Genomic DNA, 43,824 nt, shown 5'->3' with positions numbered 1-43,824 from the left:
GGACCTTGCCGCGATCATCGAAGCCAAGCAGCTTGACCCACACTTCCTGACCTTCTTTCAGAACGTCGGAGGGGTGGTTCAGGCGGCGGTTCTCGATCTGGGACACGTGCACCAGGCCGTCACGCTTGCCGAAGAAGTTCACGAAGGCGCCGAAATCGACGATCTTCACGACCTTGCCCTTATAGATGTGGCCTTCTTCCGGCTCTGCCACGATCGCGTGGATCATGTCATAGGCCTTCTGGATGGCTTCGCCGTTCGGGCTGGCGATCTTGATGATGCCGTCGTCGTTTATGTCGACCTTGGCGCCAGAGACTTCCACGATTTCGCGGATCACCTTGCCGCCCGAGCCGATCACTTCACGGATCTTGTCGGTCGGGATCTGCATGGTCTCGATACGCGGGGCGTGGATCGAGAACTCGGACGCTTCGGTCAGGGCCTTGGCCATTTCGCCGAGGATGTGCAGACGCCCGGCCTTGGCCTGTTCCAGCGCCTTGGACATGATCTCGGGCGTGATGCCCGCAACCTTGATGTCCATCTGCAGCGAGGTGATGCCGTTCTCGGTGCCAGCCACCTTGAAGTCCATATCGCCGAGGTGATCCTCGTCGCCAAGGATGTCGGTCAGAACTGCATAGTCGCCGTCCTCTTCGAGGATCAGGCCCATGGCCACACCTGCGACCGGGGCTTTCAGCGGAACGCCCGCATCCATCATCGACAGCGAACCGCCACAGACGGACGCCATGGAGGAGGAGCCGTTTGACTCGGTGATCTCGGACACAACGCGCACAGTGTAGGGGAAATCGGTTGCGGCGGGCAGAACGGCCTGAAGGGCGCGCCATGCCAGTTTGCCGTGACCGATTTCACGACGGCCCGGAGGGCCCACGCGACCGGCTTCACCGACCGAGTAGGGCGGGAAGTTGTAGTGCAGCAGGAAGTTCGATTTGAAGTTCCCATGCAGCGCGTCGATGAACTGTTCGTCATCGCCGGTGCCAAGGGTGGTCACGACCAGGCCTTGGGTTTCGCCACGGGTGAACAGGGCCGAGCCATGGGTCCGGGGCAGAAGGCCGGTCTCGGACACGATCGGGCGCACGGTATCCAGCGCACGGCCGTCGATCCGCTTGCCGGTCTTGACCACATCGCCCCGCAGAACGGCGGCTTCCAGCTTCTTCAGCGCGGTGCCGAGGTTTTCGTCCTCGCGCTGTTCCTCGGTCAGGGCCTCGATGATGGCGGCCTTGGCGTCGGAAACGGCGGTGGTGCGTTCCTGCTTGTCGGTGATGGCATAGGCTGCGCGGATCTTGTCCTCACCAGCGGCCTTCACGGCGGCGTAGAGCTCCGAATAATCGGCAGGCTGGAAATCGAAGGGCTCTTTCGCGGCAGCTTCGGCCAGCGAGATGATCAGGTCGATCACCGGCTGGATCTGTTCATGCGCGAAGGTCACGGCGCCCAGCATCTCTGCTTCAGAGAGCTCGTAGGCCTCGGATTCCACCATCATCACGGCGTTCTTGGTGCCGGCCACAACCAGATCAAGACGCTGATCGGGGTTGTTGCGCAGGTCGTGCATGTCGTCGACCGTCGGGTTCAGAACGTATTCGCCGTCCTCAAAGCCCACGCGGCAGCCCGCAATCGGGCCACGGAACGGTGCGCCCGAGATGGTCAGCGCGGCGGAGGAGGCGATCATCGCAACAATATCGGGATCGTTGACCAGATCGTGGCTCAGCACGGTGCACATGACCAGAACTTCGTTCTTGAAGCCCGGCACGAAGAGCGGACGGATCGGACGGTCGATCAGGCGCGCGGTCAGCGTTTCCTTTTCGGTCGGACGCGCCTCGCGCTTGAAGAAGCCACCCGGAACCTTACCGGCGGCATAGTATTTTTCCTGATAGTGCACGGTCAGCGGGAAAAAGTCCTGCCCCGGCTTGGGTTGCTTGGCGAAGGTCACCGCGGCCATAACCGAGGTTTCACCGAGCGTGGCGATGACACAGCCATCTGCCTGGCGGGCAATCTTGCCCGTTTCCAGTGTAAGCGTTTCCTCGCCCCACTGCATGGATTTCGTCGTAACGTTGAACATGTATCGTATCCTCGATGGGAGCACTCCCAGCCCCTGCCGGGTCTCCCGTTTGCATGGCGGCCCCATTGCCGCCGACCCCAATCCTGTTCATGCGCCCGGGGTCAAAGGCATCACGTCTCAGATGGGCGGGCCATACACGGATTTTCTGCGGTTTGAAAGCAATCTCTTTCATTTCGCGGCCCTTGCCCCTTGACCGGACCCCTTGATCGGCGCACCAAGCGCCCCGCAACCTATGCGAGAGCCTGTTCCGAAATGATCCTGCGCAATCGTATCCTGCTGCTTCACACGGGCGGCACCATCGGCATGGTCCCGACTGCGCGCGGCCTGAAGCCGGAGCTTGGGGTCGTCGAGCACGCCGTCGATCGGTTGATGGCAGTGCGCGGGAATGACCTGGATGTGGAGATCGTCAGGCTGGAACCGCTGATCGACAGTGCCAACGCGACGCCCGCAGACTGGAACCGGCTGGCCGCCGAGATCGTGGCGCGGGCGGAGAGCTGCGATGCGATTCTGATCACCCACGGGACAGACACGCTGGCCTTCACCTCCTCGGCCCTGACCATGGCGCTGGAGGGGTTGCACAAGCCGGTGATCCTGACTGGGTCGATGATCCCGCTTGGCGGTCAGGACAGTGATGGATGGGCCAACCTGCGCGATGCACTGGCCGCAACGCAAACGGCAGACCCCGGCGTCTGGATCCAGTTCGCAGGCAAGCTGTTGCGCGGTCCGCGGGCGCGCAAGATCCACAGTTCGGCCCCCGACGCCTTTTCCGCCATGCTGTCGGACAGGCCCCCGCGCCGCGAGGGCGGGACGCTGACGCAGCATCGCTTCGGAGAGGCGCGGATTGCCGTGGTGCCGGTCGCACCCGGTTGCGACATGCGCGTGGTGGGCTTTGCCATGGATCACAGCAACGGCGTGGTTCTGCGCTGCTATGGCAGCGGAACGGTGCCCGACGATCCGTTGCTGGCAGAAGGGCTGACCCGCGCCGCAGACCGTGGCATCCCGGTCGTCGCGGTCAGTGAAACGCTAGCAGGCGGCACATCGCTTGGCCACTACGCCGCCGGGGCGGTGCTGCTCGATCACGGCGTGATCGACGGGCGCGACATGACGCTGGAAGCCGCCTATGCCAAGCTGTCCCTTGCGCTGGCGACGGTCACCGGGCGGGTTGCGCTGACGGCGTTCGTGGAAACTCCCCTCTGTGGAGAATTCGGCGCGCCATTTCCGGTGTCGTGATCGTCACTCCAGGTGATAGCCCTGAAATTCCTTCACAGTCGACAGGCTGAGCAGCGTTTTCATCTGTGTCACCGACGGGATCTCGGACAGCCGGTCCCGGTAGAGCCTCTCATAGGCTTCGGTATTCCGCGCCGCGAGACGGATCAGATAGTCGAACTCGCCCGAGATCATATGGCATTCCAGAACCTCCGGCATGTGCCGGATCGCCGTTTCGAAAGCCGTGATGTGTTCCTTGCGCTGGCTCGCCAGCTTGACCTCGATGAAGATCTGGATTTCAAGTCCCACGGCTTTGCGACTGAGCCGCGCCGTGTAATTCGCGATCTTGCCGCTGCTCTCCAGCAGCTTGACGCGCCGGTGGCAGGCGGACAGGGACAGGCCGACCTGTTCGGACAGCCGAGCCATTGATATCTGTCCATCCTTCTGCAAGACGGAAAGAATTTTCATGTCCAAATGATCCATCGGAAAATTTCCCTATTTTACGCCCAATTTCGTTCATTTTTCGCAAATTATCTTCTTATGCAAGAAATATGAGAATCTTTCTTGCCCCGCCGATGGTATCCTTGAATTGTCTCGGAGGAGGCAAAAACAACCCAAGGGAGGCATGAATGTCCCATAAGATCGTCGTCGGGTTCGACGGCAGCGAAAGTGCCCGCGCGGCCCTTTCCTTCGCTGTCGAAGCGGCCCGCAAAACCGGGGGTGAGCTTCTCATCGCCCATGTCCTGGAATGGTCCCCCTATTCCTTTCTGACCCCGACAGAACTGGAAGAGCGTCACAAGCGGCGCGGGGAAGAGCTGGAGCGTGCCGAAAAGGCGATCCTCGCCCCGGTTGTGGAAAGCGTGAAGGCCAGTGGAGTCACGGTTTCGACCGCGCTGCGCTATGGCCATATCGCCGAAACGCTGGTCAGCATCGCCAAGGAAGAAGGCGCCGATCAGATCGTCATTGGCCGGACCGGGCATTCCAGCCTGTCCTCGCGCCTGTTCGGGTCGGTTGCGGGCAGCCTGGCGCAAGCCGCGCCGGTCGCTGTGACAATCGTTCCGTAATTCTCAGTCAGGACAACATCATGACAATGCATTTCAAGGCCGCGGCAACCGCCGCGACGGCCTGGCTGGTCGCATCCGCACCCGTCTCGGCCCAATCCATCGACGAGCGCGTGAACGAGGTTTTCGCGAACTCCACCGGCTGGTTCGTCAATTTCATCTTCAGCCCCTTCCCCGGCACCTCCTTCCCGTGGATCGTGGCCTGGCTGGTGATCGCGGCGGCGATCTTCACCGTCTATTTCGGCCTGATCCAGTTCCGTGCCTTCCCGCATTCCATCGCTCTTGTGAAAGGTGACTATTCCGACCCGAACGACGCCGGTGAGGTCAGCCATTTCCAGGCGCTTGCAACTGCTCTTTCCGGCACCGTTGGTCTGGGAAACATCGCGGGCGTGGCCGTGGCCATCGGCATCGGCGGTCCGGGGGCCACCTTCTGGATGATCCTCGCGGGCCTCATGGGCATGGCATCGAAATTCACCGAATGTACGCTCGGCGTGAAATACCGGAACGAATATGAGGACGGCACCGTTTCCGGTGGCCCCATGTACTACATGACCAAGGGCTTCACGGAACGCGGCTTGCCCGGCGGAAAGGCCCTGGCAATCCTGTTCTCGATCTTCTGTATCCTCGGCGCCCTTGGCGGCGGCAACATGTTCCAGGCCAACCAGGCGCATGCTCAGCTGACCAACGTGATTGGCGATTATCCCGGCTGGATCACCGGCGTGATCTTCGCGGGCATCGTCTTTGCCGTGATCGTGGGCGGTCTTCAGTCCATCGCGAAAGTCACCGAAAAGGTCGTCCCGATCATGGGCGTGATGTATGTCGCGACGGCCCTGGTCATCATTCTGATGAACGCGGACATGATCGGTTGGGCCTTCGGCCAGATCTTCGAAGGGGCCTTCACCGGGCTTGGCGTCGCTGGCGGCATGGTGGGCGCGCTGATCCAGGGCTTCAAACGGGCCGCCTTCTCGAACGAGGCGGGCGTCGGGTCTGCCGCGATTGCCCACTCGGCGGTTCGGACGAAAGAGCCGATCACCGAAGGCTTCGTGTCGCTTCTGGAACCCTTCATCGACACCGTGGTGATCTGCACCATGACCGCGCTTGTGATCATCATCACCGGTCAGCTGGTATCCGACCCTGAAACCGGGATGTACCTGCTGAACGAAGGCAGCAGCGCGATCCAGACCGTCGATGGCAACTCGGGCGTGGCGCTGACATCGGCGGCCTTCTCCTCTGCCTTCGGCTGGTTCAAATACGTGCTGGCCATCGCGGTGATCCTGTTTGCCTTCTCGACCATGATCAGCTGGTCCTACTACGGCCTCAAGGCCTGGACCTTCCTGTTTGGCGAAGGCAAGGCCTCGGAGCTGGTGTTCAAGGTGATCTTCTGCCTCTTCGTCATCATCGGCGCGGCGGCAAGCCTGGGCCCGGTGATCGACTTCTCGGATGCCATGATCTTCGCAATGGCCGTCGTGAACATCGTCGCGCTCTACTTCCTGATGCCGATCGTCAAGGCGGAGCTGGACAGCTACCTGTCCCGGCTGAAGTCCGGCGAGATCCGCAAGTTCCACTGACGGGGCCTGCATCCGCTGACATGATCTGCGCGCCTCCGGAATATCGGGGGCGCGTTTTCCGTTCTGCCCGTGGGTGGGTTTCGCGGGTGATTGCCACGCGACGGCTGGCCCGCTTGACCCCTGCCCGCAAATGCCTAGGGTGCCGCCAAGCTGTGGCACCAACCCCCGAGGCTCCCATGACACAACGCCTGCACCTCGTCTTCGGCGGCGAGCTGATCGACCCGACCAAAAGCGCCTTCAAGGATGTCGATGCCATCGACATCGTCGGCATGTACCCAGATTACGCCAGCGCCTATGACGCCTGGAAGGATGCCGCACAGCGCACCGTGGACAATGCCCATATGCGCTACTACATCGCCCATATTCACCGCCTGCGCGACGAAGAGCGCGAAGCGTCCCCGACCGAAGAACTCGACGGCTGAAAGACACCCCACCAATGCGGTTTTCCCTTGCGCTTTGGGCCTACATGGCCTTTTCGGCCCGCGCCACGCGCTATGCCGAGAAGAAGCTGTCCGCGCGGCTGGACGCTGGCAAGGAAGACCCCGACCGCATCGGCGAGCGCCGGGGCATTGCGGGAATGGAGCGGCCCGAGGGCGATCTGATCTGGTTCCATGCCGCCAGCGTGGGCGAGTCCCTGTCGCTGCTGGAACTGATCCGCCGCATGTCCGAAGAACGGCCCGACCTGCATTTTCTTGTGACCACCGGCACCGTCACCTCGGCGCAGGTGATGGCCGCGCGCCTGCCCTCTGCTGCCTTTCACCAGTTCATCCCGGTCGATGCTCTGCCTTATGTCCGCCGGTTCCTCGATCACTGGCGCCCGAATCTGGCCGTCTGGACGGAAAGCGAACTGTGGCCCGCGCTGATCGTGGAAACAAAGGCCCGGTCGATTCCCATGGTGATCATCAATGCGCGCATGTCCAAGACAAGCCACGACCGCTGGCGGTTCCTGCGCGGCATGGTGCGCCGCCTGCTGGAACAGTTCGATGAAGCGCATGTTCAGGACGATCTGACCGCGTCTTACCTTCGGCACCTGGGCCTGCCGGGTGAGCGGCTGCATGTCACCGGAACGCTGAAGGAAGGCGCTGCCGCCCTTCCTTGCGATGAAACGCTGCGGGCCAAACTGGCCCGACACCTGAACGGGCGTCCCACATGGCTGGCGGCCTCGACCCATGAGGGCGAGGAACAGAAGATCCTTGACGCCCACAAGCAGGCCCTCAAGGTCAATCCCCGGCTGCTTCTGGTGCTGGTTCCGCGTCACCCACATCGGGGCGACGACATCGCCGCGCTGATCGAAGCGCAGGGTTTCAGTTTCGCCCGCCGCAGCGCGGGGGAACAACCCGACCCAGATATTGCCGTCTATCTGGCCGATACGCTCGGTGAGCTTGGCCTTTGGTATCGCCTTGCCCCGATCAGCTTTGTCGGCGGGTCGCTGGAGCCCATTGGCGGGCACAACCCGTTTGAACCTGCTGCACTCGGCTCGGTCATTCTGCACGGGCCCTATGTCAGCAATTTCGTCGATATCTTTCAGCGATTAGCTGAAGCGAAGGCCTCGCGGCTGGTCTCCTCGCCCGACACGTTGGCCGCTGCTGTGAATGACCTGCTGAACCCCGATCGCGCCGCTGACATGGCCCATGCGGCCTGGGAGGTCTGCTCTGCCGGGGCGGAGGTGACCGACAAGGCGCTCGACATGCTCTTCGACCATCTGGACCGCACCCCGCGGCTGACGGCGGACTGATGCAGGCGCCGCGGTTCTGGCATGAAAAACCGGGGCTGCTGAGCCTGCTTCTGTCACCGCTTGGCGCGATCTATTCAGGTGCCACGGCCCGACGGTTGCGCAAGGGCCACCCGCATCGCGCCGGGGTTCCGGTGATCTGCGTCGGCAACCTGAATGCGGGCGGAACCGGCAAGACACCAACTGTAATCGCCCTGGCCGAGCGACTGACACAGCGCGGTATCGCCGCCCATGTGGTCAGTCGTGGCTATGGCGGAACGGTCGAGGGACCGCACCGGGTCGATGAAGCGAAAGACTGGGCAGAGGACGTAGGCGATGAGCCCCTGCTGCTGGCCGCCTTCCTGCCGGTCTGGGTCGCAAAGGATCGCGCGGCCGGGGCGGATGCCGCCGTTCAGGCCGGGGCCGAGGTGATCCTGATGGATGACGGGTTTCAGAACCCTGCGCTGCACAAGGATCTGTCGATCATCGTCGTCGATGCCGCGCGCGGCTTCGGCAATGGCAAGACCATCCCCGCCGGCCCCCTGCGAGAGCCGGTTGCAACCGGGCTTGCGCGCGCCGATCTGGTGCTGTCCATCGGGCCAGCAAAAGCACAGGAAAGGTTTAGGGAGGACTGGGCCAATGACATCCGCTTGCCGCATGTCACCGGCAGGCTGGAGCCATTGCCCACGGGCATGCCGTTCGACGGGTTGCCGGTGCTGGCCTTCGCCGGGATCGGCCATCCGGGCAAGTTCTTCGCCACGCTTCGATCCATGGGGGCGGATGTTCGGCGCGCTGAACCTCTGTCAGATCACCAGCCCTTGACCGATGCCTTGCTGTCACGACTGGAACAGGATGCGTTCAACCTGGGCGCGCAACTGGTCACCACCGAAAAAGATGCCGTCCGCCTGCCCGACCGGTTCCGCCGCAAGGTGCTGACGGTGCCGGTCCGGTTGCGGCTGGACAACCCGGACCCACTGGACGCCGCGTTGGATCGGCTATTGTCCTAAGGCCTGAGCTTGGGCGAGGCCCGGTCCAGCTTCAATTCGGCATCCGAGAACCGGAACGGCGACCGCACACCCGGCACGCCTTCAGGATCAATCCGCATCCCGCGCGCCTGAACCTGAGGATCGGCAAAGACTTCGGCCATGTCGTTGATCGGCCCGGCGGGCACGCCTTCGGCCTCGCAGGCGGCCAGCAGGTCGGCCTTGCTGCGCTGGCGGGTCTTGTCCATCAGGCGGGCGATCATCGCTTCGCGGTTGGCGATGCGGTCGGCATTGGTCAGGAACTCTGGCGCCTCCGCCATCTCTTCCAGCCCCAGAATGCCACAAAGCCGCCGATACTGGGCATCATTACCAGTTGCGATGATGATGAACCCATCCGCGCAGTCGAAGACCTGATAGGGCGTGAGGTTCGGGTGATAATTGCCCGTCCGCCCCGGCGGCGTGCCCGTCGCCAGATAGTTCATCGCCTGATTGGCCGTGATCGACACGGCGCAATCCAGCAGCGCCATGTCGATATGCTGACCCTTCCCGGTCCGTTCCCGCTGATACAGCGCGGCGAGGATGCCGTTGACGGAATAGAGCCCGGTGAACAGATCGGTCACTGCCACGCCGACGCGTTGCGGCTGTCCATCCGGGTCGCCGGTGATCGACATCAGCCCGGACATGCCCTGAATAATGTAGTCATAGCCCGCACGGTGCGCATAGGGGCCTGTCTGCCCGAAGCCGGTGATGGAACAGTAGATCAGCCGGGGATTGATTTGCGACAGGCTTTCATAATCCAGCCCGTATTTCTCCAACCCGCCGAGCTTGAAATTCTCGATCAGGATGTCTGATTCAGCGGCCAGTTTGCGGACCAGCTCCTGCCCCTCGGGCGTACGGAAATCGGCGGTGACCGTCTGTTTCCCCCGGTTGCAGGAATGAAAATAGGCCGCTGTCCTGTCGCCCTCGCGCTCAATGAAGGGGGGGCCCCATTGGCGGGTATCATCGCCCGCGGGGCTTTCGACCTTGGTCACTTCGGCGCCAAGATCCGACAAAGTCTGACCGGCCCAGGGGCCGGCCAGAATCCGTGCAAGCTCTAGTACCTTGAGCCCTTCAAGCGGCGTGCTCATCCCTCGATTTCGGCCAGCAGCCCGTCAAGCACTTCGGAAAAGGCCGCGTAGCTCATGTTGGAATACATCTCGCCGTTGATCACAAAGCTTGGGGTGCCCTGAACCTCATCGGCTTCCGCCTGTTCCTGCGACAGGGTCACCATGGCCTGCGCCATGTCGTTATTGGTCAGGCAGGCATCCAGTGCCTCGTTGGACAGGCCCGCGCGCAGACCAAGGCGGCGCAGATTGGCAGCAACCTCAGCCGGTTCGCCCTGAACCCATTCGCGCTGCTCTTCCATGATCATCTCGGAGATGCCGAAATAGCGCAGCGGGCCACCACAGCGGGCGACCATCCCGGCCCACAGGCCATAGCGGTCGAAATACACTTCACGCAGGATGAAGCGGATATGGCCCGTGTCGACATAGTTCGTCACGAGATCATGGTAGACCTCTTCGTGAAAGCGGGCGCAGTGCGGGCAGGTGAAGGAGGCGTATTCGATCACGGTGATCGGCGCATCCTCATCGCCCATCACCATCTCGATCACCTCAACGGCAGCTTCCTCGCCTGCATCGGCGGGGGCAGTATCGGTGCTGCCCGCTTCTTGCGCGCTGGCGGCCATCAGCGGTTGACTGGAGGACTGGTTCACCGACTGCGAGGCGGTCAGGTAAATGTAACCCCCGAGTGCCACCATCACAGCGGACAGGGCGGATAGAATAAGGGTGCGGGACATGAATGCTCTCCTCAATGACTGTTCTTGGTTAGAACGTTCCGGGCAAGGCGTTCAAGCGCCTCTTTGAGACGTTCATCGTGAATCGGGGCGGCGGCGGCATGTGCAGCCTGTAGAACCTCGGAGCTTGGCGCGGGTTTCGGCTTGGGCCGGGCGGTGAACTGCACCTGCCCCTCGGCAAAGCCGGTTGGGGCGGTCTGGGTGATCTGCACCTTGCTGACGGCGTTGTAGCCGTAGCACGCATTGACCTTTTGGCGGATCGTATCCTTCTGCATTTCCAGCAGCGGCGCGTGGCCGCCCGTGGTCAGCAGAACCAGCGTCGTGCCGATGCCGCCATGGGCGTGGCGGATCTTGACCGGCATGGCACTGGCAGCAATCTCCTCGCCCACGATCTCGGGCCAATGGGTGATCAGCTTGGCCTCGGAAAACCCGCGCTTTTCCAGCGGCCCGCGCAGATGCCCGGCGACCAGTTTGGACGCGGCCTCGAACCCGCGCTTGCGGCGGGGGGGCTTGGGCGGCATTTTGGGCCGTGCTGCGGACATCGGGTTTCCTTTCATCCCTGTCAATCTATCCTTCCCGGGCGAGGGAACCAATGGGGCAGCAACGGGCGGAGAGATAAAACTTGCGTGACGAAGATTACAGCGCCGTCCTTTTGGACTGGTATGACCGGCACGCGCGCGTGCTGCCGTGGCGTGTGGGACCTGCAGACCGGGCGGCGGGTGTCATGCCCGACCCCTATGCGGTCTGGCTGTCAGAGGTCATGCTGCAACAGACAACCGTGGCCGCTGTGAAGGACTATTTTCACCGGTTCACGACCCGCTGGCCGACGGTGGTGGCGTTGGCGGCGGAAGAGGATTCCGAGGTCATGGGGGAATGGGCCGGGCTTGGCTACTATGCCCGCGCGCGCAACCTGCTGAAATGCGCCCGTGTGGTGGCGGATCAGCATGGCGGCCGGTTTCCCGATACCGAAGAGGGGCTGCTGAGCCTGCCCGGCATCGGCCCCTATACCGCCGCCGCCATCGCCTCCATCGCCTTCGACCGGCCCGCGCCGGTGATGGACGGCAATGTGGAACGAGTGATGTCGCGGCTCTTTGCGGAAACAACGCCTCTGCCTGAGGTGAAACCGGTCTTGAAAGCCCACGCTTCCCGACTGACCCCGGCTAAACGCCCCGGCGACCACGCGCAGGCGGTGATGGACCTTGGCGCGACGATCTGCACACCCCGAAATCCAGCTTGCGGCATCTGCCCCCTGCGCGATCCGTGCCGGGCGCGCGCCGAGGGCATCGCCGCCGATCTGCCCCGCAAGACACCCAAGAAGGCCAAGCCGATCCGGTACGGGATTGCCTATCTGGCTCGCCGGACGGATGGCGCGTGGCTGCTGGAAACCCGACCCGAAAAAGGATTGCTTGGCGGTATGCTCGGCTGGCCCGGCACCGAGTGGACGGAACAAGCCCCTACAGAAGCTCCACCACTAAAGGCCGATTGGCACGATCCGGGGCTGGAGGTGCGCCACACCTTCACCCATTTCCACCTGCGCCTGTCGCTGCGGCTGGCCACAGTGAGCGTGGCGGACCCGAACCGGGGCAGCTTTCTGCCTCGCGATGCCTTCCGACCCGCAAACCTGCCGACAGTGATGCGCAAGGCCTTTGACCTCGCGCAAGGTGCGTGGCCAGAGGATTGAGATACGCTGTCGCTTGCGCAAGACTGCGTTCAACTTGTTTTCAGCAATCCGTGTCACCAGTACCCGACGCTCTGTCACAAAGGCCCCCGCGATGATCCCCGCCTCTCAGGTTGCCAAACTGCAAAACGCCCTGCCCTTCTGGATGTCGGTCCTGTTGGTGCCGCTGGCGGTGTTCGGGGCCTGGGCCGGGGGGCTGGCGCTGCTGCTGCTGCCGCTCTATGCCATCGGGCTGACGACGCTGCTCGATGCGATCTCTGGCCTCAATCAGGATAACCCCGATCCCGAGACGCCCGAGGACGGGCTGTTCTGGTATCGGCTGGTCACGCTGATCTGGTTCCCGGTGCAGATCGTCACCGTCCTGTCGCTGATCTGGTACGCGACCCATTCGGACCATCTGGCGACATGGGAGAAGCTGCTGCTGTTCTACGGTGTCGGCGTCATGTCGGGCGGTATCGGCATCGTCTATGCGCATGAGCTGATGCACCAGAGAAACAACCTGGAACGCTGGTTGGGCGATCTGTTGATGGCCTCGGTGCTCTACAGCCATTTCCGCAGCGAACATCTGCTGGTCCACCACATCCATGTGGGCACACCGCGTGATCCGGTGACGGCGCGCTACAACGAAGGATTTCACCGGTTCTTCTGGCGGGTGCTGCGCGAGTGCCCGCGATCCGCCTTCCGGGCCGAAAAGGCGATGCTCGCCCGCAAGGGGCGGCCTTGGCATGACGCGGCCAACCCGTTCTGGCGCTATTGGGCCTTGCAGGGCGCGATGATCGTGGTCGTGCTGCTGATCGGTGGTTGGGCCGGGCTTGGCCTGTTCCTGTTTCAGGCCTTCATCGCAGTCACGCTGCTGGAGCTGACGAATTACATCGAGCATTACGGGCTGACGCGGAAACACCTGGGCAATGGCAAATACGAACATGTTCAGCCACGCCACAGCTGGAATGCCTCGCATCGCGTGTCGAACTGGCTGTTAATCAACCTGCAACGCCATTCGGACCACCACTACAAACCGAGCCGTCGCTTCCCCCTGTTGCAGACATACTCAGAGGCCGACGCGCCGCAACTGCCGCTTGGCTATCCTGCAATGACCGCCATTGCCCTGTTCCCGCCGCTCTGGCGAAGGCACATGAACCCGCGCGTGCGACGGTGGCGGCAGATGTATTACCCGGAAGTCACAGACTGGCGGGCTTACAACAAAGGCAAGACACCCATGCCGCGCGGGGCTGTCTAGACATCGTTCAATCCAGATCCGCCGCATTTTGGGCAGGTCATCGGCTGTGTTCCAGGCTGAACGACACCGCGTCCACCACACATGTTGCAGGGCACTCTAACCATTGGTTTTCTCCACAGATCGACGAATCCAACAAAACCCTAGGCAGGCCTAGTCTGTCAAATTCCCTAGTGGATCGACCTAGGCCGCCATGTCCGGCAGGTGCCCGGTTTTCACGTAGATCAGGCATCCCTCGTCCGACCACGGATTGTGGCGCGACAGGTGCGGGCTGCGGATCCAGGTGCCGGCGGGATAGTCGCCATGCTCGTCCTGAAAGGTGCCTTCGATAACGAAGATCTCTTCCCCGCCCCAATGGGCATGGTCGGCAAAACGCGTGCCGGGGGCCCATCTGACGAGCGCCACATTCTCCGCCTCATGCGAGTGCAGGGGCAGCACCGTCAGGCCGGGGCGCGAGCCTGGCTGAAACGCTGCATTTCGCGTGTCGATAGCCTTCTGATCGGTGTCCGTTTCGGAAAACTGGCACAGCTTCACCAGAATCGTGCAGCCCTCTGGCCCGATATGGGGGCGATGTGACGTGCCGATCGGATTGCGCACATAGCTGCCCGCCGGGTAGTCGCCGTGTTCGTCCGAAAAGACGCCCTCCAGCACCAGAAACTCCTCACCTCCGCCATGGGTATGGGGGTCGAACTGGCTGTTCGGGGCAAAGCGCACGATGGTGGTCGCGCGGGCCACCTCTTCCCCGATGCGGTCCAGCATCATCCGCTGTACGCCCGATGCGGGGGAGTCGACCCAATCGTAGTCGTCGGGCCGGATGACAACGCGTTTGGAAAAGTCGGCGTTGAGTTTCATTGGATGGCTCCCATTATCAGTCGGTCAGAGAAGTGTGCGACCGCATCGGTGAAGCGGTCAGGGTTACGGGCGGCGCGGGCGACGAGCTGTGCGCCTTCTACAAGGGCAAACAGCGCGGCGGCCTCCTGCGCGGGATCGGACAGAGCGCGAACCGATCCGTCCTGTCGCGCGCGGTTGAACTGGGCGTTGAGCCACGCGGTCACATCTTTGCGAAAGGCTTCGACCCGCGTGACGCTCGCTTCGGGCAGGCTGTCCGTCGCGGCACTGAAAGCCACGCAGAGGCATAGGCTGTCACCTGTGCCAAGCGCGTCATGATAGAGCTGCAGGAAATCACGCAAGGCACCCGAGGCAGCGGCGCTTTGGGCTTCGATTTGGTTCAGCCTGTCAGCGATACGCGCGGCGTAGTCCTCGATCAACGCGAGCGTCAGGTCGGCCTTGGTGGCAAAGTGATAATGAACACTCGCCTTGCGGATGCCGGTGGCGGCAGCAAGATCGGCATAGCTGAACGCGTCGATCCCGCGGCTGCGGGCCAAGGCCTCGGCGTGAGTCAAAAGATTGGCTTTCATGGTCATATCTACCAACTAGTAGGTAGATACCCTTGAGTCCAGTCACGTTGGCGTGAAAAAGCCCCGCCAACGCGTTGACGCGGGCGGGGATAGGTGTCGTGCCAGGACCTTTCAGGCCACAGGCACGGGCGGTAATTTCTTGGTATTCTCAGCCGCTGAGTTCTGACCGAACCTGCTGACGCAGGATGTCGATCGGCACGGTTTTGCCTTCTCGCCGGAAGTGCCAATAGGTCCAGCCATTGCAAGACGGCGCGCCTTCCAGCTTGGCGCCCACCTGATGGATGGAGCCCTTGGTGTTGGACACCACAAGCGTACCATCGGCGCGGATCTTGGCGATCTTGCCGCGCGGGCTGACCAGCTCTTCGCCGGGGTTCAGCAACCCACGTTCGACAAGTTGGCCGAAGGGAATGCGCGGCTCTGCCCGTTTAGAGGTGGTGACCTCCAGCGAAGATCGGTCGAACCGGCGGATGGATTTCAGGCGCTTCTCGGCCACGTCCCGATAGGCCGCTTCTCGCTCGATCCCAATATAGTCGCGGCCCAGTTTCTTGGCGACCGCGCCTGTGGTGCCGGTGCCGAAAAACGGGTCGAGCACGACGTCACCGGGATTGGTCGTGGCGACCAGAATGCGGTGCAGCAGGCTTTCGGGTTTCTGCGTCGGATGGGCCTTGTCGCCCTTTTCATCTTTCAGACGCTCATGCCCGTTGCAGATCGGCAGAACCCAGTCCGACCGCATCTGCACGCCTTCGTTCAGCGATTTCAGCGCCTCGTAGTTGAAGGTGTATTTCGCGCCTTCGGATTTCGAGGCCCAGATCATCGTCTCATGGGCATTGGTCAGCCGCTTGCCGCGAAAGTTCGGCATCGGGTTCGACTTGCGCCAGACCACGTCATTCAGAATCCAGTAGCCCTGGTTCTGAAGCTCGGCCCCGACGCGGAAGATGTTGTGATAGCTGCCGATCACCCAGATTGCGCCATTGGGCTTCAGCAGGCGCTGCGCTGCCGCCAGCCAATCCTTGGTGAAGCGATCATAAACGGCGAAGCTGTCGAACTGGTCCCAGTGGTCATCGACGGCATCGACCATGGAATTGTCGGGCCGGTGCAGGTTGCCTTTGAGTTGCAGATTGTAGGGCGGGTCCGCGAAGATCAGGTCAACGGACGCCTCCGGCAGACTGTTCATCACCTCGATGCAGTCCCCGGACATAATGGTATTGAGCGGAAGCACGGGGGCCTCCGTCTTCTTGGATTTTGTCATCACTCTGCCTCTGCCTCGCGCCTCTTTTGGGCGCTGATTTGCATGGCCAAGCATGAGTCAAAGGTGATTCGCCGTCAATTTCTTTTTTGAATCAGGGGGTTATATATTTATCTTGATACAAGATATTGTGGACGGGCTTGAAGCTGCGTCTATGGTGGGGGGTCACCCCCAGATCTAGCAGCGCCTGTTTGTGGTCCGCTGTGGGATAGCCTGCATTCTTCTCCCAACCATAGCCCGGAAATTGCCTTGAAAGCGCCATCATGTGCGCGTCCCGCCCGACTTTTGCCGCAATTGAGGCCGCCGCAATCGACAGACTCCGACCGTCGCCCTTGATGATCGTCGTCGCGGGACAGGGCAGATCGGGCGGCAGGGCGTTGCCATCCACAAGGGCGTGATCAACGGGGGCAAGCCCGGCCAAAGCGCGGGTCATGGCGAGGAAGGTGGCGTTGCGGATGTTGAGCGCGTCGATCTCCTCGACGCTGGCCCATCCAAGCGACACCTCGGCACTGGTCAGCAGCGTTTCCAGAAGTGCAGTACGCTTGCCGGCGGTCAGCTTCTTTGAATCGTTCAGCCCGTCCGGAATCGCGTCAGGGTTCAGCACCACGGCGGCGGCTGTGACAGGCCCGGCCAGCGGGCCACGGCCCACCTCATCCACTCCGGCGACGCGACCGCCAATCTGTGTCTCGAAACTGAAATCCGGTCCCTCGGTCATGTGGTCAGAAACCATGCCTGTCCCGCAGAGACAACAAAAAGGCGACGGGGCCAAAGCCCCGCCGCCTTCCGTCGCACTGCTCGACGAAAGCTGGTCAGCCGTTACGACCGAACCCAGCCATGGCGGTAAAGGCATTGCGCATCATAGACGTCGCGCCAGCCCTGATAGGTGAAGATGCGTTCGCGGCAGCTGCCGGGCAGAGCTGCATAGTGGGGCACGTGCTGCTGCAAACAATGAGCACCGAAGGCGCGGATATCGACATTCGGGCCCTCGAAGCGGCGGTGGCAGGATCTGGGGGCCACGAGGTTCGGCACGATCACCTGCGGAACCACATAATGCGTGGCGGGTGGGGTAACGTAGCGCGTGACCGGCGCGGGTGCATAATAATGGGTATGGTTGTGACGGTCATTCAGGATGTTGCCGAGAATCACGATGCCGGCAGCGGCACCCAGGAAGGTGCGCAGGTCATCGCGGTCGGCGCGGGCTTCGGTGGTGCTGGCAGCCGTGCCGGCAATGGCAACGGTTAGGGCCAGCCCGACGGCGGCAAGGGATTTGGGAAGGAACTTAAACATGGGTTGGTCTCCGGGATAGGTACGTGTTGGGGGCACGTCATGAAACACCGCGGGCAGGCGCGGTTGGTGCGTTCATGATCCCCCGGTCCCGGTCAGACAGGCAATATCAGGGCGTCGCTATCGGATAACAGCCGGAAATCGGGCTGCTGATATTGCATGACAGGCCCATCTGACACTAACTCAACCCCATGAAACAGCTTATTCTTTCCCTCGCCCTGATGGGCCTCGCCTCTACGGCCAACGCAACTTGCTTCGCCGACTACAAGGCAAAGATGGATAACCCGCTCCGCCTGCATTACGGTGTGATCGAGTTGCCGGATTCTGCCTGCTCTGTCGGCGCCGCCGCGTCCAACATCGCAGGTCGCCTGACGGGCGGCTGGCAGCTCCTGGAAGTTATGTCGGTCTTTGACGAGGCCGGGCTCGATTCGAGGAGAGAACGTGCAGGACAATACTACCTCCGCTTCTGAGTCGCGGATAACCGGTACCCGGGTCGTTCAACTCGGGATCGTGGCAGTCGTCGCCATCCTCGCGGTGGCGGCGATTTTGTTGTTTTCCTACCTGCCCGATGCAGGCGCGTTCAATGACGCGGTCGAGGAAATCTTCGTCGTCAACGACGCGCTGACCACAACGGAATCCATAAGAATTCTTGAGATTCTGGCGCAATCCGGCACCACCTTTTCCAAGGTTCTGGCCAGCTATCGCGCCATCATCTTCGTGCTGATCGTCTTTGCCACGGCACTGCTGATCGCCTGTCTGGTCTTTCTTGTCACCATCATCACCCTGAACCGCCGCATGCATGAGATCGAACGTTCGGGCATTCAGGTGTCGTCTCTCGTGGTCAGCCGCGAAGAGGGTGTCGTCTACCTCAACAACATGGAATTCAAACTGACCGCCGCCGCCATGGAAACCCTGTCAGTTCTGGCCGAGGCGCGGATGGATGACGACGTGCTGTCTGGTGCAGAAATCGAATCAATGGTGTCGGGCAAACCGGCATCCGACTGCGAGGAAGCAGCGGGGGCCACACGAATCAAACGCCTGCGCGATACGCTCGGCAATCAGATGGTCAGCGAATTGCTGGTCAAAAACATTGCCCGCCGGGGCTATATGCTGGCGATCGACAAGGACGTGATCAAGATGATCTGACAGGGACGGCCTCAGCAGTTGTTGGGCCGCCCGCGACCGTAGCCGGACCTGTCCGAGATGCTGCCATTGTCGCTGTCGGTATAGCCGGTGCGGGTGCCGCCGGACCCACGCGGGCAGGCGTTACCATCGCTCCACGATCCAGTATCGCCATCTGCGGCCTGCGCCTGACCGGGCAGCAGCGCCACCGTGCCACCGGCTGCGGCCAGTCCAAGGAACCGGCGGCGTCCGCTGCGGCCCACCTGAATATCGCTATCCACAAGGGTCTTGTCGGTTTTGTCGGTCATCTGGCCTTCCAATCCTAAAGCAACGAACAGGCCCGGTTCGGACCCGCTGAGCACTATATCAGACTTCGCGCCGAAATCAGCAGTAAGGCGCACCGCGCCCATATCCGCCACGGTCGGTGATGCGGCCATTGTCGCTATCGGTGTAGCCGGTATAAGCGCCACCACCGCCACGAGGGCAGGACCCGCTGTCCGTCCAGGCCCCATTGTCCACATCGCTGGCCTGTGCGGTCGTCGGGGTCAGCGCCACGACGCCACCGGCAGCCATGAGGCCAAGCACGGCCCGCCGGGCCGGGCGCGCGGTTGAGATATCGCTATCGGTCAGCGTCTTTTGGCCGGTCTTTTCATTTTTCGACATGGTGGCCTTCCTTGCTGCCAAATCATGTGTAATACTCACACGAACTATATGGGCAGAGAGCCCGCCAGTCAATGGCTACTCAATTCATCGGCCATTTCACGCCGGTTGAAAGACACCGGACAAGTCGCAAGGCCGGGGGACGCCCCGGCAAACAGGAGAGCGGACAGATGTCCATGAGTTTCGATCAGGCCATCGCGCCGGTCACTGCACAGGATTTTTTCGATCACTCCTTTGAAAAGAAGCATCTCGTCATCCGGCGGGGGCAGGCGGATTACTATTCCAGCCTGCTGAGCAGTTCTGATATTGACTGGGCCGTGTCCACCCTGGGCCTCTCTGTGCCAGAGGTGAATGTTGTGCAGGCGGATCGGGAGATTACCGCAGCCGATTTCGCCTATGGCAGCGGCTTCGTTGATCCGGTTGCCGTCAATCAGCTCTTTGCCGAAGGCGCAACGGTGATCATGTCGAACCTTCAGGAACGGCTGCCCAAGCTGGCCATGTTCTGCCGGGAGCTGGAGAAGGTCTTTTCCGCCCGTGTGCAGACAAACATCTACATGACACCGGCGAACAGCCAGGGCTTCAAGGCCCACTATGACGGGCATGACGTTCTGGTCCTGCAAGTCGAGGGAACAAAGGAATGGCGCATCTACGACACGCCCGTTCACCTGCCGCTGGAAGAACAGGCCTTCAACCCCCATGACGTCCCGATTGGCGAGCTGACTGACAGTTTCGTTCTGGAACCGGGCGACATGATCTATGTCCCCCGTGGGCTGACTCATGATGCCGTGTCGACCGACCAGACCAGCCTGCATATCACGACGGGGCTGATGATGCGGTCCTGGGCCGATGTGATGGTCGAGGCGGTGCGCATGCTTGCGCTGAACGACGCCGATTTCCGAGAAGGGCTGCCACCGGGTTATGCCAATGACGGCTTCGACAGCACCGGGGCAGAGGCCAAGTTCGCCCGACTTCTGGGCAAACTGTCCAGCGCAACGCTGGACCCGGTCCTGAACGAGTTCCGCGAAGACTTCATCGCCACCCGCCTCCCCCGCGCCCATGGCCAACTGACCCAGATGGCGCGGCTTGACCGGCTTGGCCCCAACAGCGTGATGGGCGCCCGCCCGACGCTGATCTACCGCCTGACAGATGTGCCCGCAAAGGGCGACCAGCCCGACAGCATCGCCCTGTCCTGCCAGGGCACGGTCATCACCCTGCCCGCCCATGCCCGCACATCGCTGGAGTTCGCCATCTCCACCCCGCGATTCACGATGGCAGACATGCCCGACGATCTGGACGAAGCTGGCAAGGCCGTGCTGCTGCGCAGGCTGGTGCGCGAAGGGCTGGTGCATTTCATCGAATAAAGTGGTGACCCCGGCAGGGTAGCAATTGCTACTGATTTCGTTACATGATTTTTGATTGTGTGTGGCGAGGGTTACCAGGGAGGGGGTTGGAGAGCAAATACAGGATCACACTGAAAATGGGTCATCTGCGTCTTCCGGAGATGGTCAGATCATCCAAGAATTCCGAGACCGGCTCTACGCCGCTCATCATTAGGTAGTCGCGGGCACGGGTCATCGCCACATACAAAAGGTGTCGTTCGGTATCGTAGACCTCCGTCAGATCGGCCTCGTCCGCTACGGTCTCGATCCGATCTTGATCCGGGACAATCTCGTCGTCACATGCCATCACTGTCACTGCTCGGAACTCCAGCCCCTTGGTACGGTGCATGGTAGAGATCACTAGACATCCGGGTTCTGCGTCTGATGGTTCCCGCCAGGGAAGACCTGTCGCTTTCGCTGCCGCTTGCGCCCTTGGGAGTTCAGCTTCCGACCTGACGATCAGCCCGACCTCCTGTGGATCAATTCCAGCCTGGATTATCGACTTTACCCACGCTGCGACGGCTGCAACTTCTTCTGCGGCAGTATCAAAACGTTCGATCAGCGGTGGCACCCCATCGAACAAAGATACTACACCCCGCCGATCCTCTTCGTTGCCATCGATGTCTTTGACGGCGGTGGGTAGCAATCGATCTGCGTGGCGTCTAATGGGCTCGGTGGTCCGGTAGTTAATCTTCAGCGCGAAGGATCGGCCACGAATGTCCACGCCAAGGGATTTCCAAGAGAACGGCGACTGGAAAATTCGTTGCCCCAGGTCTCCAGCAAAAAAGAGGCCATCGGCATTCTCACCGGCCATTGACTGGACGAAACGAAGTTCGGCAACCCCCATGTCCTGGGCTTCGTCAACAACGATGTGCTGGAACCGCTGACTGAGGTCACAGGCGTCGGTCAGTGAAGCATACACCATCGCCTCGGTTGCCAGGCCCCTTTCCTTTAGCTTAGCCCGTGTACGTTCGAATATGCTCCACAGCTTCTCTCGCTGGTTCACTCCCAACCTGGTTTTCCGCCCCAGTCGGGGAACATCACGGTATGCTTCCCAATTGGTCAGACCCCAGGCATCAACAACAAAATCCCATTCATTCTTCAGGAATCGGAAGTCGAACTCCCCGCCGACCTCTAGCTGGGCGTCGCCGAGGATCGCCACAACATCAGGGTCAGCGGCCACCGCCGCCGCCCCCTCGATCTCCCGGAGCATTTCCGTGGCCACACCTGACAATACATCGACGACAATTCGTTCCCGGACATAGGGATCAGAAACCAGCCGATCTAGTTTCTGGGAAAGATTGTCAGCTAGGAATGGTGAAAATGTCGTCAGTAGGACCCGGTGGTCAGGGTTCGATCTCGCCAGCCAGTTCGCCCGGTGCAGTGCAACGACCGTTTTCCCCGTGCCAGCCGTTCCGCCCACCCTTGCGGGGCCATTGAAGGAACGTTCGGCGTAACGCCTCTGGGAAGGATGAAGGAAGATAGTCCATTTCTCCCACGGGTATTCCAGCGCCTTTTCCAGTTCCTCCACGTTCTCCATGACCCGGAACCGGCGTTGAGCATCGGGGTGAAGGAACGGATCATCGACCACCACCGCATCCGGAGCCACTGGGGTGCCACCCGTGGCAAGCTCCAGGAGGGCCTCTGCCGCTTCCTGGGGTAAGTGCTCCAGTAGATCGAACAGGTCGCTCTCCGTGGCGTTCCGAACGTCTGGGAGCCATTCTTCCGGGATACCGAATCCCAGTAACTCTTCATCAACAGGCTGGTCTTCGAAGAGCAGCGGCTCTGTTTGTTCGTCGTAGACCACGGGGGTCGAAACGGAAACGACCTCCTCGACCGTTTCCCTGACCTCCACCAACTGCGCTGCACCGGTGCGGGGGTGGGTTTCAATCCGGCGACGCTCAGCCCAGGCGTAGGCGTCATCGTGATGATCGACATAGGTGATCAGGATACTGTTGGGCGTCCGATGCACGATCAGACGGATATCGCGGTTGACCCGGACCGACCAGAAGTTCGGGTCTTTGGCCCGGTCGAGCTTGTGGAACTTCAACCCGGGCGAGGACGGATCGGCCTGGAGATCGAAAACCGTGATCTTCACGGCCTTCTGCTCCTGGTTGGTCAGCTTGATCAGGCTGGCCTGAAAGGTATCGGCGATCCGGAACTGCATCTTACTTTTTCCAGTCTGCTTTCTTCAAACCCTGCCGTGCCCAGTGTGCTCGCTGACCTTCCTGCACCCGGGCGTAATGCCTACGCATCTTCTCCAATACTTCACCTGCATAGCTCCCAGACAATGACGGAAAGAATAGTCTATGGGCATCGTCGCCATACACTTGCCAGATGGAGTTCAGCATCCACATGATGGGGGCGTCGTAGCCCGGACCGGAACATTGTTTTAATCCGGCCACGACATCTTCAACCCGCTGACGAGATAGCTCCCGAAAATCCGGGACAGGATCGCCTTTCCGCCACTCTACCCCCAACAGAAGAGCCCGCATCTCCGGCGAGCCGCAGGTAGTACAGTTCCGCTGCATGCACCAGTCTTGATCAAGTCCTTGGTCAATGCCTTGTCGGATTCGATCTAAGGACTCGCTGGCCATCTCACACCCCAAACACCTTCATGACCTCGTCCCCGAGGTGGTTGATTACCTTCACCGCGATCCGGCCTGTTTTGGGCTTTGCGAACGGCCTCGATACGTCCGAATTCAGGCTCTCCCAGGCTTCCTCGTCGATATCGGCCTTCAGGGTGGTCTTCAGCGCCTTGTACGGGTCACTGGCCCCCAGGAAATACGCATGGCGGACGAAGAACGATTCCTCGTTGTAATCCGTGTCGATGAACCAGCAGGCGATGCCGTCTGGGCCGCTTGACTCGATCTCGCCGGTCTGGGGCTTAAACACGTCCACCCCATGGATTTGCACCTTGATCTGATCACCCTCCGGGATGATCTCGATATCAGGCTCCCCAAAGACCACGAACAGGTTCCCTGTCCCGGTATTCTTCAGGTCATCGGCCATGTGCAGGTCGGGGTTCATACGTGCCCGTAGGATTTGCAACGCTCCCAGCTTGTTCAGGTCGGTACACTGGGCCGAGAAGGAGAAGGCACAGGCCACCAGAATATCGAACCCAGCCTCGGCACATTCCCGTGCCGCCGCCGTTAGATCGGCCCGTTGAACGGTACCGAATTCGGGGCCGATGAAGATACCCGCCCGCCGTTCTGGGCCGTCCTCACCCTCCTGATACCGCCCCTCGGCGGCGATGAACCGGCCCGGCCATGGGGTGAGGGATGAGAAGGTTATGCGGTCACCCTTTTCCATCTGCTGGACGCCCGAGGTCTTGAGGTTCTCCATCACCATGGTGGCAAAGTCGATCTCTTCGCCCGGGGCGTCGCGGTCGCCCTTGGCGGCGTCGAGCGTATCGACCAACTCGTCATCGTGATCGACGGCCAGCGTCCGGTGGGGCGAGAGGCTTTCGACCGTGAAGGGCCCGGCCACCCTGATCTTGCCGTTGTCGGTATAGGGCTTGTCGTAGAGGTATTCGTAATCGGCCTTGGCGGCGATGGAGGCGTCAATCTCCTTCTGACGAGCGATCCGCTGTTCCCACCAATCGGCATGGGCCTGACAGGCGTCGCTCGACCAATCCTCACCCACCTCCCTGGGGATTTCCCATTCCTCCCAAGACTGGCCCAGAGCGGCGTTCAATTGCGCGCGGAGTAGCTCTAGCTTCTCCTGGAACTCATCCCAAATCACGTCGATTTCTGAGTTGTTCGCAATGGACTTTAGCGTGATGTGGGGCACACGCTCGTAGGCAAAGCCTTGGCGAACGTCCGGCTTGTGACCTTGGCGCTGCACTTCTGCCAATCGATCCTCGGGTGGTGGAGTGCGCCGAAGCTCCGCTTCCTGCCTTACCCCGGCCTCAGTGTCACGAAGAACGTAGTAGGAGTAACGGGCACCCATGATACGAGCCCGGGCAAGAGCCAAGGCTACCCGCGATGTATCGATTGTAATCCAGCGGCGACCCCATTGTTCGGCGACAAATGCTGTTGTTCCTGAGCCGCAAGTCGGATCAAGAACAAGATCGCCAGGATCAGATGCCATAAGCAGGCAACGAGCCACTATGCCCGGGTTAGTCTGGACGACATAGGTCTTGGTATCTGCGAAGCCACTGGTTCGAAAATCTGTCCAAGTATTATTTATTGGGATGTTGGCGAAATCAAAAAATTTGCGCCTATACCGAAGTGTGTTCCCTCTAGGAAGAAGTCTGGTTGCCTTGGCCAACCTACTGGCACCTAAGGCGTTTGTTTTCCAACCACCTTTGCCAGGACGATACGTGCCCCCATGCCAATCAATGGGCATCTGGGTTGACTCAACGCCTGTTTGAGACGTGAAATTGTCGTGAGCCATGATCCTCAGATCAGGGGGAATGTTTTCCGAGTCGACCTTCTCTTCCCTCGACATAGGGCGAACCAGCAAACTATCTTCTGACTCAAGAAGATTGTATTGCGTTGATCCTTCTCCGCCAAATACACGAGACGTGTAGATTTGACGATATTTTATCGCATCTTTCTTCTTCGCGTACCAAACAATGTAATCGTTTACCGATGCGAGGACTTTAGTTCCAATTGCTGGACTTCCCGCTCCAGTCGTTTTTGCCACGGTGATAAAAGCGACGAAGTTCTCGTCACCGAATACCTCGTCCATTATAGCACGAACTCGGTGAACATTCTCGTCACCGATCTGCATGAATACGCTACCGCTCTCATGCAGAAGGTCCCGTGCCACAGTCAATCGATCACGCAAGTACGTCATGTACGAATGGATGCCGTCACGCCAGGTGTCTCGGAACGCTTTCACCATCTCCGGTTCCCGGGTCACATGGGCGGCGTTCCCGTCTTTCACATCCCGGCTGGTCGTGGACCATTGGAAATTGGAGTTGAATTTGATGCCATATGGCGGGTCGAGGTAGATGCATTGCACCTTGCCTCGCAGCCCCTCCCGCTCCGCCAGTGACGCCATGACCTGTAGGCTATCGCCCAGGATCATCCGATTGGTCCAGTTGGCTTGGTGCTGATAGAACTCCGCCGCCGCCTCGGCATCCGGCAGGCCGTTGAAGTCCCCGAACAGGTCCGGCGTCTCCGGCGCTTCCTCTTCCTTCCGCTCCGCTGTCTCCCGCAGCAGATCGTCGATCAGAACCTTGGGGTGGACCTTCTCCTGGATATAGAGCGGCGGGGCCTGCACCACGAGGTCGGACCAGTCCTGCTCATCCTTGCCCCGCCAGACAAGCTGCGGGTCGAGATCGCGGTTGCGGCGTTCGTAGGCCACCCGGATCGGCGACTTGTCTTCCTCCGCCATCAACGGCTCCATCTCCGCCGGAGGGATGTTGGTGCGTTTGTCCTGGTGGCGGTGGGTTTTTACCTGGGTCGGGGCTTTAGGTTTGCGGGCCATTATTCTTCGTCTTTCAAGGAAGTCAGTGCGTCAAAATACTGTCGAGCTTTCTCGTTCAACCAGTCGATGGCGGCGGGCCAGTTCGCCTTGTCGCCCATGTCGAACTCAGAAAACTGGCCGAAGAAATGACCCCACTTCATGTTGGGTTCCATCGGCGTCAGCAGTTGTTGTTCGAGCAGATCGGCGTATGGCTCCAGCATTTCTAGCGTCTCTTCCGATGGAGCCCCTCTGAGACCCCGGATGAAGAGACCAACACCGTCGGATTTTCCGGCCCAGATTGAGATCATCACCTTCAACTTGGATGGGACGATGAGCCAGATATTGTTGGCCGAGGATTCAGTAACGCCGATGTCGCGTGAGTCCGGATGCTGTGCCAGGAATGCGTCCCAGAAATCCCGTTTCATCTGAGCAATATCTGACCGGGGTCCGGATTTGGCGGAAGCTGCGGCCTTGATCTTCCGCTCCCAATCGTTCGGTCGTGCAACGACCTCGAAGATAGGGGCAAGCGGGCTGTCACCTATCCGGACGACGCCGAGTTTCACCCCAAAGAACGAAAAGCCGTCAGCAGTATGTTCGTTCAGCCAGTTTATTGCCGAAACATGCGGAGCCCGGAAATCCGTGGCGATCCAGATAACTGTTCGCACATCAAGCCCTGCAAGGTAGGTCATGATCTGACCGAGATGCGAATGGTCGGTGACCGCCAACTGGTTCTCGATCAGTACCCTCGATTCATCCAAGTTGTTGATGGCCAGGATGTCCGCCGAAAAGGACTCGACTGCCACCTCGGTACCTTCGAGGTCCATGGATATACCAAGTATCTTGCCCAGGCGATCCAGGTTCTCGGCAAGCCAGGGTGTGAAGTCCAAGGCTTCGTGCGGCCAGGCGTCACGAGCATCTGCGGGGAGGAGTTCGCTGATCTCAGGCATCGGCGCTCTCCGTGGTTATGGAGGCGACCAATTCACTGAATTCGCGATCCATCTCGTAGACCGCTGTGAACTCGGTGAAGGCCCAACGCCCGAATTTCTTCAGGTTGTTCACCCCGGGCACCCAGTAGGTTCGCATGGTTTCGGCCTTCACCTTTGCGTCTTCGCCCCGATATCCTTTAACCTCAACGATCAGGTTCAGAGGGTCTTCCCGTCCATCGTCGATCTGGACAATAAAATCCGGGATGTACCGCTTCTTGGCTCCCCCCATAACGTAAGGAACTTCGAAGCCCAGGTTCTGGTTCTTGACGTAGGAGATAACGCGGGGGTGGGACTCGGCCACCCGGGCGAATTCAGCCTCCCAATCACTGTCACAGATTACCCAGTTGATATGGCTCTTCCTGGGGTCAGTCGCCCAGCGGGTTTCCCGGGAGGTGGTAAAGTTGACGAATGCGGTCGATCCAGTGGGGTTGTAGGCATCGAGGATTGCCTTGATCGGTTGATCCCCCACCAGCGTTGCCGAGATCGCCGCCTTGATCTTCTCGCAGGCCATGTCGGCCAGTTCACGGTACATTAGCTGGGCGGGATAGGTCCCCCCGCTACACCGCAGGTATCCGCCATCGATCCACTGGCGACATATGCGTTTCAGTTGCCCGAAGAGGTGAAGTTTGGGTTCTTCTCCTGGGTCCCTGTACTGATGGTACATCAGGTGCTTGGCCAGGTTAAACAGCACGGTCGAGTTCCGCATGTCCTCCAGATGATCGAGGGTCAGGTCCACGCCTTCTCCGATGATCCCCTGGTTATGCGTGATCGAAGGGCCAACGAGGGCCGGTGTCAGTTCTAGGGTGGAATCGGGCGTGAACGCCGCAGTCAGGCGCTCGTCCGGGAGTTCCACACGATACCCTTCCACCCGGGGAAAGGTGATCTCCAGGTCATCGCGGTCAGGGCGGACGGCATGCACACGGATCGTTGGCTTTGGTGGGTTCGGCTTGACTGGAACAGGTTTTGCCGTGAAGTCGAAGGGAATGCCCAGGATATCGGCGTATTCGGTGTTGAAGCGACCCTCGGCATTCAATTCGTAGGATTGCCGACGGAGCCCGCGACCGACAACTTGCTCACATAGTAGCTGGGTACCAAAGGCCCGGACCCCGAGGATGTGCGTGACCGTGTTGGCATCCCACCCTTCAGTCAACATCGAAACTGATACAACACATCGGATGGATTCACCTAGTCGTCCTTTCCTGCCGACGGTGTTCATGACCTCCCGCAGTAGGTCCTGGTCGGAGATGTTATCTGCGGCGTGAATGTCACCGGTACGTTCGATGATTTCACCCCGGAAGCGTTCGATCTCATCCGACGCCATCTCCCGGAAATCTTTGTCCAGTGCATCCCCGGATTCCAGTTGCTCTGAGTCGATCAGTAGGGTCCGTGGGCGGGGTTTCCGATTGCCATAATCATCGTAGTTCCTGAAAAGCTTGAGACGCCCGTTCTCCAGCACCGAGGACCCATCATCGTGCTCCCGAATGAACCCGGAAACGAAATCGTAAACTAGCTTGGAGGTTGCCGTGTTGTTGCACACGACAATGAAGACCGGCGGTTCCTCGATCCCCACTTCCTGCCATAGCTGGTAGGTCTGCTCATAGTGGCCGTAGAGCGCCTCCAGGGCGGTCTGTAGCTCTGTTGGCATGCTGAGCGGATCAAGACCCTTGGCCGACTTCCCTCTACCCTTCTTGGGGAGTTTCTTGCCAATGTGTTCCCATAGGTTCCGGAATTTCGGCATGTCCTCGCCGGGGATATTGTCGGCCACCGGCACCCTCGGCAGCTTGACGATTCCGCACTCAATCCCGTCCATCAGGGAGAAATCTGAAACTGTCCAAGGGAACAAGGTTCCTTCCCGATACCCGGAACCACTCAGGAAGAATGGAGTGGCGGAGAGATCATAGACCGTACGGACCCCGAGCTTCCGCTTCACGGTTTCCAACCCGGTAATCCAGAGCCGAGCAGCCTCGTTGTTCTTGTCAGCCTCGACCTTTTCCTCACCCTTCAAATCATCCCGATCCGGATCGGGGCGTTCCCGATAGCAATGGTGAGCCTCGTCGTTCAGCACCACGATGTTCTTCATACCCATCAGATCGGGCATCACCCGGCGGATCATTTCCCCTTCAGTTTCCTGGGATCGAAGCTTCGGACCACGACCTTCGATAAGTCGCCTCGTGTTCTTCGCCGCCTCGATCCGCTCCCGGAGTTTGAATGCATGGTAATTCGTGATGACGATCTTGGCCTTCTCAATGTCACCGAGCATGTCCTGCGGAACGATTTCTCTGGACTTGTAGTAGCTGTCCGGATCGTTGGGCAGGAGCACACGAAGCCGGTCCCGAATAGTGATGCCTGGGGCAACTATCAGGAAACCTCGGGTGTAGTTCTTGGAGTTTTCGTGACGAACGGCATTGACCGTCTGCCATGCGATCAGCATGGCCATGACGGTGGTCTTGCCTGCCCCAGTGCAAAGCTTCAGGGCCATCCGGAACAAATCTGGGTTTGCTTGTTCATTCGCTCCCTTGAGGTGCTCGATGAACTTCTTGCCCTGCGCCCCCATTTTGGGGGCGACTTCGGTTAGCCAGATGGCGGTTTCTACCGCCTCGACCTGGCAGAAGAAGGGGCGGATACCCTGGAAGGGATGATTACGCCAATGCCGAAGCAGCCGGGCCGTTTCAGGCGTGACCTGCCAGTGATCAGGATTGGGCAGACGACGCCATGCATCGACGTGGTTCCTGATTTCGTTTATAATCGGTGTCGGATTGTATTCCTGATCTTCGGTGGACAAACCGTCGGTCGCATCGAGTTGCAACTCGGCTTGTTCACGAGCCTGGCGTTGCCGTCTTGGTTTCGGAACCGGTGTGACCAGTTCTGACCGCCGACGGTTTTCGACGATCCGATTGTTAGGCTGTCCCTTGTCATCCAGTTCCCAGTGTCGCCCCGGGTAGTAATAGGGCGAATTCAATATTGGTTTTTCAAAAAATAGGTTGGTCATCCTGACTGCACCTCTCCAAAGGCTTTCTATCGCTTAAACATGGCCTCGATTATACCGAGATGACGTTCTGGTTCGAACTCAGCCTTCGGATCGTTGACAATATGGTTGATTTCCAGGCGGTAGAGTTCCGACACCGCAGCGCCCATTTTTTCGGGTGACGGGCGAGCATTTTGTCGGTTCACGACCCCTTGCACCGCTTCCACGACGGCTTTCAACCGTTTGATATCGACTGAGGAGGGTTTGGTCACGATGCTACCCTCGACGAGGGCCGAGGCAGAGACCTGATAGAGTTCAGCGAGCATCTCCAATCGTTCGGTAGTGACTTTGCTGAGGCCGTTTTCCATCCGGGAGAAGCTGGCCCCGCTGATACCAATGCACTCCGCCGCCTTCTCAAGCGATAGACCTGCCTGTTCCCTGGCCCGTCTGAGCGTGTTGTAGATGTTTGGCATGCATTTCTCACGGATATCTCCTTCCACTCTTACATTACTCGTAAAGCGACGAAAGCTCGGAGTTGAACTTTCTGGTAGCGAATCACTTACGATAAACGTAAGAATGTAAGGATGACAAAGCTCAATGATTTTCTTTCAGACCGAGGCATCTCAAAAAGTGCGTTTGCGATGCAGATCGGAACAACGGCGGCGACGGTCAGCAGGATCGGCGACGGTATCGTGATGCCACGAAAGGCCCTACTTCAACGGATACATGAATCCACGGGCGGGCTCGTCACACCGAACGACGTGCTTGGCCTCTACTGCACACATCCATGTCCGAACGCCAAATTGAAGGTATCCGATGGGTAGTTCCAAAACATTCCCGTTGTGCGCTGCGATGATAGCCACCCTCACTGGCTGCTATCCATCGCTCAGCGAAAGCGACGCGATATTCTACGGATACTGCGTCGGCATTTTTCCCGGTGCTGAAGTTGCCATTGAGAGAGGCTATCTTCAGTATCAACCGGGAACATTTCAACGGGTTCAAGAAATCGCCAGCCGGTCGTTTCCCGTACCGATCAATTGGGATGAAGAGAGTTTTTCGATCTTCCAACGGGAAATCAGAAGAGGTCAGAACCATGGAGGGGCGATCCTCCGTGGAGATGTTCAGCGAAGCGACATTGCTCGCCTCAACGCCTGTATTGAATGGGCTTCGGGGTTGCAGTGATGGACAGTCAGCGTGACGCAATCGTGTCATGCCACTGGGCCCCGAGAGAAAGGCAACAACAATAGCAGCATCAAGATCAGTTCAGAGCAGCAACTTCGCGACCCACAAAATGAGAAAAATGCACCAGGAGAACTGCTTCTGTCAGGTGGGTTCGCCGCTTTCGTTGCCATGGCCTTGGTCCCGGACAGGAAGCACCTCAACAGACCGTCCACCAAATAGGCCAGAACCCATCTCGATGAGGTATTTGTCCAGTGACAACGATTGATAGGATGCTTCCACATAGAGGTTGCTCATCACCACGGCTTTACCCGTCCAGACGAAGGCGGCCTTTGCAACCTCCAGGTCCCCTTTCGACGTGTCCCAGATGCTCACGTACCAACGGCTCATAGACACGTTCTCAAAGGGGCCGAGATCGGCCAGGGCGTCGCGAACCTCGTCGGTCAGTTGATCCATCCCACTTGTGTAGATCGCGCACGCAATCAACGGGTGCGGCGGGACTCGTGGTGAACCTGGTTCAAGATCAGTGTAGTTGAATGCATACATTGCCACTATTTTAGTTTCCTTATTATGGGCAGCGAGAAAAATGGCGCTCAGTAGACCACCGGTACTGATCAGTCATCGCCACAGTAGGTCATGTCCCAGTACTGCTGAACGCAGTCTTCAATGATGACGGCCAGATGCCGCCGTTCCAAAGTCCTGATCTCCCGCAATAGCTCTACGATCTCAGACGATACATTTTTTATCGTGATGTTTTGCCGATCCATCGTTCCATTCTCCTCATTGTATTTATAAAGAATGGTCCGATCAGGAGCCCCTTCGTTATCACGGCCGCTCGACCATGGTCATACTCAAAGAGTCCAGTGGTTATCGCCAGGTCCTAAATACCAGCGGCTGAATTTCTGCCGTTGCCCTTGAAATAGCAACCACATCAATCGACATTACCCGGTTGCTTCGCTCGTGAATGGCGTCAGGTCCGACAGGGGCATCAGAAAAGCACTGTGGCTATACACAGGATTTTACATGTGAAAGGTCAATGATTTCAAAAGAGGTGGAAACCGCAGTTTCGATATCAACCGTGGTTTTGTACCGGCGAGTGAGTACTGACCAACAGGTAAAATCCGAATACAAGAACCAACTAGAAGTGATAAAATCAGCATACCCAAACTTCAGTATCGTCAACTCGACAATACTATCCGAAGAGGAACCAATGTCTGGTAGGGCATCACCAGAGAAAAGGATGGCATCTGGTTTGGGAAAATGCCTGAAGATGTTGAAGAGACGCCCAGAGTCCATTCTGTTGGTATCTGATGCAGATAGGATCGCCAGGCGGGCAGATATCTTTGAACTCATTCAGCGGCAGGGATTAGGTCACCGAGTATTCGAGGCTGCCAGCGGCATGTCCGTCAATGATATCATTGCTACCGGCAAGCACCATAGTATACAGGCCAAGACCGAAACCGATGCTGCTATGCGTCAAGCTGGAATGAACCGGTACCGGGAACGTGGCGGGTACATGGGCTCACCGACCATCGCCATGCGTTCAAAGACGGCGACCGCCGCGAAAGAACAAAATACGACGAAACGACGTTCCGAAGTTTTCACGGTTATCACCGATCTCGTTAGGGTGAACCGGGGTAGAAAACCATCATATACGGAAATCTGTGACGAGCTTGACCGAAGAGGAGTCAGAACTGGTCAAGGGCATTTCTTCACCCCGGTAAGATTGGCTCAATACCGCAAGAGCAATCGAACAGAATGGAATTCTGCCCTTGATAGTTATAGCCGTCCACGGCGGCGACTGAATCATATTATCACGACTATACAGACAGAAACACGCCGCCGTCGCCTGTCCAGACGGCGAGTCGCTTTGCTCTCGCAGGTGGCGCTCCAGCCCTCACACGATCAGACGAGGGCATTAAGTCCTGATCCCCTCGGCGCGGGCCAACATGGGTGGAGAAATCCCCGTCAGAATGTCGGTGTTTCTAGCAAAGGATGTCGCGGACCACCAAACCTATCGGAAGCTCTCTGAGCCCTCCGACGATATCTTGGCTTAATTGGGTTTGTGTCGGATGAAACAGCATAGCACAGGGCCGTTCTACGCCCATGTCGGCCTTTCTCCGTTTCCGAATTGCAGCGATCTGGACTGGGAGGGCAACCTGGCCCAATCATTTATGGTGATATCAGGCAATCTGGCACCTGGATTGTGTCCGTTTATCCTCCAGGTATCGAGACCACAGATTTCACTATCCGATCTCCGGTTCCGACCGGAATCCGCTTCCCCCGATGTATCAGCGGCTGCTGGATGGGATCGTTCGATACAAAGTTGCAACCGATATCCCGAAAGCCGCTGCGATTTCTGCGGCAGGGACATCTTTGGTGAACATTTCTTTGGCGGACGCGATTTGTACATCAGACATCTTTTTGGGACGACCACCTAACCGGCCACGCCGCTTGGCTGCTGCCAATCCGATCTTGGTACGCTCGATCAGGATATCACGTTCAAGCTGTACACATGCTGACATAACGGTGTACAGCATCCGGCCAGACGGTGTGGTGGTATCGATAGTCTCGGTCAATGACATGAAGCCGATGTCGCGCTCTTCGAAATCGGCGACGATCTGTATCAGATGTTGAACAGACCGTGCTACCCGGCTCAAACTGAGGCACACGAAGGTGTCACCGGCGCGGCAAAAGCTGAGCGCCTCTTTCAGCACTGGTCGATCAGACCTGGACCCTGATGCTACCTCCTCGAATATGCGCTCACAGCCAGCTTCCCGCAGTCGGTCGATCTGACCATCCAGGTTCTGACCATTCGTAGAAATCCGTGCATATCCTACTCGCATAAACTCACCTTCGATTCTCAAAACTCATCTAATCGTAATCATATCTGAACAATATTTCGATAATGAGTTTTAAGAACGTCAGACTCCAATGTTTCTTGTGTTGCAGAAACACCAGGGTTCGCGACGCAAGAACGACCGATTTTGATAATCGCATCGCTTCGACTGCGATGGGAGCGAACCCTCGCCTGACCGCCAGTGTTTCGATCTTGGCCGAACTCGACTCTGGACAAAATGGACAAAGTAGCTCAAAGTGAACGAATGAAGAACTTTTCTGCCAAGGACGCCAAGAACCGCTTCGGCCTGATGATTGATGAAGCCCGTTTGGCCCCGGTCGTCATCGAGAAGCATGGCCGTCCTGTGGCCGTGGTGTGTTCGGTAGAAGAGTTCGAGCGCATGAAGGCCCTGGAGCACGGCGTCGAACCAGATGGTGATGCATGAGCACCGTACCTGGAAATGTTCGTATCTATCATATCGTTCACCTTGATCGCCTACCTTCGATCATTGCCGACGGTTATTTGTGGTCGGATGCCGAGACCCGCCGCCGTGGCTCTCCGGGGACGACGGTAGGCATGCAGGGCATCAAGGACCGTCGGCTGGTGTCACGACTGACCTCGTATCCCGATCTTGCCGTGGGCGCATGTGTCCCGTTCTATTTTTGCCCCCGCTCCGTGATGCTCTACCTACTCCATAAGGGAAACCATGAAGGGGTGACCTATCGTGGCGGCCAACAGCAGATCGTACACCTCGTCGCTGATGTACCGAAGGCGGTGAATTGGGCCCATGGCGAGAACTTGCGTTGGGCCTTTACCCTATCAAACGCCGGTTCAGGTTACTTCGAGGATCGCTCCGATCTGGCCAGCCTGTCAGAGGTCAACTGGGAGGCCGTGACGGCAACCCAGTGGAGTGGGAACGGTATCAGCCGGGACATCAAAGAAGGCAAGCAGGCTGAGTTCCTGGTGGAGGACAGGTTTCCGTGGCACCTGATCCTGGGTATCGGGGTGTTCTCCCAGGTGCAGGGCGAGCATGTGACGCGGTTGGTATCCGGCCTGCCGCACAAGCCGCAGATCAAGGTACTTCGAAATTGGTATTATTGATGAGCGAGGGAGGCGCAGCATGATTCGATACACTACCGGCGACGTACTCCGTGCCGATGTGGATGCCTTGGTCAACACGGTGAACTGTGTCGGTGTTATGGGCCGTGGCATCGCCCTCCAGTTCAAGAAAGCGTTCCCCGTGAACTATGAGGAATACCGGGCCGCCTGTGATCATGGTGAAGTGGTTCCCGGTCGGATGTTCATCACCGAACGCCATGCGCTTTCCGGTCCCAAGTTCATCGTCAATTTCCCGACCAAGCGCCACTGGCGGGGTAAGAGCCGAATCGAAGATATCGAGACGGGCCTTGACGCACTGCGCAGTGACATCCTGGCCAGGGGCATTCGGTCCATCGCCATACCCCCCTTGGGTGCCGGTCTTGGTGGGCTCAACTGGCAGGACGTGCGCAGCCGGATCGAAAAAAGGCTCGGTGATCTTGATATCGATATTGTGGTGTACGAGCCGGGCCAGGCACCGGACGCCACAGTGATGGCCAGAACGAAAGAGGCCCCTCCCATGTCAACGGGAAGGGCTACCCTGGTAACCCTGATGGACCGGTATCTGTCCGGTCTCCTTGATCCGTTTATCACGCTGATCGAATTGCAGAAGCTGATGTACTTCATGCAGGAGGCCGGGCAACCGCTTCGTCTCAGCTATCGCAAGCACATCTATGGCCCCTACGCAGACAACCTACGCCACGTTCTGAACGACATCGAAGGTCATCTGGTATCTGGTTATGCCGACGGAGGGGACACCCCCAACAAACAGATCGAACTGGTACCCGGAGCTATCGAGGACGCCACACGCTTCATTGCCGCCGACAACGAGGCTCAGGAACGGTTCGAGAGGGTCAGTGAACTGGTCCAGGGGTTCGAGTCGCCATACGGCCTTGAGTTGCTTGCGACCGTACATTGGCTGGTTCGTCACGAGGGTGTAACGTCAAGAGAGGACGTGATCGAGCAAACACACCGTTGGAACGAGCGCAAGAAACGATTCACACCTCGTCAGATTGGTCTCGCTTTCGATCATCTTGTCAGCCGTGGGTGGACGGATTTGGTTGCGAACTAGCTCGCACAATCGAGCCATATTACTATCTGCCCTGGGTGTTATGCTAGATGTATGGAGACCGTGCAGATCGGCCAGCGACGGAATGATGTGATCGCCATGCTGATCTTTAGACTTTCGAAAATTCGGAGGGATCAGTTACAGAAGGTCATCATACGCTCGGGTCCAGTATTGGGTCGATTAACCAAAATTCCGAGCAGTTCAATTTTTTTTACTTGAACCGGAACTGCGGGATTCCTATCTACCCACCCAGGCAACAAGCCAGCTAATTTCAGTAATCGTTCTCGAAGACGGGTTGAACCACGGTCGGGACCTCAATGGAGGTGCGCCGTGATCACAACCGATCCATCCGAATTCCTACAGCAACTACATTCTGAATCGGGCTTCACTCAGATGGTGCCCGTTCCGGAGAAATCCCGGGTGCCGGTCATTCGCGAATGGCCGGGCATGATGAGCCTGTCCACATTGGCCGACTATCTCGATGTGTCGGTATCGACCGTCAGCACGATGGTGAAGAACGGTCAGCTTCCGCCCCCTACCTTCGCCCCGACACCACGGTTGAAAAGATGGTCCCGACAGTCGGTCGATGAGTACTTCCAAAGGGCCAGTGAGAAAGAGGTCAATGGACCGTCCATTGATGATCTGATGGCCAAGTCCACAATGACGAAGCGCGGGGGATACTGAGATGGCTCGTATCCGCGAATACCTCATTGAAGAGAAAACTCGCCACGGAAAAGTCCGCTACCTATTCCATCGTCGGCCAGATGGAAGGCGCATCACAATCAAGGGTCAGCCGGGTGAAACCGAGTTTGAGCGTCAGTACCAATGGCTGGCGAATGGTGGCGATCATCAACTCGACCTCGAAAAATCCTCAATCGAACGTCAGCGTGCCGGAATGGCACCGCAGACCGTTTTGGAACTCGGTCGTCACTACCGCCATTTTATCGACAAGGAGGTCGAACGAAAATCGTTGTCTCCTGTTACCGTGTCCCACTACGCCCGGTTTTCTGAAAGGTTCATCCAGGATTTCGGCCCGGCATCACTGCACTCGATCCAGCCTTACCAACTGGAAAGAGTTCTCGACGAATGGAGTTCAACGGATAACGCATGGAACAATGCGCTGCGAGCCATCAAGCATCTCTTCCGATATGCCGAGAAACATTGGGGGCTGAAGCCAAATCCAGCCTCGGAGATCGAGAAGCGCAAGGTGGTAACCCCAGGGTTCGAACCGTGGGAGCCAGAAGACATCAAGCAGTTCTTCCAAAGGCACAAATTCGGGTCCATGGCGCATCTCGCAATGATGCTGCTCATCGAGGTCGCCCCAAGAAGGTCAGACCTCGTGAAGCTAGGCCCCGCGAACATCGAAAAGATCGAAGATCAGACGTATATCCGGTTTACTCCACAGAAAAGCGAGAACAAGACCGCTATCCCGGTAACTGTCCCCATTTCACCGGCGCTGATGGCGGCCATCGCTGCTACTCCTACGGGTCCAGACACCTTCTTGGTTACCGCCTATGGTCACCCGTTCACAGCGGAAGGCTTCGGCAACAAGATGGCCGAGTGGAGAGATGCAGCAGGTGTTCGGTCATCAGTGGGTTGCCATGGAATGCGTAAGGCAGTGGGCATCAACATGGCTGAGAACGACGCGAGTCCATATGAAATCATGGCGTTGCTCGGACACTCGTCGCCAAAAGTGACGCAGGTCTATACGGAAGCTGCAAACCGCCGAAAGCTTGCCGGGAAGGCCGCGTCGAAATCGACGCTCAATAGGCTGGTCGTTCATGATCAAGCCGACGAAGAGCAAAGCGTCGAATGAGCTTGATCGACAATAACCTTCCCCTAGACGGTGAGGTGGTCCAGATACTGGAGGAGTTGCTCGCGTCTTATCTTGAAAACACCCCGCCGGGGGAGACGTTCCTGCTTTCAAAGCTGTATGCGGACCTCGAAATCAAAGACACTAAACGGCGTAGCGGGACTCTCGACGGGCTCATCGACCAGACGTTGCACAACTGGAATTGGTACAGATGCCGCCGTGGCCTGAACAACGAGCTTATGAGTTTTTCCAGGCGCACCTCTAAGGGGCAGCCTCATATCATCCAACTGCTGAACGGGACGAGGGTCGAAACCGGAGACACATGGCCCCCGTACGACTACGTGGGCAATCGGGGTCGCGGTGAAGCGGATTCAGTCAGAGAAAAGATCATTAGATCACGACAACGCAGGCGAGCCGACAGAGGGTGTGCTTGAAGCCGAACAGCTATCTGAAACAGTTGAGTTTACACACCTTTTTACACACCTTGGGTGTGTTGCCGTTTTCTTCAGCATTTTCAGTATGGCTGGTGACCCCGGCAGGATTCGAACCTGCAACCTGCCCCTTAGGAGGGGGCTGCTCTATCCAGTTGAGCCACGGGGCCAGCCTGTGCCCGTTCTGGCCAATTCCTTCCCCGCTGGCAAGCGTTTGGCGGGGAAAAAACCGTCTGCGGCGTTCTGGTTTGGACAAGCCGCCCGGAAGTGCGTAACAGTCGTGTTATCGCAACCAGCCGGAGCCCCCAGCCTTGCCCCCAAGAAGCCAAGACCCAGGCCGCCCCCAACTGACCCTGCGCGATGTGGCCGAAGCCGCGCGCGTATCGGAAATGACGGTCAGCCGTGTGTTGCGCAATCGGGGGGACGTGTCGCAGACGACGCGGGCACGCGTTCTGGAAGCCGCCCGGTCCCTTGGCTACGTGCCCAACAAGATCGCGGGCGCGCTGGCCTCGTCGCGCGTCAATCTCGTGGGCGTGGTCATCCCCTCGCTGTCCAACATGGTCTTTCCGCAGGTGCTGGCGGGCATCTCGGACGTGCTGGATGACACGCCGTTGCAACCTGTCTTTGGCGCGACCCATTACAAGCCCGAACGGGAAGAGGAAGTCATCTACGAGATGCTGTCCTGGCGGCCATCCGGCATGATCGTCGCGGGGATCGAGCATTCCGAGGCCTCCGTCGCGATGCTGGCCAATTCCGGAATCCCCGTGGTCGAGATCATGGATGCCGATGGCAACCCGATTGATGCCATGGTAGGGATCAGCCACCGTGCGGCAGGGGCCCGCATGGCCCGGGAAATCCTGGCACGCGGCTATCGCCGGATCGGCTTCATGGGCACCAAGATGCCGCTGGATTTCCGCGCCAGCAAACGGCTGGAGGGGTTCGAGGGCGTCCTGAACGAGGCCGGAGTCGATCTGGTCGATCGCATGTTCTATTCCGGTGGCTCGGGCCTTGGCAAAGGCCGCGAGATGACCCAAGAGATGCTGACGCGCCATTCTGATCTGGATTTCCTTTATTATTCCAATGACATGATCGGCGCAGGAGGGCTGCTCTACTGTCTTGAAAAGGGCATCCGCATTCCCCAGGATCTGGGGCTTGCCGGGTTCAACGCGGTGGAGATCCTCGACGGTCTGCCGATGCGGCTTGCCACGATGGATACGCGACGGCTGGAGATCGGCCGCGCGGCGGCCCAGATCATCGCCGCGCGCGTCGCTGGCGAGGATTGCGATCAGATCATCACCATGGATGCCGGTTTCGACCCCGGTGAGACGATGCGCGATCCCGTCTGACACCACGATGAGCCCTTTCGAATAAAAGGGGATTCATTTTTTCGCCATCTCTGCTACGATTCAGGAAAACCGGGCGCAAAAGCCCGGATCGAGCAGAAGGTATCAGATGACCAAACTATTGGACCCGGCCGCGGTGACCAAGGCGGCAGATCGTGTGGCAGGCAACGAATCCACGAAAGAGGGACGTGTTCACCAGACATGGTTCCGGGGATCAAAGGGCAGCCGCCCGCCCAAGGCCATGCAGATGATGCCGGAAACGGCCGTTCTGGACTATGTGCTGAAAGGCTGGGAACCCCCCGCCCCCTGCATCAACGAAGACACGAAAGTCACTGCCTTCGGCAGCTGCTTTGCCGCCTATATCTCTGACTGGCTGGCCTCTCGTCATTACAACGTGCTGACGCGGAACAAGGAAAGCAACGCCTACGTGGTCAGCTGCGGCGAGGGCATGGTCAACACCTTCGTCATCCGCCAGCAATTCGAATGGGCGTTCGAGGCCAAGAGCTTCGATGCCCCGCTGTGGCATGGCTACAAGTCGGAAGAGTTCGGCTATGACGAAGACGTGCGCGCTGAAACGCTGCGCCTCTTCAATGAAACCGACGTCTTTATCCTGACCCTTGGCCTATCCGAGGTTTGGTATGACGAGCCGACCGGAGGCGTCTTCTGGCGCACCCTGCCGAAGGACAAATACGACCCCGAACGCCACAAGTTCCGCGTGTCGACCGCCCAGGAAAATGCCGACAACCTGCGGGAAATCTACCGCCTGATCCGCAAGCATCGCCCGGATGCCAAGATCATCCTGACGCTGTCACCCATTCCGCTGATCGCCACCTTCCGCGATGAAAGCTGCATCAGCGCCAATAGCGTGTCGAAGGCCGTTCTGCGCGTCGCCATCGACGAGGTGATGCGGGAGTTCAAGGACGAGGGCTACCTGTTCTACTGGCCGTCCTACGAAATCGTGGCCGACATCTTCAATTATCCGTTCAAGGAAGACCGCCGTCACCTGTACAAATCCGTTCAGGATTTCATCATGATGACCTTTGAACGTGTCTGGTGCGAACGCGCGCCAACGGACCATGAATACCTGCGCCAATGGCTCCGCGCCAAGTCAGCCGCCGGGCAATTGAACGAACGGCTCGACGGCGCGCTCGGTGCCCGCAATCTGCCCAAGCTTAGGCATATGCTCAACCGAAACCGGATCAGCGACTTCAAGGTCACGGACGAGGCGGCAAAGGAAATGCTGCTTCGATATATCGAAGAAGAAGAGCGCATTCAGGCTGCGGAAGCCACGGCTGCGGAATAAGCGCAGCCGTCTCCTCTGTTCCAACATAGGGCCTGAGCGACTGAACCGTCGCACGGGATAGGACATGACAGACTCCATTTCAGTAGATAGCCCGCCCCCCGCTCTGAACAGAATTGACGGGGACGCGCCGACGAATGTCGGACAAGGCATCAGGGCCTGGTTCCGCGGTCGAAACGCCAACCGCTCTGCGAATGCTCAGCAGATGATGCCGGCCTCCACGGTGGTGGATCATCTAGTTCAGGGTTGGGCACCAGACAGCCCATTCATAGACGAAACAACACGCGTAACGGCCTTTGGCTCTTGCTTTGCCGAGTCGATTTCGACCTGGCTGGCAAACCGAAATTACAAGGTGCTGACGAAAGCCGAGAACAGCAAAGCCTACATTGTCAGCTGCAGCGAAGGGATGGTGAACACATTCGTCATCCGACAGCAGTTCGAGTGGGCCCTGGAAGGGAAGAAGTTCGAAGCCCCGCTTTGGCATGGCTACAAGGCCGAGGAGTACGGCTATGACGAGGATGTCCGGCAAGAAACAGCACGGATTTTTCAGGAAACCGATTTCTTCATCCTGACCCTCGGCTTGTCGGAAATCTGGTATGACGAGCCAACCGGTGGCGTCTTCTGGCGCACGCTTCCGAAGTCAAAATATGATCCGCAACGGCATAAGTTCCGCGTCGCAACGGTCGAGGAAAACCGTGACAATCTTCGGGCTATTTACAAGCTTATCCGCAAACATCGGCCAGACGCCAAGGTTCTACTGACCTTGTCGCCAATCCCGCTGATCGCAACATTTCGCCCCGAAAGCTGCATGTCCGCAAACAGTGTATCCAAAGCGGTTCTTCGTGTCGCGATTGACGAAGTTGTTCGTGAATTCAAAGACGACGGGCACCTGTTTTATTGGCCGTCATACGAGATCGTCGCCAATGTATTTCAGTACCCGTTCAAGGAAGACGGGCGACATCTTTACAGCTCCGTCAAGGAATTCATCATGATGACCTTCGAACGGGTCTGGTGCCACCAGCCAAGCGACGATCACACCTATCTTGGGCAATGGCTAAAGGCCAAGTCCGCGTCGGGCCAACTTCCACTCGACGTTGAATCTGCCATCAAGCGAGGCAACTTGGCGCGTCTGCGCCGACTAGCAACGCGGCCGCGTCTTACGCGGCACAAGATCACCGACCAAAATGCACGCGAAATGATGCTGGCCTATGCGGACGGTGAAGAACGGCGAAGATCCGAATCCAACGCCACAGCAGCGGAGTAATCAGATGTTCTCAGCATTCCGGAATATTCACGGCAAGGCCGCCACGGCTGGTTTCCTTGTAGTTCTCGCTCATGTCGATCCCAGTCTGGCGCATAGCCTCGATACAGTTGTCCAGGGGCATAAAATGCTGCCCGTCGCCGCGCAAAGCCAGCGAAGCGGCGGAGACAGCTTTGATCGCCCCCAGGCCGTTGCGTTCGATGCAGGGCACCTGTACCAGGCCGGCGACCGGGTCGCAGGTCATGCCCAGATGGTGTTCGAGCGCGATCTCGGCGGCGTTCTCGATCTGCTCGTTCGTGCCTCCCAAAGCGGCGCAAAGCCCGGCGGCGGCCATCGCGGCAGCGGAACCGACCTCACCCTGGCAGCCGACTTCCGCGCCCGAGATCGAGGCATTATGCTTGATCAAGCCGCCTATCGCGGCAGCGGTCATCAGGAAGGTGCGCCGACCCTCTTCGGTGGCGCCGATGCAATGATCGCGGTAGTAGCGCAGGACAGCCGGGACGACCCCGGCAGCTCCGTTCGTGGGCGACGTCACGACCTTGCCGCCAGCGGCGTTCTCCTCGTTGACAGCCATGGCATAGACGCTGAGCCAGTCATTGACGGTGTGCGGCTGCGCCAGGTTCGTGCCACGCTCGGAGAGCAGCTGTTCGTGGATCGCCTTCGCCCGGCGACGCACCTTGAGGCCCCCGGGAAGAACCCCGCTCTGTGACAGGCCCCGGTCTATACAGGCATCCATGGCTGACCAGATGTTGTCCAGCCGCTGTCTGACCTCGGCGCGGCCGCCATGGGTGGCCTCGTTCTCCCATTTCATCTCGGCAATGGATTTGCCCGAGATCTGCCCCATGCGCAGCATCTCCTCCGCCGATCCGAACGGATAGGGATACCCCTGCGCGGCCTTCTCCGCATGGAGCTCCTCGGCCCCGCCCTGCTTGTGGCGATCAAGTTCGGCCGCCGTCATCACGAAACCGCCGCCGATGGAGTAATAGGTCTCCTCCATATAGAGGTTCCCGGCCGCATCGAAGCCACGCAGAATCATCCCGTTGGCATGGCCCGGCAGCGGTGGCCCGAAATCGAACACCACGTCCTTGACGGGGTCGAAGGACAAGGGCGGCAGGCCCTCTGGTGTCAGGGTGTGACTCTCGGCCAGTTCAAGCTCCGCCGCCTCCGCCTTGTCCGGGTCGATCGTGGCCGGAAGAAACCCCAGAAGCCCCAGGATCACGGCCCGGTCGGTTGCGTGGCCCTTGCCGGTAAACGCCAAGGATCCGTGCAGAGAGCACATGACCCGCGCCACATCGCCCGCGCCGGGTTCCCGCAGCCCGCTGCGCAGCATTTCGAGGAACTGCGCCGCCGCCGTCATTGGGCCCATTGTATGGGACGAGGACGGGCCGATACCGATCTTGAAGATGTCGAAAACGCTGAGGAACATGGGACCGCTTCCTGTTGGGATTGCCGCCTGTTTACCCTGTTTGGAGGCCTCACGCCGAGGGAAACCGACATTGCGATCCATGCGACCGACGCAGGTCTCCTTCAACGGCAAAGCACGCTCCCCTTGGGACGGGGGAGCGTGCAGGTTTGGCGAGGGATCGGCCCGGGTCCAGGAAGGGCGTCTCCGTGCCGAACGGGAATTTCTCAGTCGAGTCCGAACTGGAAAAGGAGTCCTGTCTGGCATCCGTTGC

At 59.1% G+C, this 43,824-nt stretch carries 43 protein-coding genes and 1 tRNA gene; 22 read left to right on the top strand and 22 right to left on the bottom strand.

Annotated features, from left to right (window positions below; all coding sequences use genetic code 11):
• Positions 1 to 2,065: polyribonucleotide nucleotidyltransferase (gene pnp / locus EP237_RS20310; protein ID WP_127562654.1), on the bottom strand; the 2,065-nt coding region annotated here is incomplete at its 3' end.
• A gap of 189 nt (positions 2,066 to 2,254) precedes the next feature.
• Between pnp and EP237_RS20305 the strand changes: the two genes are divergently transcribed.
• Complete coding sequence (locus EP237_RS20305; RefSeq protein ID WP_127562653.1) at positions 2,255 to 3,295, top strand: asparaginase; 1,041 nt, start codon at positions 2,255 to 2,257, stop codon at positions 3,293 to 3,295.
• Positions 3,296 to 3,298: 3 nt separating this feature from the next.
• On the opposite strand, the gene EP237_RS20300 is transcribed toward EP237_RS20305, so the two are convergent.
• Positions 3,299 to 3,754: an Lrp/AsnC family transcriptional regulator gene (locus EP237_RS20300; RefSeq protein ID WP_127562652.1), complete on the bottom strand. Its 456-nt coding sequence runs from the start codon at positions 3,752 to 3,754 to the stop codon at positions 3,299 to 3,301.
• Positions 3,755 to 3,900: 146 nt separating this feature from the next.
• On the opposite strand from EP237_RS20300, the gene EP237_RS20295 reads away from it, so the two are divergent.
• The 5 genes from EP237_RS20295 to lpxK all read left to right on the top strand — a co-directional run bounded on the left by EP237_RS20295 (position 3,901) and on the right by lpxK (position 8,618).
• Complete coding sequence (locus tag EP237_RS20295; RefSeq protein WP_127562651.1) at positions 3,901 to 4,335, top strand: universal stress protein; 435 nt, start codon at positions 3,901 to 3,903, stop codon at positions 4,333 to 4,335.
• Positions 4,336 to 4,355: 20 nt separating this feature from the next.
• Positions 4,356 to 5,900: an alanine/glycine:cation symporter family protein gene (locus EP237_RS20290; protein ID WP_127562650.1), complete on the top strand. Its 1,545-nt coding sequence runs from the start codon at positions 4,356 to 4,358 to the stop codon at positions 5,898 to 5,900.
• Between the two features lie 176 nt (positions 5,901 to 6,076).
• A complete protein-coding gene (locus tag EP237_RS20285) occupies positions 6,077 to 6,322 on the top strand; it encodes a DUF4170 domain-containing protein (RefSeq protein ID WP_127562649.1) in 246 nt (81 codons plus the stop codon).
• 14 nt (positions 6,323 to 6,336) lie between these two features.
• Positions 6,337 to 7,635: a 3-deoxy-D-manno-octulosonic acid transferase gene (locus EP237_RS20280; protein ID WP_127562648.1), complete on the top strand. Its 1,299-nt coding sequence runs from the start codon at positions 6,337 to 6,339 to the stop codon at positions 7,633 to 7,635.
• Complete coding sequence (lpxK, locus tag EP237_RS20275) at positions 7,635 to 8,618, top strand: tetraacyldisaccharide 4'-kinase (RefSeq protein ID WP_127562647.1); 984 nt, start codon at positions 7,635 to 7,637, stop codon at positions 8,616 to 8,618. The genes EP237_RS20280 and lpxK overlap by 1 nt, the downstream gene beginning before the upstream one ends.
• Here lpxK and EP237_RS20270 read toward each other — a convergent pair.
• Genes EP237_RS20270 through EP237_RS20260 form a run of 3 tightly spaced genes read right to left on the bottom strand, consistent with a single transcriptional unit; the run spans position 8,615 to position 10,949 of the window.
• The gene (locus EP237_RS20270) at positions 8,615 to 9,721 is read right to left on the bottom strand and encodes a CaiB/BaiF CoA transferase family protein (RefSeq protein ID WP_127562646.1); all 1,107 of its coding nucleotides are present in this window, start codon (positions 9,719 to 9,721) and stop codon (positions 8,615 to 8,617) included. The genes lpxK and EP237_RS20270 overlap by 4 nt on opposite strands.
• Positions 9,718 to 10,431 (bottom strand): DsbA family protein, encoded by a 714-nt coding sequence (locus EP237_RS20265; protein WP_127562645.1) that lies wholly within the window; start codon positions 10,429 to 10,431, stop codon positions 9,718 to 9,720. The genes EP237_RS20270 and EP237_RS20265 overlap by 4 nt, the downstream gene beginning before the upstream one ends.
• A gap of 11 nt (positions 10,432 to 10,442) precedes the next feature.
• The gene (locus EP237_RS20260; RefSeq protein WP_127562644.1) at positions 10,443 to 10,949 is read right to left on the bottom strand and encodes a DUF721 domain-containing protein; all 507 of its coding nucleotides are present in this window, start codon (positions 10,947 to 10,949) and stop codon (positions 10,443 to 10,445) included.
• Between the two features lie 101 nt (positions 10,950 to 11,050).
• Between EP237_RS20260 and mutY the strand changes: the two genes are divergently transcribed.
• Together mutY and EP237_RS20250 are read left to right on the top strand one after the other, a co-directional pair.
• Positions 11,051 to 12,109 (top strand): A/G-specific adenine glycosylase, encoded by a 1,059-nt coding sequence (mutY, locus tag EP237_RS20255; RefSeq protein ID WP_127562643.1) that lies wholly within the window; start codon positions 11,051 to 11,053, stop codon positions 12,107 to 12,109.
• A gap of 91 nt (positions 12,110 to 12,200) precedes the next feature.
• Positions 12,201 to 13,343 carry an alkane 1-monooxygenase gene (locus EP237_RS20250; protein ID WP_127562642.1) on the top strand — a complete coding sequence of 381 codons (1,143 nt, stop codon included), beginning with the start codon at positions 12,201 to 12,203 and terminating at the stop codon, positions 13,341 to 13,343.
• A 180-nt stretch (positions 13,344 to 13,523) separates the two neighbouring features.
• On the opposite strand, the gene EP237_RS20245 is transcribed toward EP237_RS20250, so the two are convergent.
• The 5 genes from EP237_RS20245 to EP237_RS20225 all read right to left on the bottom strand — a co-directional run bounded on the left by EP237_RS20245 (position 13,524) and on the right by EP237_RS20225 (position 17,291).
• Positions 13,524 to 14,192: a cupin domain-containing protein gene (locus tag EP237_RS20245; RefSeq protein WP_127562641.1), complete on the bottom strand. Its 669-nt coding sequence runs from the start codon at positions 14,190 to 14,192 to the stop codon at positions 13,524 to 13,526.
• Complete coding sequence (locus tag EP237_RS20240; protein ID WP_164744784.1) at positions 14,189 to 14,758, bottom strand: TetR/AcrR family transcriptional regulator; 570 nt, start codon at positions 14,756 to 14,758, stop codon at positions 14,189 to 14,191. The genes EP237_RS20245 and EP237_RS20240 overlap by 4 nt, the downstream gene beginning before the upstream one ends.
• 148 nt (positions 14,759 to 14,906) lie before the next feature.
• Positions 14,907 to 16,007: a site-specific DNA-methyltransferase gene (locus EP237_RS20235; protein ID WP_127562639.1), complete on the bottom strand. Its 1,101-nt coding sequence runs from the start codon at positions 16,005 to 16,007 to the stop codon at positions 14,907 to 14,909.
• 91 nt (positions 16,008 to 16,098) lie between these two features.
• Positions 16,099 to 16,719, bottom strand: coding sequence for a ribonuclease HII (locus tag EP237_RS20230; RefSeq protein WP_127562638.1), 621 nt, complete (start codon positions 16,717 to 16,719; stop codon positions 16,099 to 16,101).
• A gap of 101 nt (positions 16,720 to 16,820) precedes the next feature.
• Entirely contained in the window at positions 16,821 to 17,291 is a 471-nt protein-coding gene (locus EP237_RS20225; RefSeq protein WP_127562637.1) for a hypothetical protein, read from the bottom strand.
• A 188-nt stretch (positions 17,292 to 17,479) separates the two neighbouring features.
• On the opposite strand from EP237_RS20225, the gene EP237_RS20220 reads away from it, so the two are divergent.
• Together EP237_RS20220 and EP237_RS20215 are read left to right on the top strand one after the other, a co-directional pair.
• On the top strand, positions 17,480 to 17,758 hold the full coding sequence (locus EP237_RS20220; RefSeq protein WP_127562636.1) for a hypothetical protein: 279 nt from the start codon (positions 17,480 to 17,482) through the stop codon (positions 17,756 to 17,758).
• The gene (locus tag EP237_RS20215; protein WP_071691478.1) at positions 17,730 to 18,434 is read left to right on the top strand and encodes a winged helix-turn-helix domain-containing protein; all 705 of its coding nucleotides are present in this window, start codon (positions 17,730 to 17,732) and stop codon (positions 18,432 to 18,434) included. The genes EP237_RS20220 and EP237_RS20215 overlap by 29 nt, the downstream gene beginning before the upstream one ends.
• Before the next feature lie 11 nt (positions 18,435 to 18,445).
• Here EP237_RS20215 and EP237_RS23230 read toward each other — a convergent pair whose 3' ends face one another.
• Positions 18,446 to 18,718 (bottom strand): hypothetical protein, encoded by a 273-nt coding sequence (locus EP237_RS23230; protein WP_164744783.1) that lies wholly within the window; start codon positions 18,716 to 18,718, stop codon positions 18,446 to 18,448.
• Positions 18,719 to 18,794: 76 nt separating this feature from the next.
• Positions 18,795 to 19,073 (bottom strand): hypothetical protein, encoded by a 279-nt coding sequence (locus EP237_RS20210; protein ID WP_127562635.1) that lies wholly within the window; start codon positions 19,071 to 19,073, stop codon positions 18,795 to 18,797.
• 167 nt (positions 19,074 to 19,240) lie between these two features.
• Here EP237_RS20210 and EP237_RS20205 point away from each other — a divergent pair, with 167 nt between their 5' ends.
• Positions 19,241 to 20,431 (top strand): cupin domain-containing protein, encoded by a 1,191-nt coding sequence (locus tag EP237_RS20205; RefSeq protein WP_164744782.1) that lies wholly within the window; start codon positions 19,241 to 19,243, stop codon positions 20,429 to 20,431.
• Positions 20,432 to 20,552: 121 nt separating this feature from the next.
• Here the strand turns inward: EP237_RS20205 and EP237_RS20200 are convergent, their stop codons facing one another.
• From EP237_RS20200 to EP237_RS20175, 6 genes are all read right to left on the bottom strand, one after another.
• The gene (locus EP237_RS20200) at positions 20,553 to 22,616 is read right to left on the bottom strand and encodes a 3'-5' exonuclease (protein WP_127562633.1); all 2,064 of its coding nucleotides are present in this window, start codon (positions 22,614 to 22,616) and stop codon (positions 20,553 to 20,555) included.
• A 1-nt stretch (position 22,617) separates the two neighbouring features.
• Positions 22,618 to 22,944 (bottom strand): hypothetical protein, encoded by a 327-nt coding sequence (locus EP237_RS20195; RefSeq protein ID WP_127562632.1) that lies wholly within the window; start codon positions 22,942 to 22,944, stop codon positions 22,618 to 22,620.
• A gap of 103 nt (positions 22,945 to 23,047) precedes the next feature.
• The gene (locus EP237_RS20190) at positions 23,048 to 25,888 is read right to left on the bottom strand and encodes a site-specific DNA-methyltransferase (protein ID WP_127562631.1); all 2,841 of its coding nucleotides are present in this window, start codon (positions 25,886 to 25,888) and stop codon (positions 23,048 to 23,050) included.
• Positions 25,888 to 26,814: a hypothetical protein gene (locus tag EP237_RS20185; RefSeq protein ID WP_127562630.1), complete on the bottom strand. Its 927-nt coding sequence runs from the start codon at positions 26,812 to 26,814 to the stop codon at positions 25,888 to 25,890. The genes EP237_RS20190 and EP237_RS20185 overlap by 1 nt, the downstream gene beginning before the upstream one ends.
• A complete protein-coding gene (locus tag EP237_RS20180; RefSeq protein WP_127562629.1) occupies positions 26,807 to 29,842 on the bottom strand; it encodes a BPTD_3080 family restriction endonuclease in 3,036 nt (1,011 codons plus the stop codon). The genes EP237_RS20185 and EP237_RS20180 overlap by 8 nt, the downstream gene beginning before the upstream one ends.
• A 26-nt stretch (positions 29,843 to 29,868) precedes the next feature.
• Entirely contained in the window at positions 29,869 to 30,291 is a 423-nt protein-coding gene (locus EP237_RS20175; protein ID WP_127562628.1) for a helix-turn-helix domain-containing protein, read from the bottom strand.
• 343 nt (positions 30,292 to 30,634) lie between these two features.
• On the opposite strand from EP237_RS20175, the gene EP237_RS20170 reads away from it, so the two are divergent.
• Positions 30,635 to 31,000 (top strand): hypothetical protein, encoded by a 366-nt coding sequence (locus EP237_RS20170; RefSeq protein WP_127562627.1) that lies wholly within the window; start codon positions 30,635 to 30,637, stop codon positions 30,998 to 31,000.
• 141 nt (positions 31,001 to 31,141) lie between these two features.
• On the opposite strand, the gene EP237_RS20165 is transcribed toward EP237_RS20170, so the two are convergent.
• Complete coding sequence (locus tag EP237_RS20165) at positions 31,142 to 31,453, bottom strand: hypothetical protein (RefSeq protein WP_127562626.1); 312 nt, start codon at positions 31,451 to 31,453, stop codon at positions 31,142 to 31,144.
• A 580-nt stretch (positions 31,454 to 32,033) separates the two neighbouring features.
• On the opposite strand from EP237_RS20165, the gene EP237_RS20160 reads away from it, so the two are divergent.
• Entirely contained in the window at positions 32,034 to 33,029 is a 996-nt protein-coding gene (locus tag EP237_RS20160; RefSeq protein ID WP_164744781.1) for a recombinase family protein, read from the top strand.
• Positions 33,030 to 33,288: 259 nt separating this feature from the next.
• On the opposite strand, the gene EP237_RS20155 is transcribed toward EP237_RS20160, so the two are convergent.
• A complete protein-coding gene (locus EP237_RS20155; protein ID WP_127562624.1) occupies positions 33,289 to 33,843 on the bottom strand; it encodes a recombinase family protein in 555 nt (184 codons plus the stop codon).
• Between the two features lie 258 nt (positions 33,844 to 34,101).
• Here EP237_RS20155 and EP237_RS20150 point away from each other — a divergent pair, with 258 nt between their 5' ends.
• The 6 genes from EP237_RS20150 (at position 34,102) to EP237_RS20125 (ending at position 38,247) form a co-directional block, all read left to right on the top strand.
• Positions 34,102 to 34,281: a type II toxin-antitoxin system Phd/YefM family antitoxin gene (locus tag EP237_RS20150; RefSeq protein WP_127562623.1), complete on the top strand. Its 180-nt coding sequence runs from the start codon at positions 34,102 to 34,104 to the stop codon at positions 34,279 to 34,281.
• On the top strand, positions 34,278 to 34,937 hold the full coding sequence (gene darT, locus EP237_RS20145) for a type II toxin-antitoxin system toxin DNA ADP-ribosyl transferase DarT (protein WP_127562622.1): 660 nt from the start codon (positions 34,278 to 34,280) through the stop codon (positions 34,935 to 34,937). Before EP237_RS20150 ends, darT begins: the two co-directional genes overlap by 4 nt.
• Positions 34,938 to 34,956: 19 nt before the next feature.
• Entirely contained in the window at positions 34,957 to 36,003 is a 1,047-nt protein-coding gene (gene darG, locus EP237_RS20140) for a type II toxin-antitoxin system antitoxin DNA ADP-ribosyl glycohydrolase DarG (protein WP_127562621.1), read from the top strand.
• 327 nt (positions 36,004 to 36,330) lie between these two features.
• Positions 36,331 to 36,684 (top strand): helix-turn-helix transcriptional regulator, encoded by a 354-nt coding sequence (locus tag EP237_RS20135; RefSeq protein WP_127562620.1) that lies wholly within the window; start codon positions 36,331 to 36,333, stop codon positions 36,682 to 36,684.
• A 1-nt stretch (position 36,685) separates the two neighbouring features.
• Positions 36,686 to 37,816 (top strand): tyrosine-type recombinase/integrase, encoded by a 1,131-nt coding sequence (locus EP237_RS20130; RefSeq protein ID WP_127562619.1) that lies wholly within the window; start codon positions 36,686 to 36,688, stop codon positions 37,814 to 37,816.
• Positions 37,813 to 38,247, top strand: coding sequence for a hypothetical protein (locus EP237_RS20125; RefSeq protein WP_127562618.1), 435 nt, complete (start codon positions 37,813 to 37,815; stop codon positions 38,245 to 38,247). The genes EP237_RS20130 and EP237_RS20125 overlap by 4 nt, the downstream gene beginning before the upstream one ends.
• Before the next feature lie 90 nt (positions 38,248 to 38,337).
• Here the strand turns inward: EP237_RS20125 and EP237_RS20120 are convergent.
• Positions 38,338 to 38,414 (bottom strand) — tRNA-Arg (locus EP237_RS20120).
• Positions 38,415 to 38,555: 141 nt separating this feature from the next.
• Here EP237_RS20120 and EP237_RS20115 point away from each other — a divergent pair.
• From EP237_RS20115 to EP237_RS20105, 3 genes are all read left to right on the top strand, one after another.
• Positions 38,556 to 39,590, top strand: coding sequence for a LacI family DNA-binding transcriptional regulator (locus EP237_RS20115; protein WP_240661716.1), 1,035 nt, complete (start codon positions 38,556 to 38,558; stop codon positions 39,588 to 39,590).
• Positions 39,591 to 39,696: 106 nt separating this feature from the next.
• Positions 39,697 to 40,890: a GSCFA domain-containing protein gene (locus tag EP237_RS20110; RefSeq protein ID WP_127562617.1), complete on the top strand. Its 1,194-nt coding sequence runs from the start codon at positions 39,697 to 39,699 to the stop codon at positions 40,888 to 40,890.
• 64 nt (positions 40,891 to 40,954) lie between these two features.
• Positions 40,955 to 42,151, top strand: a complete 1,197-nt coding sequence (locus EP237_RS20105; protein WP_127562616.1) for a GSCFA domain-containing protein — start codon at positions 40,955 to 40,957, stop codon at positions 42,149 to 42,151.
• A gap of 10 nt (positions 42,152 to 42,161) precedes the next feature.
• Here the strand turns inward: EP237_RS20105 and EP237_RS20100 are convergent, their stop codons facing one another.
• Positions 42,162 to 43,574 (bottom strand): L-serine ammonia-lyase, encoded by a 1,413-nt coding sequence (locus tag EP237_RS20100; RefSeq protein WP_127562615.1) that lies wholly within the window; start codon positions 43,572 to 43,574, stop codon positions 42,162 to 42,164.
• Positions 43,575 to 43,824 lie beyond the last annotated feature (250 nt).

The sequence above is a fragment of the Nioella ostreopsis genome (assembly GCF_004000255.1).
GTDB classification, from domain to species: Bacteria; Pseudomonadota; Alphaproteobacteria; order Rhodobacterales; family Rhodobacteraceae; genus Nioella; species Nioella ostreopsis.
Note: the sequence above shows the minus strand (reverse complement) of the source record. Positions and strands in the feature narration are given on the sequence as shown.

What these genes read in the sequence shown, in the direction of transcription:
- EP237_RS20210 (WP_127562635.1), bottom strand. Translation starts at nt 19,073, where the DNA reads ATGTCGAAAAATGAAAAGACCGGCCAAAAGACGCTGACCGATAGCGAT.
- EP237_RS20240 (WP_164744784.1), bottom strand. Translation starts at nt 14,758, where the DNA reads ATGAAAGCCAATCTTTTGACTCACGCCGAGGCCTTGGCCCGCAGCCGC.
- darG (WP_127562621.1), top strand. Translation starts at nt 34,957, where the DNA reads ATGATTCGATACACTACCGGCGACGTACTCCGTGCCGATGTGGATGCC.
- EP237_RS20155 (WP_127562624.1), bottom strand. Translation starts at nt 33,843, where the DNA reads ATGCGAGTAGGATATGCACGGATTTCTACGAATGGTCAGAACCTGGAT.
- EP237_RS20250 (WP_127562642.1), top strand. Translation starts at nt 12,201, where the DNA reads ATGATCCCCGCCTCTCAGGTTGCCAAACTGCAAAACGCCCTGCCCTTC.
- EP237_RS20175 (WP_127562628.1), bottom strand. Translation starts at nt 30,291, where the DNA reads ATGCCAAACATCTACAACACGCTCAGACGGGCCAGGGAACAGGCAGGT.
- EP237_RS20285 (WP_127562649.1), top strand. Translation starts at nt 6,077, where the DNA reads ATGACACAACGCCTGCACCTCGTCTTCGGCGGCGAGCTGATCGACCCG.
- EP237_RS20170 (WP_127562627.1), top strand. Translation starts at nt 30,635, where the DNA reads ATGGGTAGTTCCAAAACATTCCCGTTGTGCGCTGCGATGATAGCCACC.
- EP237_RS20185 (WP_127562630.1), bottom strand. Translation starts at nt 26,814, where the DNA reads ATGCCTGAGATCAGCGAACTCCTCCCCGCAGATGCTCGTGACGCCTGG.
- EP237_RS20130 (WP_127562619.1), top strand. Translation starts at nt 36,686, where the DNA reads ATGGCTCGTATCCGCGAATACCTCATTGAAGAGAAAACTCGCCACGGA.
- EP237_RS23230 (WP_164744783.1), bottom strand. Translation starts at nt 18,718, where the DNA reads ATGACCGACAAAACCGACAAGACCCTTGTGGATAGCGATATTCAGGTG.
- EP237_RS20260 (WP_127562644.1), bottom strand. Translation starts at nt 10,949, where the DNA reads ATGCCGCCCAAGCCCCCCCGCCGCAAGCGCGGGTTCGAGGCCGCGTCC.
- EP237_RS20110 (WP_127562617.1), top strand. Translation starts at nt 39,697, where the DNA reads ATGACCAAACTATTGGACCCGGCCGCGGTGACCAAGGCGGCAGATCGT.
- EP237_RS20165 (WP_127562626.1), bottom strand. Translation starts at nt 31,453, where the DNA reads ATGGATCAACTGACCGACGAGGTTCGCGACGCCCTGGCCGATCTCGGC.
- EP237_RS20270 (WP_127562646.1), bottom strand. Translation starts at nt 9,721, where the DNA reads ATGAGCACGCCGCTTGAAGGGCTCAAGGTACTAGAGCTTGCACGGATT.
- EP237_RS20225 (WP_127562637.1), bottom strand. Translation starts at nt 17,291, where the DNA reads ATGTTTAAGTTCCTTCCCAAATCCCTTGCCGCCGTCGGGCTGGCCCTA.
- EP237_RS20200 (WP_127562633.1), bottom strand. Translation starts at nt 22,616, where the DNA reads ATGCAGTTCCGGATCGCCGATACCTTTCAGGCCAGCCTGATCAAGCTG.
- EP237_RS20230 (WP_127562638.1), bottom strand. Translation starts at nt 16,719, where the DNA reads ATGACCGAGGGACCGGATTTCAGTTTCGAGACACAGATTGGCGGTCGC.
- EP237_RS20100 (WP_127562615.1), bottom strand. Translation starts at nt 43,574, where the DNA reads ATGTTCCTCAGCGTTTTCGACATCTTCAAGATCGGTATCGGCCCGTCC.
- EP237_RS20160 (WP_164744781.1), top strand. Translation starts at nt 32,034, where the DNA reads ATGATTTCAAAAGAGGTGGAAACCGCAGTTTCGATATCAACCGTGGTT.
- EP237_RS20190 (WP_127562631.1), bottom strand. Translation starts at nt 25,888, where the DNA reads ATGGCCCGCAAACCTAAAGCCCCGACCCAGGTAAAAACCCACCGCCAC.
- EP237_RS20220 (WP_127562636.1), top strand. Translation starts at nt 17,480, where the DNA reads ATGAAACAGCTTATTCTTTCCCTCGCCCTGATGGGCCTCGCCTCTACG.
- EP237_RS20295 (WP_127562651.1), top strand. Translation starts at nt 3,901, where the DNA reads ATGTCCCATAAGATCGTCGTCGGGTTCGACGGCAGCGAAAGTGCCCGC.
- EP237_RS20105 (WP_127562616.1), top strand. Translation starts at nt 40,955, where the DNA reads ATGACAGACTCCATTTCAGTAGATAGCCCGCCCCCCGCTCTGAACAGA.
- EP237_RS20150 (WP_127562623.1), top strand. Translation starts at nt 34,102, where the DNA reads ATGAAGAACTTTTCTGCCAAGGACGCCAAGAACCGCTTCGGCCTGATG.
- EP237_RS20300 (WP_127562652.1), bottom strand. Translation starts at nt 3,754, where the DNA reads ATGGATCATTTGGACATGAAAATTCTTTCCGTCTTGCAGAAGGATGGA.
- EP237_RS20280 (WP_127562648.1), top strand. Translation starts at nt 6,337, where the DNA reads ATGCGGTTTTCCCTTGCGCTTTGGGCCTACATGGCCTTTTCGGCCCGC.
- EP237_RS20265 (WP_127562645.1), bottom strand. Translation starts at nt 10,431, where the DNA reads ATGTCCCGCACCCTTATTCTATCCGCCCTGTCCGCTGTGATGGTGGCA.
- EP237_RS20245 (WP_127562641.1), bottom strand. Translation starts at nt 14,192, where the DNA reads ATGAAACTCAACGCCGACTTTTCCAAACGCGTTGTCATCCGGCCCGAC.
- EP237_RS20235 (WP_127562639.1), bottom strand. Translation starts at nt 16,007, where the DNA reads ATGACAAAATCCAAGAAGACGGAGGCCCCCGTGCTTCCGCTCAATACC.
- lpxK (WP_127562647.1), top strand. Translation starts at nt 7,635, where the DNA reads ATGCAGGCGCCGCGGTTCTGGCATGAAAAACCGGGGCTGCTGAGCCTG.
- EP237_RS20125 (WP_127562618.1), top strand. Translation starts at nt 37,813, where the DNA reads ATGAGCTTGATCGACAATAACCTTCCCCTAGACGGTGAGGTGGTCCAG.
- EP237_RS20195 (WP_127562632.1), bottom strand. Translation starts at nt 22,944, where the DNA reads ATGCGGGCTCTTCTGTTGGGGGTAGAGTGGCGGAAAGGCGATCCTGTC.
- EP237_RS20290 (WP_127562650.1), top strand. Translation starts at nt 4,356, where the DNA reads ATGACAATGCATTTCAAGGCCGCGGCAACCGCCGCGACGGCCTGGCTG.
- EP237_RS20205 (WP_164744782.1), top strand. Translation starts at nt 19,241, where the DNA reads ATGTCCATGAGTTTCGATCAGGCCATCGCGCCGGTCACTGCACAGGAT.
- EP237_RS20180 (WP_127562629.1), bottom strand. Translation starts at nt 29,842, where the DNA reads ATGACCAACCTATTTTTTGAAAAACCAATATTGAATTCGCCCTATTAC.
- darT (WP_127562622.1), top strand. Translation starts at nt 34,278, where the DNA reads ATGAGCACCGTACCTGGAAATGTTCGTATCTATCATATCGTTCACCTT.